41 protein-coding genes are annotated in these 44288 nt (G+C 46.7%); 21 read left to right on the forward strand and 20 right to left on the reverse strand.

The features are described from left to right. From QVP67_RS10025 to QVP67_RS10065, 9 genes are all read right to left on the reverse strand, one after another. A partial coding sequence (locus tag QVP67_RS10025) for a F0F1 ATP synthase subunit delta (protein ID WP_288180101.1) occupies window positions 1-317 on the reverse strand: 317 nt, incomplete at its 3' end. A 92-nt stretch (window positions 318-409) separates the two neighbouring features. After that, entirely contained in the window at window positions 410-922 is a 513-nt protein-coding gene (gene atpF, locus QVP67_RS10030) for a F0F1 ATP synthase subunit B (RefSeq protein ID WP_022163426.1), read from the reverse strand. 152 nt (window positions 923-1074) lie between these two features. Next, window positions 1075-1332, reverse strand: a complete 258-nt coding sequence (gene atpE, locus QVP67_RS10035) for an ATP synthase F0 subunit C (protein ID WP_022163427.1) — start codon at window positions 1330-1332, stop codon at window positions 1075-1077. A gap of 30 nt (window positions 1333-1362) precedes the next feature. Continuing rightward, window positions 1363-2550, reverse strand: coding sequence for a F0F1 ATP synthase subunit A (gene atpB, locus QVP67_RS10040; protein WP_022163428.1), 1188 nt, complete (start codon window positions 2548-2550; stop codon window positions 1363-1365). Beyond that, a complete protein-coding gene (locus QVP67_RS10045) occupies window positions 2534-2953 on the reverse strand; it encodes a hypothetical protein (protein WP_071150728.1) in 420 nt (139 codons plus the stop codon). The genes atpB and QVP67_RS10045 overlap by 17 nt, the downstream gene beginning before the upstream one ends. Before the next feature lie 68 nt (window positions 2954-3021). Beyond that, window positions 3022-3267 carry an ATP synthase F1 subunit epsilon gene (gene atpC / locus QVP67_RS10050; RefSeq protein WP_022163430.1) on the reverse strand — a complete coding sequence of 82 codons (246 nt, stop codon included), beginning with the start codon at window positions 3265-3267 and terminating at the stop codon, window positions 3022-3024. A 5-nt stretch (window positions 3268-3272) separates the two neighbouring features. Next, window positions 3273-4793, reverse strand: coding sequence for a F0F1 ATP synthase subunit beta (gene atpD, locus QVP67_RS10055; RefSeq protein ID WP_022163431.1), 1521 nt, complete (start codon window positions 4791-4793; stop codon window positions 3273-3275). Window positions 4794-5369: 576 nt separating this feature from the next. After that, window positions 5370-6536 (reverse strand): formate-dependent phosphoribosylglycinamide formyltransferase, encoded by a 1167-nt coding sequence (purT, locus tag QVP67_RS10060; RefSeq protein ID WP_022163432.1) that lies wholly within the window; start codon window positions 6534-6536, stop codon window positions 5370-5372. Window positions 6537-6620: 84 nt separating this feature from the next. Further along, on the reverse strand, window positions 6621-8138 hold the full coding sequence (locus QVP67_RS10065; RefSeq protein WP_022163433.1) for a DUF4301 family protein: 1518 nt from the start codon (window positions 8136-8138) through the stop codon (window positions 6621-6623). Window positions 8139-8244: 106 nt separating this feature from the next. On the opposite strand from QVP67_RS10065, the gene QVP67_RS10070 reads away from it, so the two are divergent. Together QVP67_RS10070 and QVP67_RS10075 are read left to right on the forward strand one after the other, a co-directional pair. Beyond that, a complete protein-coding gene (locus tag QVP67_RS10070; RefSeq protein ID WP_022163434.1) occupies window positions 8245-10464 on the forward strand; it encodes a RelA/SpoT family protein in 2220 nt (739 codons plus the stop codon). Window positions 10465-10466: 2 nt separating this feature from the next. Beyond that, window positions 10467-10841 carry a diacylglycerol kinase family protein gene (locus QVP67_RS10075; protein ID WP_022163435.1) on the forward strand — a complete coding sequence of 125 codons (375 nt, stop codon included), beginning with the start codon at window positions 10467-10469 and terminating at the stop codon, window positions 10839-10841. 19 nt (window positions 10842-10860) lie between these two features. On the opposite strand, the gene QVP67_RS10080 is transcribed toward QVP67_RS10075, so the two are convergent. From QVP67_RS10080 to QVP67_RS10100, 5 genes are all read right to left on the reverse strand, one after another. Continuing rightward, the gene (locus QVP67_RS10080) at window positions 10861-11832 is read right to left on the reverse strand and encodes an MFS transporter (RefSeq protein ID WP_022163436.1); all 972 of its coding nucleotides are present in this window, start codon (window positions 11830-11832) and stop codon (window positions 10861-10863) included. After that, complete coding sequence (gene panB, locus QVP67_RS10085; protein ID WP_022163437.1) at window positions 11813-12634, reverse strand: 3-methyl-2-oxobutanoate hydroxymethyltransferase; 822 nt, start codon at window positions 12632-12634, stop codon at window positions 11813-11815. The genes QVP67_RS10080 and panB overlap by 20 nt, the downstream gene beginning before the upstream one ends. Window positions 12635-12707: 73 nt before the next feature. Next, window positions 12708-13358 carry an HAD family hydrolase gene (locus QVP67_RS10090; RefSeq protein WP_071149769.1) on the reverse strand — a complete coding sequence of 217 codons (651 nt, stop codon included), beginning with the start codon at window positions 13356-13358 and terminating at the stop codon, window positions 12708-12710. 177 nt (window positions 13359-13535) lie between these two features. Beyond that, window positions 13536-14294 carry a glycoside hydrolase family 25 protein gene (locus tag QVP67_RS10095; RefSeq protein WP_288180102.1) on the reverse strand — a complete coding sequence of 253 codons (759 nt, stop codon included), beginning with the start codon at window positions 14292-14294 and terminating at the stop codon, window positions 13536-13538. A 261-nt stretch (window positions 14295-14555) separates the two neighbouring features. Beyond that, complete coding sequence (locus QVP67_RS10100; protein ID WP_022163440.1) at window positions 14556-16202, reverse strand: diphosphate--fructose-6-phosphate 1-phosphotransferase; 1647 nt, start codon at window positions 16200-16202, stop codon at window positions 14556-14558. Window positions 16203-16358: 156 nt separating this feature from the next. On the opposite strand from QVP67_RS10100, the gene QVP67_RS10105 reads away from it, so the two are divergent. Next, window positions 16359-17708: a DUF3667 domain-containing protein gene (locus QVP67_RS10105; protein WP_022163441.1), complete on the forward strand. Its 1350-nt coding sequence runs from the start codon at window positions 16359-16361 to the stop codon at window positions 17706-17708. A gap of 22 nt (window positions 17709-17730) precedes the next feature. Then, a complete protein-coding gene (locus tag QVP67_RS10110) occupies window positions 17731-19026 on the forward strand; it encodes a DUF3667 domain-containing protein (protein WP_022163442.1) in 1296 nt (431 codons plus the stop codon). A 250-nt stretch (window positions 19027-19276) separates the two neighbouring features. On the opposite strand, the gene QVP67_RS10115 is transcribed toward QVP67_RS10110, so the two are convergent. From QVP67_RS10115 to QVP67_RS10125, 3 genes are read right to left on the reverse strand one after another with little or no spacing between them, the layout of a single operon-like run. Next, window positions 19277-20680 carry an efflux transporter outer membrane subunit gene (locus QVP67_RS10115; protein WP_071149774.1) on the reverse strand — a complete coding sequence of 468 codons (1404 nt, stop codon included), beginning with the start codon at window positions 20678-20680 and terminating at the stop codon, window positions 19277-19279. Between the two features lie 37 nt (window positions 20681-20717). After that, on the reverse strand, window positions 20718-23825 hold the full coding sequence (locus QVP67_RS10120; protein ID WP_022163444.1) for an efflux RND transporter permease subunit: 3108 nt from the start codon (window positions 23823-23825) through the stop codon (window positions 20718-20720). Window positions 23826-23846: 21 nt separating this feature from the next. Next, entirely contained in the window at window positions 23847-25043 is a 1197-nt protein-coding gene (locus QVP67_RS10125; protein WP_022163445.1) for an efflux RND transporter periplasmic adaptor subunit, read from the reverse strand. 228 nt (window positions 25044-25271) lie between these two features. Here QVP67_RS10125 and QVP67_RS10130 point away from each other — a divergent pair, with 228 nt between their 5' ends. The 4 genes from QVP67_RS10130 to QVP67_RS10145 are packed head-to-tail and all read left to right on the forward strand — an operon-like array spanning window position 25272 to window position 27139. Beyond that, on the forward strand, window positions 25272-25496 hold the full coding sequence (locus QVP67_RS10130) for a hypothetical protein (protein ID WP_288180103.1): 225 nt from the start codon (window positions 25272-25274) through the stop codon (window positions 25494-25496). Then, window positions 25475-25744: a hypothetical protein gene (locus QVP67_RS10135; RefSeq protein WP_022163446.1), complete on the forward strand. Its 270-nt coding sequence runs from the start codon at window positions 25475-25477 to the stop codon at window positions 25742-25744. Before QVP67_RS10130 ends, QVP67_RS10135 begins: the two co-directional genes overlap by 22 nt. A gap of 2 nt (window positions 25745-25746) precedes the next feature. Beyond that, entirely contained in the window at window positions 25747-26301 is a 555-nt protein-coding gene (locus tag QVP67_RS10140) for a 1-acyl-sn-glycerol-3-phosphate acyltransferase (protein ID WP_022163447.1), read from the forward strand. A gap of 25 nt (window positions 26302-26326) precedes the next feature. Further along, window positions 26327-27139 (forward strand): amidohydrolase, encoded by an 813-nt coding sequence (locus QVP67_RS10145; RefSeq protein ID WP_022163448.1) that lies wholly within the window; start codon window positions 26327-26329, stop codon window positions 27137-27139. On the opposite strand, the gene QVP67_RS10150 is transcribed toward QVP67_RS10145, so the two are convergent. After that, window positions 27111-27812 carry an SIMPL domain-containing protein gene (locus tag QVP67_RS10150; RefSeq protein WP_022163449.1) on the reverse strand — a complete coding sequence of 234 codons (702 nt, stop codon included), beginning with the start codon at window positions 27810-27812 and terminating at the stop codon, window positions 27111-27113. The two genes, QVP67_RS10145 and QVP67_RS10150, sit on opposite strands and share 29 nt — an antisense overlap. A 480-nt stretch (window positions 27813-28292) precedes the next feature. Between QVP67_RS10150 and nagA the strand changes: the two genes are divergently transcribed. The 6 genes from nagA (at window position 28293) to QVP67_RS10180 (ending at window position 37283) form a co-directional block, all read left to right on the forward strand. Beyond that, window positions 28293-29459 (forward strand): N-acetylglucosamine-6-phosphate deacetylase, encoded by a 1167-nt coding sequence (gene nagA, locus QVP67_RS10155; RefSeq protein WP_022163450.1) that lies wholly within the window; start codon window positions 28293-28295, stop codon window positions 29457-29459. Window positions 29460-29610: 151 nt separating this feature from the next. After that, window positions 29611-31602 carry a glucosamine-6-phosphate deaminase gene (locus QVP67_RS10160; RefSeq protein WP_022163451.1) on the forward strand — a complete coding sequence of 664 codons (1992 nt, stop codon included), beginning with the start codon at window positions 29611-29613 and terminating at the stop codon, window positions 31600-31602. 193 nt (window positions 31603-31795) lie between these two features. Beyond that, window positions 31796-34702, forward strand: coding sequence for a golvesin C-terminal-like domain-containing protein (locus QVP67_RS10165; protein WP_022163452.1), 2907 nt, complete (start codon window positions 31796-31798; stop codon window positions 34700-34702). Between the two features lie 192 nt (window positions 34703-34894). Continuing rightward, a complete protein-coding gene (locus QVP67_RS10170; RefSeq protein ID WP_022163453.1) occupies window positions 34895-35218 on the forward strand; it encodes a hypothetical protein in 324 nt (107 codons plus the stop codon). After that, window positions 35215-35439, forward strand: a complete 225-nt coding sequence (locus QVP67_RS10175) for a sulfurtransferase TusA family protein (RefSeq protein WP_022163454.1) — start codon at window positions 35215-35217, stop codon at window positions 35437-35439. The genes QVP67_RS10170 and QVP67_RS10175 overlap by 4 nt, the downstream gene beginning before the upstream one ends. Then, window positions 35436-37283, forward strand: a complete 1848-nt coding sequence (locus QVP67_RS10180) for a YgiQ family radical SAM protein (protein ID WP_022163455.1) — start codon at window positions 35436-35438, stop codon at window positions 37281-37283. The genes QVP67_RS10175 and QVP67_RS10180 overlap by 4 nt, the downstream gene beginning before the upstream one ends. Before the next feature lie 59 nt (window positions 37284-37342). Here QVP67_RS10180 and QVP67_RS10185 read toward each other — a convergent pair whose 3' ends face one another. After that, window positions 37343-38896 (reverse strand): ATP-binding protein, encoded by a 1554-nt coding sequence (locus tag QVP67_RS10185; RefSeq protein ID WP_288180104.1) that lies wholly within the window; start codon window positions 38894-38896, stop codon window positions 37343-37345. A 422-nt stretch (window positions 38897-39318) separates the two neighbouring features. Between QVP67_RS10185 and QVP67_RS10190 the strand changes: the two genes are divergently transcribed. The 7 genes from QVP67_RS10190 (at window position 39319) to QVP67_RS10220 (ending at window position 43459) form a co-directional block, all read left to right on the forward strand. Next, window positions 39319-40227 carry an Abi family protein gene (locus QVP67_RS10190; RefSeq protein ID WP_022163458.1) on the forward strand — a complete coding sequence of 303 codons (909 nt, stop codon included), beginning with the start codon at window positions 39319-39321 and terminating at the stop codon, window positions 40225-40227. 316 nt (window positions 40228-40543) lie between these two features. Then, window positions 40544-40738 carry a hypothetical protein gene (locus QVP67_RS10195; protein WP_288180106.1) on the forward strand — a complete coding sequence of 65 codons (195 nt, stop codon included), beginning with the start codon at window positions 40544-40546 and terminating at the stop codon, window positions 40736-40738. A gap of 21 nt (window positions 40739-40759) precedes the next feature. Continuing rightward, window positions 40760-42151, forward strand: a complete 1392-nt coding sequence (locus tag QVP67_RS10200; RefSeq protein WP_288180107.1) for a hypothetical protein — start codon at window positions 40760-40762, stop codon at window positions 42149-42151. 86 nt (window positions 42152-42237) lie between these two features. Further along, window positions 42238-42516 carry a PqqD family protein gene (locus QVP67_RS10205; protein ID WP_022163462.1) on the forward strand — a complete coding sequence of 93 codons (279 nt, stop codon included), beginning with the start codon at window positions 42238-42240 and terminating at the stop codon, window positions 42514-42516. Between the two features lie 87 nt (window positions 42517-42603). Further along, window positions 42604-42807, forward strand: a complete 204-nt coding sequence (locus QVP67_RS10210) for a hypothetical protein (RefSeq protein WP_022163463.1) — start codon at window positions 42604-42606, stop codon at window positions 42805-42807. Between the two features lie 18 nt (window positions 42808-42825). Next, window positions 42826-43143: a type II toxin-antitoxin system RelE/ParE family toxin gene (locus QVP67_RS10215; RefSeq protein WP_022163464.1), complete on the forward strand. Its 318-nt coding sequence runs from the start codon at window positions 42826-42828 to the stop codon at window positions 43141-43143. Window positions 43144-43150: 7 nt separating this feature from the next. After that, the gene (locus tag QVP67_RS10220) at window positions 43151-43459 is read left to right on the forward strand and encodes a HigA family addiction module antitoxin (protein WP_022163465.1); all 309 of its coding nucleotides are present in this window, start codon (window positions 43151-43153) and stop codon (window positions 43457-43459) included. A gap of 259 nt (window positions 43460-43718) precedes the next feature. Here QVP67_RS10220 and QVP67_RS10225 read toward each other — a convergent pair. Beyond that, a partial coding sequence (locus QVP67_RS10225) for an ATP-binding cassette domain-containing protein (RefSeq protein ID WP_288180108.1) occupies window positions 43719-44288 on the reverse strand: 570 nt, incomplete at its 5' end.

The raw sequence follows: 44288 nt of genomic DNA on the forward strand, positions 1-44288 counted from the left end.
CTCTTCCGGTATAAATCCAAAAAGGCCAAACAGATGTATCGGAGCATGCTTTCACGGCCATTCTTCAGCACCAATGTTATGAAACGGCTGAATTCATGACTTACTGGAGCATCTCCGGCAGCAGCCGTACTGATAAGCGAATACTTCTCACGTATCGTCAAAATGGGATTATCCAACGCAGCATGTAAATCCGCATGATTCTGAAAACTATGTTCGAGCATACGCACACATGCGTAGACCGAATCTTCCGTTTTCGTATCCTGGGCGTATTTCATAAGTGCTTTGGCATACCGCACTGAAACAATTCCTATATCCATCTTATCTAAATTCAACTACAGAATCGCAATTCCTGATATAAGTCGGAAGTTCCAGAGAAAGCATCCCTTTCATCAGGAATTACAATTCAACATTAATTCTGTTTATTTCTCGAAGCAGCCAAAATTTCATCCAGCATACGGTCGATCATGCCCATCTGTTCGTCTTTATCATCCAGATTCTTGCGGATAACTTTCTCTGCAATATCTACAGAAAGCATGGCCACCTGACGGCGGATATCGCGTATGGCTTCTTCTTTTTCAAGCTGTATCTGTCTTCTTACCTCGTCCAGTTCCTTCTGCGCAGCGACTTCTGCTTGTTTACGGGCTTCGACAATGATTTTGTCGCGCTCGTGCATCGCTTCCCGAAGGATGCGTCCTTGTTCCTTATTGGCGGCAGCCACCAGTTGCTCACTTTCTTCTTTCAGTTTCGAAAGCTGAGCGTTCGCCTCGCGTGCTACTGCCATAGACTGGTCGATGTATGTCTTACGGCCTTCAACCATCTTGGTTATCACCGGAAAGCCATACTTCGCCAACACTACAAACACAATGCCGAACGAAAGAAGCATCCAGAACAGCAGACCACTATCGGGTAATAACAATGACATATTTCTAACTATTTAGTTTCTCGGTTTCCGGATTCATAAGCTTGTCAGTCCTTCGATGTTTCAACACCATAACGGAAGAACTTACGCACCTGTTAACCCGGCAACTTACAAATTAAGAATTATCAATTGAAACAGGAGGTACCCTCCGGTCATTACAGGAAGAATACCAACAGACACACAACGACTGCCAACAGAGCCACACCTTCAATCAGAGCGGCAGCAATAATCATGTTCATACGGATATCTCCTGATGCCTCGGGCTGGCGACCAATGGCTTCCATAGCGGAGCTACCAATTTTACCAATACCAAGACCGGCACCAATTACAGCAATACCAGCACCTAATGCTGCACCTAATTTGCTGACTCCCACACCTGCCGCAGCGGCTTGTAATAATACTGATAGTAACATAGTTTTCTAAATTTTTAAATGGTTATTTTTTTAGTTATTCAATTCTCGTATTTCTTTTTCTGTTTTTATCTCTTTCTTTTCTTCATGTTCCGCCTGCGCCAATCCGATGAACACGGCCGACAGCATGGTAAACACATAAGCCTGGATAAAGGCTACCAGCAGCTCCAACGCATTCATAAAGATGTTGAACAGCACCGAAGCAAACGTCAACGAACCGTTCAGTACAGGTCCCATGCTGGCCGATATGAATATCAGACTTGTCAGTACCAGCATGGCCATGTGTCCGGCCAGCATATTGGCAAAAAGACGGATCATCAAGGCAAACGGCTTGGTAAACACACCGAAAAACTCAATCAGGGGCATCATCGGGAAAGGTACCTTCAGCCACCAGGGAACATCGGGCCAGAATATGTCTTTCCAGTATGCCTTGTTGCCGAACAGGTTGACCGCAATAAAGGTACATACGGCCAACACCATCGTAACGGCTATGTTACCCGTCACATTGGCACCACCCGGGAAGAAAGGAACCAGCCCCATGAGGTTGTTGATGAATATAAAGAAGAAAGCTGTGAGCAAATAGGGAGCAAACTTATGATATTTGGGTCCCACACAACTCTTGATAACATCATCGTTGACCATCATGATAAACATCTCCATAAAGCCGACAAAACCTCCGGGAGCTTCACTGTCCTGCGGGTGTTTCTTGTACCAGCGTGCCACGCTCAGAATGATAATCATCAGCAGCAGGCTATTGAATATCAGTGCAAAGGCTACTTTGGTAATCGAGAAATCCCACGGGCGTACTTCATTGCCCTGGGCATCATACTCTACGAGCTTCCCTTCGTAACGGCTGCCTTCGGGGGCAATGGAAAGACCTTCGTATGACCCGTTATTCTCTTCGAGCCGGGCCGATGAGAACACATGCCATCCCGTTGTCTGGCTGTAGACAATAATAGGCAGAGGGACAGTGACATGAGTTTTTCCCCACGTAGTGATGTGCCACTCATAGGCATCGCCGATGTGCCCGAAAACAATTTCTTTCACATCAACTGTACCTTCTTCCTGCTCCTTTTCTGCCGATTCGCTCTTTTGTACGACAGTCGTATCTGCCTGACTGGCGGGAGTCACCGCAGCCACAGTGTCGGCATACACCGTTTCCGAAAAGAGGAATCCCATCAACAGGATTATTACGAACCACGTATTATGCTTTCGTTTCATCTTTCTTACTTTTTTTCGCTTTACGGTTCATTTCGAACGTGAAGAAGAACCATGAATCATATATCAAATAAATCAGATAATTTGCAATAAACGTCAGCAAAAAAGCCCGGATTTCCTCACGGACAGCAACGCAATAAATAGCCATCACAATGATGGCAAACAGCATCCGCATCACTTTCAGCAGCAAGTATATCTGCAACATCCACTTGGGAGAGTGCTTGCGGCACATTTCCGTCATGCTGATAGTAAACACTCCGAAGACAAAAAAGAATACAGGAATAATGGGATAGCCTCCAAAATAGTGATGAGGAAAGAAAGAAAAATAGATTCCGCCTCCACACACACCAATCAGCAATGTCAGCAAAGCCGATTGTAACAAATAATTACGTTTAGTTATACTAATGCTCACTTTTTCCTGTATTTTGATTTAAGTCCTCTCTCTTTTTTTACTATCTTAATCCGGCATCTTTTTTACTCGATGCAAACGGAAACGGTGTCATTGCTCATTTCGATAAAGCCTCCATGAATCTCCTGCGAATGCTCTTTACCATCTTTCGTCACGTAGGAGACCAATCCGGCCTTCAGTGACGAAACGATGGGTGCATGTTGCGGCAGTATGGTAAACGACCCCATCGCACCCGGCAATGTAACGCTGTCTACTTCTCCGTCAAAGATTTCCTTCTCGGGCGAAACAATATTTAAATGCAAATCCTTCATTTCCGTTATCTCTTAGCCTGTTCCAACAGTTTCTTACCTTTCTCGATTGCTTCTTCAATGGTTCCGACATTCAGGAAAGCCGGTTCCGGCAAATAGTCCACTTCGCCGTCAAGAATCATCTTGAAGCCCTTAATCGTGTCTTCGATAGAAACCATCGTACCGGGAACGCCGGTAAACTGTTCGGCCACAGCAAATGGCTGCGAAAGGAAACGCTGTACGCGACGGGCACGGTTCACCAGCGTGCGGTCGGCATCAGACAGCTCTTCCATACCAAGGATGGAGATGATATCCTGCAATTCCTTGTTACGCTGCAGAATCTGCTTCACACGCTGTGCCACGTCGTAGTGTTCCTGACCTACAATGTGCGGATCAAGAATACGCGAAGTAGACTCCAACGGATCTACGGCAGGATAAATGCCCAATTCCGTAATCTTACGGCTAAGTACGGTTGTTGCATCCAAGTGGGTAAAGGTTGTGGCAGGCGCAGGGTCGGTCAAGTCGTCGGCCGGCACATATACAGCCTGTACGGAAGTAATAGAGCCGTTGCGTGTAGACGTGATACGTTCCTGCATGGCACCCATTTCCGTAGCCAGTGTCGGTTGGTATCCCACAGCCGAAGGCATACGTCCCAACAAAGCCGATACTTCGGAACCAGCCTGGGTGAAACGGAAGATATTGTCGATAAAGAACAGGATATCGCGCGGTCCGTCTGTTTCAGCGCCACGGTCGCGGAAAGATTCAGCTACCGTAAGTCCTGACAGAGCTACGGACTGACGTGCTCCAGGGGGTTCATTCATCTGACCGAATATCAGCGAAACCTGCGACTTGGCCACTTCATTATAATCGACCTTGGACAAGTCCCAGTTGCCTTCTTCCATACTCTTCTTGAATTCTTCACCATAGCGGATAACACCGGATTCGATCATTTCCCTCAGCAAGTCGTTACCTTCACGGGTACGCTCACCAACTCCGGCAAACACGGAGAAACCGTGCTGTTTCTTGGCGATGTTGTTGATCAGCTCCTGGATGAGCACCGTCTTTCCTACACCGGCACCACCAAACAGACCGATCTTACCACCTTTACTGTAAGGTTCGAGCAAGTCGATTACCTTAATACCTGTATAGAGAACTTCCTGAACAGTTGTCAAGTCTTCAAACTTGGGCGGTTCGCGATGAATAGGATATGCTCCCGTACGGTCCAATTCCTTCATACCATCGATAGAGTCACCCACCACATTCATCAGACGGCCCTTAATCTGGTCGCCTACCGGCATGGTAATCGGGCCTCCCAACGGGTATACGTTCATACCACGTTGCAAGCCATCCGTACTGTCCATGGCTACAGTTCGTACTGTATTCTCACCAATATGTTGCTGTACTTCGATTATCAGTCGTTTCCCATGCGGACGCTTGATCTCCAATGCGTCATGAATGCTTGGCAGCACCAGTTCAGTCTCTGTACCTTCAAAATAGACGTCTACAACAGGTCCAATCACCTGTGAGATATGTCCGACAATCTGTGACATAAGCTTTTTTTTATTATCGTAATTAACTTCGTCACAAATTTACGAACAAATTGCATGTGGTTGTTCTTCCCAATAAGATTTTTTGGACAAAAAATACTTTTTTGAATGATTAAAGGTAGAAAAAGGACATTTTAATGCAAGAACTGCAACATCAGTTAACATTGGATATGATGGGATAAAGCCGTATCTCCATGCCGCCCCAAAGAGAGATTCTTTCAAGTTAGCCAATATTTTTTTCCTAACTAGAGAAAATTATTTTCCTAACTGGGAAAATATTTTTTCCTAACTGGGAAAAAATCGGGCCAGTCAGCCCAGCAAAATTCAGGCCATACGACTCTTTTCACACATACAGAAAAAGAGGAGGTGTCAAAGCCAAAAGTGGCTGACATTTTGATATATTTTAGGCACGGATTACACGGAGGAACGCAGAGAAAGAAGAATAATCATCCGCAAAATTCCGTGTAATACGTGCCTAAAGGAAAGCGGTTCCTTAATCTGACACACTTTCCTGTTGCCGACATGCTGATAACAAAACCCTTTTCAAGGCTTTTTAGCTTATTCAGGATGGAGCGGCACTTAATAAACCTCTACCCTGGCTGCAATGCTCTTTGTCTTGTCACGCAAAGCATCCAGATCGCTGCCAAGAGGCGCATAGCACAATACGACTCCCATACGGCGATTGACACGTGTAGTAGGCTTTCCGAAAATCCGCAAATAGGTATCCTCTTCTTTAGTGACTTCTTCCAGTCCTCTATAATTAGGCTGCTCCTGGCTGGCTATCGGCGAAAGGATAACTGCACTGGCACCCATACGCTCCAGTTTGATGCCAGGAATGGGCAAACCTAAAACAGCACGCAGGTGCAGTTCGAACTCGTTCAGGTTTTGAGTACCGGCCAGTGTAACCATGCCTGTGTCATGAGGACGCGGAGACAATTCCGAGAAATACACACCATTTTCATGGCTCAAGAAGAATTCCACTCCCCATATACCGTAACCGGTCAAAGCTCTGGTCACCTTTTCAGCCATTTCCTGTGCCTCTTTCAAATGTGCCGGATCGATGTAAGCCGGCTGGAAACTTTCACGATAGTCTCCGCCTTTCTGCACATGTCCGATGGGAGGACAGAACAACGTAGGACCATTCTTCTGAGTGACGGTCAACAGCGTAATTTCGCTATCGAAGTGAATGAATTCCTCGATGATCAGTTCCTTTATATCTCCGCGGCTTCCGCTGCAACCATACTCCCAGGCATGTTCCAGTTCGTCGGCACTCTTGACCAGCGACTGCCCCTTGCCCGAAGAAGACATCAAGGGTTTAACCACACAAGGGAAACCAATCTTTTCGGCAGCAGTTTTCAACTCTTCCAACGATTTGGCATAATAATACTTAGCAGTCTTCAATCCCAATTCCTGTGCAGCCAAATCGCGGATGGCCTTACGGTTCATCGTATAGTTCACGGCTCGTGCACTGGGTACCACCTGAATGCCTTCTTTCTCGAAATCGTATAAACGTTCCGTACGGATAGCTTCGATTTCCGGCACAATGATATCCGGATTGTGCTTACGTACTGCGCGCTCCAAAGCATCTCCGTCGAGCATGCTGAACACTTCGCATTCATCGGCGACCTGCATGGCCGGTGCTCCGGCATACGAATCGCAAGCTATCACATATTGTCCTTTACGTTGAGCGGCTATTACAAACTCTTTACCTAATTCACCAGAGCCTAACAACAAAATTTTTTTCATTATCTATCTACTAATTTTATATGCGAGGGTGCATCAAAAATACGCTGCACCCTCCATTCTTTTTCAAATCCAACGAACGAACAGTTATTGATGCTGTTCTCTTAACAAATCGTTCACGGTCTTCACCGGATTGAATGTGCTTAACGGCACTTCTACAAATATCGTGTTCCAGTCGCTCATGGCTCCGTTCCACAGTCCGGGAAGTTCCAATGCTTTCAGTTCCTTTCCGTTTTTCGATTTATGGGATATGAATCCGGTCGATTTGTCTACGTACTTCGTAAGGTCGAATTTATGTCCCTTATAGTCGCGCACTGCACATACCAGGTCTACCGGATTGAAATGAGTTCCCTTTTCGAACATTTCTTTCTTCTGCGGATCGTTCATGTCAATCTGCGAACTTTCCAGTATCTGCAACGAAATAGTGCCATCGCTGTTATAGGCCAGGAACGGACCTCCACCGGGTTCGCCTACATTCTTCACCATACCGCATACACGCATCGGACGATTCAGTTTCTTTTTCAGGTAAATAACCAGTTCGGCATCCTCCAGATTCTTCACTTCCGGATTCTTGCAGCAAAGTTTCTTTTGCAAGAACTGCAATACGTCCAGAATCTGTTCATGAGTATATTTTCCGCTGTCCAGCAATTGCAGATATGCAAAAGCCTGTTGTTGCAAGGTAATCAGTACACCTGCTATCAGTTTTTTATATAAAACGGTGTCGCCTTTCAGCTTGTCAGGTACAACGTTATCGATGTTCTTGATAAAAATAACGTCAGCATCCAGATCATTCAAGTTCTCAATCAAAGCACCATGTCCACCCGGACGGAACAGGAGTTGTCCCTTATCACGGAAAGGCTGATTGTTCATATCAGCAGCAATGGTATCTGTGCTCGGCTTCTGCTCAGAGAATGTAATATTATAATCCACTCCATATTTCTTGGCATAAAGAGCAGCCTTTTCCTCGATCAGAGCCTTAAAGAAAGCACGATGTTCGGGAGATACAGTGAAATGTACATTAACCTTGCCATTGCGGTTGGCTGCATACAAAGCACCTTCTACCAGATGTTCCTCTACCGGAGTACGGCTTCCGTCTTCATATTTATGGAATTTCAGCAATCCTTTGGGCAAAGAGCCGTAATTCAAGCCTGCCGATTCCAGCAAAGCTGCCACCACAGCCTTATAGTCGCCCTCGTTCAGCAAAGCAGGAATATCCTTGCCCTTGGTCTTCAGACATGCCGCATTCAAATCATCGTAAAAAGCAAAATGCTCAATCTTCTCAAAGAACTTCTTTTCAAAATCTGTCTGAGGGACATTATAATCAGCGCCCAAAAACTCAAACATATTCTTAAACATGCGGCTGGCCGCACCCGAAGCCGGTACAAATTTTACCACTGTTTTATCAGTCTGTGTATAAGCTTCCCATGCGTCCAGATATGTTTTCTGAACCTCAGCATCGGGAGCCAATATACCATTTTCAACAGAAGCAGCTGCATATAACTTCAAAAAAGGAAAACCTTTCTCAAAACATGCCAACTGTTCTGCAATCTGTTCTTCCGAAATGCCTTTCTTTACAAGCAAATCTTTGTCCTGGGGTGTTATCATATTTATCTAAATTTATTAATTGACCCCCAAAAGTATAAAAAAAATGCAACTGTGATAAGAAAAAACAAGAAAAAAACTACCTTTGGCAAATAAAATACAAATGACCATGGCAACAGAGATTTTTTTCACTACAGATGAGAAAAAAGAACTATTCTCACTTTACCGCAAACTGCTGAAACTTTCGGGTGACACATTGCAAAAGGATGACTGTAAAAAGCTGAAAACTCACCTTATCAATGCCATACAACAGAACTTTATCCAACGGGATATATTCGGCTTGAACCCTATCATCAAGGATATGCAGACAGCGGTTATAACGGCCGAAGAAATCGGTATGCGCCGTGCCTCCATCCTGGCCCTGATGCTGCATGACTCTGTCCGGTGCGGCAGCTATAGCCTCGAACAGGTACAGGCCGAGTATGGAGAAGATGTTGCAAGAATCATACAAGGACTGATACGTATACAGGAACTGTACACGAAAAGCCCTACCATCGAATCGGAAAATTTCAGAAACCTGTTGCTTACATTTGCCGAAGACATGCGGGTCATACTGATTATGATTGCCGACCGTGTAAACGTGATGCGACAGATCAGGAACAGCGAGAACGACGAGGCTCGCCGACAGGTTGCCAATGAAGCCGCATACCTTTATGCCCCACTCGCTCACAAGCTGGGACTGTATAAACTGAAATCGGAACTGGAAGACCTTTCACTGAAATATACGGAGAAAGAAGTATATTATCACATCAAGGATAAACTGAACGAAACCAAAGCTTCGCGCGACAAATACATTGCCTCTTTCATTGCCCCGGTACAAAAGAAACTGGAAGAGGCCGGACTGAAGTTCCACATCAAAGGACGGACCAAATCAATACATTCCATCTATCAGAAGATGAAAAAACAGAAATGTCCGTTCGAGGGTGTGTACGACTTGTTTGCCATCCGGGTAATCCTCGACTCTGAACGGGACAAAGAAAAACTGGAATGCTGGCAGGCATATTCTATCGTAACAGATATGTATCAGCCCAATCCCAAACGTTTGCGCGACTGGCTGTCTGTGCCTAAGAGCAACGGTTACGAATCGCTCCACATCACGGTAATGGGACCGGAAGGCAAGTGGGTGGAAGTACAGATCCGTACCGAAAGAATGGACGAAATCGCCGAACGTGGTCTGGCTGCCCACTGGCGCTATAAAGGAATAAAAGGCGAAAGCGGACTGGACGAATGGCTGACTTCCGTACGCGAAGCATTGGAAAGTTCGGACAGTAACGGACTGGAAACAATGGATCAGTTCAAACTGGACTTGTATGAAGATGAAGTCTTTGTCTTCACCCCCAAAGGCGACCTGTTCAAACTGGGCAAAGGAGCTACTGTACTCGATTTCGCTTTTCACATTCACAGCAAATTGGGTTGTAAATGCATCGGTGCCAAAGTAAACGGCAAGAACGCCCAACTCAGGCAAGTATTGCATAGTGGTGACCAGGTAGAAATAATGACATCGAATACCCAGACTCCCAAACAAGACTGGCTGAACATTGTAACCACGTCGAAAGCCCGTACCAAAATACGCCAAGCTCTGAAAGAAATGGCTGCCGGACAGCATGACTTTGCCAAAGAGACACTGGAGCGCAAGTTCAAGAACCGGAAGCTGGAATACGATGAAGCCATCATGATGCGTCTCATCAAACGCATGGGTTATAAAGTGGTGACAGATTTCTATCAGGCGATTGCTAATGAAACGATTGACGTCAACGACATACTGGATAAATACATCGAACTGCAGAAAAAAGAAAACGATGCGCACGATGAGGTTGTATACCGCAGCGCAGAAGGATACAACCTTCAATCTCCTTTGCTTGAGGAAACAAGCAACAAGGAAGATGTACTCGTCATCGACCAGAACCTGAAGGGACTGGAATTCAAACTGGCACGTTGCTGTAATCCTATTTATGGAGATGACGTATTCGGCTTCGTCAGTGTTACCGGCGGAATCAAAATTCACCGCACCGACTGTCCCAACGCCAGCGATTTACGCGAACGCTTTGGCTACCGTATTGTGAAAGCACGTTGGGCCGGAAAATCACAAGGCACACAATATCCTATCACATTGCGTGTAGTCGGGCATGATGATATTGGCATTGTTACCAATATTACCTCTATTATCTCTAAAGAAATGGGAATTACCCTGCGTAGTATCAGTATTGATTCTCACGACGGACTATTCTCGGGAACACTGACCGTAATGGTTGGCGATACGGGCCGTCTGGAAGCTCTCATCAAAAAACTGAGAACCGTAAAAGGAGTAAAACAGGTATCAAGAAACTGAATATGAAATACGATTTCAAAAAGCAGATAAGAAGTTTCGGATATGCATGGCATGGCTTATACAGTTGCATAGGGAAGGAGCAGAACCTTAGCTTTCACCTGATTGCCACTGTATTAGTCATCATTGCCGGATTCCTGTTCCATATCACACGAACCGAATGGCTTGTTATTCTGCTGTGCATCGGCATGGTTATCAGTGCCGAGCTTTTTAATACAGCCATCGAAAGATTGGTAGATCTTGTTTCTCCACAAAGACATCCCATAGCAGGACAGGTGAAAGATATTGCGGCAGGAGCTGTATTGGTATGCGCATGCATAGCAGTCATCATAGGGCTTATTATCTTTATCCCCTATTTAACCGGTTTATTCCAAAAATAAAAAGAGTGAGAAAATAACATCATCTCACTCTTTTATTTTTATAATACGGACAGGTAGCCATTATAAACATCAGCACTGACACAGCCGCAGTAACACTTCCAATATACAGTGATGTTTCATTGGGCTGCCAGCTTGCTATCGCAAAACCACTTATCATACCGGCATCAATAGCTAGGTTCAGGGTAGTATTGCTCGTTCCACGTTGACAATGCTGCGAAAGCCGGACAAACATACGCACCAAGGGGACGGCGGACAGCAACAAAATCATAACCAACAACAGCAGCCCATACAGCCAAAACGCATCAGCCTCCCATACCACTAGTGAAGCAAATATCCCACAGGCCAGAGTCAGCAAATACACATTCAAAGCCGGCAACCAGGCACGCGGCAATATGAAACGGTCAAGATTGCAGAGCCTCATTCCCATAGGTGCCCGAAACGGTACATGAATACGGCTGGCTTCCAATATGCCCAATACGCCCACTACTGTTGCAACATACAAAACCACTGTAATGGCATATTGCCAGTATAGCCAGAAGCCCAAAAACATACCGACAGCCATTCCAATGCAATTCCAACGTGCATAGGCAACATTCGCCCGGGTACGATTCCCCGATTCGGTCACATCGATGCTCAAGGTAACCCCGGCAGCAGAAGTCAGGCCCCAGCATGCACCCTCTATCAGAGCCAATGCTCCCCATTCCGCCAAACCGTCTGCATAAATATAGCCAAACAATGCAACCAGCAAAATGGCAGCAGGCCATACAAACACGCTTTTCCGATAGCAGGCATCTCCCAAATATGCATTGAACGGTCCGGACAGAAACAAGCCTGCCAGCATCAGCAAATAGAAATACACACCCTCACTGCCCAATCCGACAGCCAACAACGGGAACGGCATATAGGCGGCTGCATGGAGGAAAAATCCTGCCATGCACATCCGCCTGAATCCTGGAGAGAGTTGCGTATGCTCAATATTGTTCTTTTTCATTCGGAAAATCCAAATTCTTTACATCAGAGACATAACGGCTAATAGCGTCAGTCATCACTGTATGCAAATCGGCATAACGACGCAGAAAACGTGGACGGAAACCATTGTTCATACCCAACATATCCTGAACAACCAAGACCTGTCCGTCTACTCCGCCACCAGCACCTATACCAATGACAGGGATAGTCAACTCGCGTGCCACCCGCTCAGCCAAAACTGCCGGAATCTTCTCCAATACGATGGCAAAGCAACCTGCTTCTTCAAGCAAATGAGCATCGCGCACCAGTTTCTCGGCTTCAGCTTCATCTTTGGCACGTACGGTATACGTACCATATTTATTGATGGATTGCGGCATCAGTCCCAAATGTCCCATAATGGGAATACCTGCACTAAGTATACGCTTCACTGTACCGATGATTTCTTCTCCACCTTCCAGCTTCAACGCATCTGCATGGCTCTCTTTCATAATACGTATAGCCGATGCCAATCCTTCCATCTCATTACCTTGATAAGAACCGAAAGGCATGTCGACTACTACCATGGCACGTTTCACGCCACGTACTACAGATTTTCCATGATAAATCATCTGATCAAGAGTAATAGGCAATGTAGTCACATTACCAGCCATTACATTCGATGCCGAATCGCCAACCAGTATCACATCTACACCGGCACCGTCTACAATCTGTGCCATAGTATAGTCATACGAAGTCAGCATAGAAATTTTTTCGCCTCTCTGTTTCATTTCTACAAGGCGATGTGTAGTCACTTTACGAGTGTCATCTGAAATATATCCAGCCATTTCTATAAATATTAAGTTATTACTTTTTCATGTACCAAATAAATATAAGTTTCTGCCTCTTCCCGATAGGTTCCTATTTTCGGATTTCGAGCATTTTCTTGTATGTGAAACCTTCGAAATCATTCAAAATATAATGGCAGAACGGAGCGATACTCTCACGGGAGTTGGTTGTAGCCAGTCCGACGACATTCGCCCCAGAAGCCATACCGGCTTTCAGTCCATTGAATGAATCTTCAAAAACATATGTATTTTCGGGCTCAGTGCCAAACACCTCCATCCCCAACAGGAAGCAATCGGGAGCAGGTTTCGAACGGGTAAACATCTCCGCAGTCAGAATCCGGTCGAAAAGTGTCTTCACTTCCGGACAGGCACGGTAAACAGCTCCCATTTTTTTATCATTCGAACTTGTTACAACTGCGATCTTTACATCATGCTTCCGTAAATCTGCAATAAAATCGAGCACACCCGGAATATATTCGTACTTCATTTGTTGCTCGAAGTTATCCAGCTGCTCTGTTATTTTCTGTAATTCCTGTTCTTTTCCCGAAAAGAAATTATCATATATGTAAGTCAACGTCTGACCTTTAATAAGAAGTTCGAGATTGTCCATGGACAAATAGTCTACTCCAATCTTATGCCAGAATATGCTATACTGCTTTTCTGTATCCATGACAACTCCGTCAAAATCGAAAAGAACTGCAATCTTTTTCTGTTCGTTATCCATACTTTTTCCTAAATAAGTAAAACTATACCTTTCTACTTCTGAGCCGGCAAAGATAATGAAAGGTGAGCGCAGAGACAAATGAAAACCAAAGTTTTCAAATTTGACCAAGCCTAACTGCATCTTATCTTATCAAAAGGCGCAAATCATCTGTGAACAATACAGATAAAAATGCCGCAATCACTTCAGTGTCATCCCTGTCAACTCTTCCAATGTTCCATTAAAAACATTCAAATCCACTTCTTCTTCAATGCCTGGCACACGCCCTACATCTGTATATTGCCAGAAGTCCCAACGCCCCCTGTAACGAACTGAGTCCACATAGTAATGAGCAATCCAATAAGGATAGGTATCAAAAACTGAGTCGTTAAGATAGCGTTGCTTGAATTTATACGAAGTATATAAAATAGGCTTAATGCCATAATGCTGTTCTACCCGATTGAGCCATATTTTCACCGAGGCCTTCAATTCATCCACAGTCTTACGGCCAAGAGTTTCCACATCAAGTACCGGTGGCAAGTCTCCACTGTCCAATTGTACGGTATGAATAAAAAAATCGGCCTGCCTCACTGGATCTGTCTGGGGAATAAAATAATGATATGCTCCCCTAACAAAACCATATTCATGCGCTTTACTGAAGTTTCTGGCAAAACAAGAGTCACCATGGTCTCCTCCCTCGGTAGCCTTCATAAAAATAAAATGAATCGGGAAATCGGACTGCCTGTTACGTGCCAGCATCGGCCAGTCAATATCTCCCTGATAATGAGAAATGTCAATTCCATGCACTTCGTAACTGCAAGGTATACATACGCCATACCCCTTCCTGCCATAACAAGGCTTCCAACGATAAGCATAAGGACGGACAAAAAAACAATAAAAAGATGCCGAAAGAAACAAAACGATACATACAGCCAACACATTGCGCAGCCATTTAGGCATCACACGTGTCTGATTCCGTTTTTTTGCCCTGTGTCCGCCCGAAGAACGGGATAAGGAGGAAGAAGGCTTACGGCTTGCTGTGTTTCTTTTTTTAGTGGACAAAATACAAACTTTTAATAATAACCTAAAGATAAAAAAGAATTGCCCAAAATCTCTATAAAGCGAAAGACTACAAGGAGGTAAACCGATACATGCCGGTTTACTTGCCTTGTAGCCTATTTACCTGTCAGCCCAGGACTGACAAGACTTGCTTATAATACATTACTTACCTTGTTCCAGTTGCAATGTCTTAGTAGGCTGATCGCATACTTCTGTAGGTCCGAAGTACTGGATCGGTCCCGGATATACATAATCCGTTTCTTTAGCCCAACGGTCACGCTGTGCGGCGAAAGTTTTGAAAGGAGCACCATCCAGCTTAACCAATGCTTTCTGGATTACAGGTTTCATCTCACCGTTACGGCGTTCCATATTCATCATCATAGTGATGGGCACACCACCGGCAATCCATTCTTCAGCAGGAGCTGTTGTATTGCGTACAGATGACATGTAACCGGTCTTACCGTTAGCAATCAGCGATGCTGCAGTATAACCCAGCGAGTAGCAATAGTCTGCATCGAAGTTAGAAGGAGCAGCACAACGGCCTTCATAACCGAAGAAGTGGTGCTGAGCAGCAAACTTACCAACAAACTTGCCTTCGGCTTTCCACTGAGACAACTTAGTTGCAACCATTTCAGACAACAGTTTTTCAGTCTCGATCAGAGATACCTGTACATTTCCGTGCGGGTCACGATCCAGAGTCAGCTGACGTGCCACGCCTTCGGGAAGGCTTGCATAAATAGCTGAATTTTCAGGAGACAGCTTGCGGATGATATAGTCGCGCTGAGCAGACTTCTTGATCTGTGCAAATTCTTCTGAATTGGCAGCCAGGAAGTCATTCAGTTCGGCAATCAGACGTTTCATGGCAGGAATGAACTCGATCAGACCTTCGGGGATAAGAACCGTACCAAAGTTATTACCTTCGGCAGCACGGGCAGCTACAGCATTGGCAATGTAAGTTACAACATCGTCCAAAGACATGTTCTTTGCCTCTACCTCTTCTGAAACGATACAGATGTTAGGCTGTACCTGCAGGGCACACTCCAAAGCGATGTGAGAAGCCGAACGGCCCATCAACTTGATGAAGTGCCAGTACTTGCGTGCGGAGTTACAGTCACGTTGGATGTTACCGATTACTTCAGAATAAGTCTTGCAGGCAGTATCGAATCCGAAGCTGGTTTCAATCATTTCATTCTTCAAGTCACCGTCGATAGTCTTAGGACAACCGATTACCTGTATACCATAGTTCTTGGCTGCATAATATTCGGCCAATACGCAGGCATTGGTATTAGAGTCGTCACCACCGATAATAACCAGAGCTTTGATATTCAATTCTTTCAAGATCTCATATCCTTTTTCGAACTGATCTTCCTTCTCCAGCTTGGTACGACCCGATCCGATGATATCAAAACCACCGGTGTTACGATATTCATCAATAATATCAGCTGTCAACTCCATATAATTATGGTCTACCAGACCGCCGGGGCCAAGGATGAAGCCATAAAGACGGCTGTCTTTGTTCAGTTTCTTAATACCGTCGAACAAACCGGAAATCACGTTATGTCCACCAGGAGCCTGTCCACCTGAAAGAATCACACCCACATTAAGAGCGGGGAAGCTGGTAGCTTCATCGGTAGCCTCGAACCTAATCAAAGGCATTCCATACGTGTTAGGGAACAATTTCTTGATTTCTTCCTGGTCAGCAACAGACTGAGTAGCAGCACCTGCCACAGCCTTTACATTTCCTTTCAACGCTTTCGGAAGTTTGGGCTGATAAGCAGCCCTTGCAATCTGCAATGCACTTTTAGTCATATTTATTCAATTTAAAGGTGTATATACATTTTTAAAACCTCGCAAATTTCGGCTTTTTTCGGTAGATTACATAACTTTTGGTAGCGAAAAGTAAGTATCTATCACATTTTTTATATTTTTGCCGCCCGATAAGCAAGGAAATCAATACTACATCGTATGCTAAAAAAGTGGAAAGAATACTGGGAAACACGCTCACGGCGTGTACACCGCAAAATAGAACTTGTCCGTCTGAAACGGATACGTAAAAAGAAAATACCCAAATATTCCTATTGCAAAAACTGTGGCACACCATTGGAAGGCATGTACTGCTACCGATGCGGACAGTACGCGTTAGACACCGAGCAACCATTCTGGAAATACATCCGGCAATATTTCGAAAACGTTTATCAATTCGACACCAAGATATGGCGTACCCTGTGGTACATGTTCACGCGCCCAGGCTTTCTTACCGCAGAATTCAATGCGGGCAAAATCAATTCCTATGTTCACCCTTTCCGTTTATATATGTGTATCTCGGTGGTATTCTTCGCCGTGTTCTTCATGCTGGTGGGTGAACGGGCAAACGATTTCAACGCCCTGAACGACGGATTGCTCCGCCGTAATATTGTAGAGCAGATGAAGAAATCCGAGACCAAGGCCGATACTACCATCTACCTGTATCAGGTGCCCCGATTGGTCAAGACCCTATCACTTCGTTTCAACGTGGAAAATGCTGATAGCCTGATACACTTCCAGCCCATAGACAACCCTTATGGTCTCTCGCGCACTACCCTTCCCTGCCTGCTGGTCGACTCCTGTTTCCACCAGACCAACATCGCGCCACAGGACTGGGATTTCATCAAACAATCACGTGCCCTAAAAAATCTGAATATAGAAAATTGGATAGACGGCAAGAATTACGGTCCCGACAATGTAGCAGCCATTCGGGCTTTCCGGGTTGACAGTATACGTACAGAAAACGACAGCTTGGTATTGCAACCGCAAAAAGTCTACATTTGGACCGATGACGTAGAAAAAGACGCTGAAGTAGATACTCTGCAAAAGGAACAGTTTACTAACAACGTTGTAGGGGGCCTTTCCAAATGGACACCTTTTTATATGATGTTCCTCCTACCTCTTTTTGCAGCCATGCTAAAACTGTTCTACAAAAGCAAACGTATGCCTTACATGTGGCATTTTGTTCATGCTATCCACCTGAACACCGTTTTTCTCATCCTGCTTTGTGTTCCGCTGGTACCGCTTTTCGCATACGGCATCGATGACCTGTTGGCAAACCAGCAGACACTCAACACAGTACAATTGAATTCCCTTCGCATCACCCTTGTCGGTTTCCCCCTTGTCATGTTCATCTATATGCTGGTGTCTTTCCATACAGTCTACCGCCAAGGGTGGGTGAAAACAAGCTTGAAAGCCTTGCTGTTTTTTACCTTGTTCACCCTTATAGCCACGTTGCTGGCTTGTGCCCTATTAGTATGGTTGCTAGCAACGGAAGCAGATACCTTATAAATGAAAAATGAAGAACGAAAGAATGAAAAATAAAGAATGGACAATGAGAATCACTGAAATACTCAACCAACGCCGCCGACGTATCCGTCGCAACATCGAAGCCATGCGTCTGCGCCGTATCCGTCGTAACACCCGTCCCAATTACACGCACTGCATGAATTGCGGAACGAAACTGAAAGGTATGTATTGCCACCAGTGTGGACAGTATGCGCTCGATATCCATCAGCCCATGTGGAAATACATCCGTCAGTACTTCGAAAACATGTATCAGTTTGACGGTAAGGTATGGATGACGCTCCGGCTGATGTTTACCCGACCGGGATTTCTGACCAACGAGTTCAACGAAGGTAAAATCAACTCCTACGTTCACCCCTTCCGCCTATACATGTTCATTTCCGTCGTATTCTTCACCTTCTTCTTCATGGCTACCGAACGGATTACCGGACGGGCACTGCTGACAATGGCAGGAGAACAGATTCCCGATACAGTGATGAGCACATTGAGACGGGCAGATGCCACAGCTCTGCCAGACACTACCATCTACGCCTACAATATGGAAACGCTGCGCAAGGTGCTGGATGCACGCGGAGCAACACAGGCCGACAGCCTTGTCCGTCTGCATTACGAGGACCGCGGCGACGAACTGAATCTGGTCACGATCCCCCGCCTGCTCTTCGACTCCTGCCTGACACGTACTGCCCTTCACGAGGAGAATCAGACTGAAGCCAACATATTGCGCAAGACTGCCAAACTGGGCGAAATGGATGAGGAAGAACTGTTCTACCACAACATGCCTAGCGACTCGGTAACAGGACGTATTACAGCTGACACGTATGACTGGATGACGCGTATTGATCAGAAAGACCAGCTTCACCATCAGGCCACGGCATCGTTCGTACTGGGTCAGTTGTCCAAGTGGACCCCCATGTTCCTGATGTTCCTCCTGCCCCTACAGGCATTACTGTTTAAGGCTTTCTATCCACGCCGACGATACATGGAACACTTTGCCCATGCCACACATCTGAGCAGTTTTCTGCTTGTACTGATGGCCGTACCTGCAAGTATCTTACTTTGGGAATTCAACCTGGGACGTGACAACGATATCAACACTGGTACTGTACAAGATGCCATCATCTTCCTCTCACCTGTGGTATTGCTGTTCTACCAGCTTGTATCCATGCACACCGTCTACCGCGATGGATGGGGCAAGACTGCTGTAAAGTGTCTGCTTACATCAGGTTTATTCAACCTCCTGGCCTTCAGCCTTGCCGCTATGCTGATTTTGTTCCTTGTATTAAAAGCGATAGGAGAATTATGATTCTAAATAAGTATGGAGATGATTCGGTTCCGCTTCGTTCCAGTCAACATGACGGAATGAAAGCAACATCTTAATTCGGCAGGTTTTCTTTGTACTGAATGCCTCCTACTTTCAAAAAGAATCCTGGTTCCCAAACAAACTCTTATCACGAGTAACTCCGATTTTCACAGGGATTTTCTCTTGTTGACAAGCAAAAGATATATAACCTGTAAAAATCGGAGTTATCCGTAGTAGAGTTGCGTTTTTCAGCTTATTCCCATCCCCCGCCAAGTGCCTTGTAAAGGTTAACCATCGTGATACGCTTGTCACGGATGGCATAACTCAAACTAAGCTGGGCATCGAAGTAGGTACGCTGTGCATCGAGCAGATCCATGTAACCAATAGCTCCGTTCACATACTGTAACTGTGCCAGTTCGAGCGTGGACTTGGCCGACTGTTCCAGACGCTGACGCGTATCATAGATATCCTTAATCTTATTGAACTCGGTAATTGCATTATAGGCATCTTTGAATGCACTGAGCACAGCTTTCTCGTAAGCATAAGCAGCACGTTCGCAAGCGGCCTTCTTGGCTTTAAGACGGGCGCGATTCTTGCCCATGGCAAAGATAGGTTGCAACAGTGTACCGCTCAGCAAGTGATAAGGCGACTTCAAAATGTCCGACAGTTCTTCACTCTCAGCACCTAGGTTTGCAGTCAGCGTAATACTGGGGAACAGGCTCGTAAAAGCCACACCTACCGCTGCATTGGCTGCTATCAAATCCTGCTCGGCCTGACGTACGTCCGGACGACGTTCAAGCAAAGTGGAAGGAAGACCTACAGGCAAATTCTCGGGCAACACGATATCTACCGTAATAGGTGTACGCCGTATGCTGTGCGGATACTCACCGGTCAGGAAAGACAATTCATTCTCCTTCAGCGTAATCTTTCGTTCCAAATCCGGGACCAAAGTTTCAGTTTTCGCCAATTCCACCTGCGCCTGACGGAAGGGAATTTCAGAAATAAGTCCTCCTTCATAACGCAAACGTACCAGGTGAAGACTCTCCCGACGTGCCTCTAACGTTTGTTGTACAATAGCCAACTCGTTATCCAGTGCCACCAGTTCGAAATAAGCCTGAGCCACCTGTGCCACAAGACTCATCTGCAAAGCACGCCGACTTTCAATTGAACCGACAAACTCTGCCAGGCTGGCATCACGCGCCCAGCGAAGTTTTCCCCAAAGATCAAGTTCCCATGAAATCACTCCTTTCAGTTCAAATTCATTATCCGGATTGTAGTGATCACCACCATAATCATCAGCTTCTTTCTCTGCATAAGCACGTAGTCCGACCGAAGGGAACATGTTGGCAACGTCAATGCGCTTCATAGCAGCCAGTTCTTTCACTCGGGCTGCAGCCATCTGCATGTCTTTGTTATAAACCAGTGTCTTGCGAATCAGTCCCTGCAACAAAGTATCCGCATACAGCCACTCCCAGGGATAATCGGCAAAACTGGTTGTATCGGTATACAAGGCATCCGATCGGTGAGCCGAATCCTGCAACGAAGCTGGCAGTTCGAGCTCCGGACGTGTATAATGTTTGCCCAGCTGACACCCCGAAAGCAACAAAAGGGCAACAAGAAACAACGAAAGTCTATTATATAAGGTATGTATCATAATCTGTTATTTATTGTTTGTAGATAAAAACTCAGGTCCTTTACGAGCGCACCTTTTTCAGCTTGTTCTTCGCCTTGTATATCATGACAAAGAAGAAAGGTACCAGCACGATTCCTACCGTAACCGCCACAATCATTCCGAAGAAAACACCCGTACCGATAGCCTGACGGCTGGCAGAACCCGGTCCGCTGGCAATCACCATAGGCAACATACCCAGGATAAAGGCCAATGAAGTCATCAGAATAGGACGGAAACGCAAGTGTGAAGCATGTAAGGCAGCCTGTACAACATCCTTTCCGGCATCGGCTTCGTCTTTAGCAAACTCTACGATAAGGATGGCATTCTTGGCAGCCAATCCCACCAACATCACCAGACCGATCTGGAAATAAGTATCATTTTCAAGTCCACATGCTGCAACACCCATATAAGCTCCCAACGCAGCCACCGGCAACGAAAGCAATACAGCAATGGGGATGCTCCAACTTTCGTAAAGCGCAGCCAGGAAAAGGAATACAAACAGGAATACCAATGTCAGAATCAAACCCGTCTGTCCGCCAGCCTGCTTTTCCTGATAAGACAATCCACTCCATTCAATACCGATATTATCCGGCAAATGTTCACGGGCAATCTGTTCCATCAGTTCCATTGCCTGTCCCGAGCTATAGCCCTGAGCTGCCGTACCACGGATAACAGCCGTATTGAACATATTAAAACGTTTGATGCTTCCAGGTCCCGTCGTATATTCTGTATTACCCAGTGCAGTAAGCGGAATCATGGCACCATTGCTTCCTCTTACGAAGAAAAGGTTGATATTATCGCGATGCTCACGATAAGATGCTTCTGCCTGCAAATACACACGATAAATACGGTTGAACATATTGAAGTCGTTCACATAAACCGAACCCGTATAGGCTTTCACCGTTGAAAACACATCGGCCATAGGCACTCCCACCATTTTCACCTTATCGCGGTCTACATCGAAATACAGCTGTGGGATCTCGGCCTGCAATGACGAGGACAGACTGCTCAGCTCCTTACGTTGCGACGCATAATACATCAAAGTATCGGCTGCCTGTACCAGATTTTCGTACGTAGCATCACCACGAGCTTCGAGCTGCATTTCAAAACCTCCCGATGTACCCAGTCCCGGAATAACAGGCGGAGTCGACAGATATACTTTACACTCGGGATATTCATTGAACTCACGGCTCACACGGTTCATAATCTTATCGATAGTCGTATCGTCACGCTCCTTCCATTCCTTCAGAATCACTGTCAGCTGACTGCGCGCCTGACTTGTTCCCACACGCGGGCTGGTACCAGCAACACTCTGAACATACTCCACTTCCGGCATCTTCATCAAGAAGTCTATGGCGCGGTCTGTCACAGTACGTGTACGTTCCAAAGTAGTACCCTCCGGCATTTCCAACTCTACTGTGAAATACCCCTGATCTTCTACAGGTAAGAAGCTGGTCGGTATCAGTCGATAAAATACAAAGATAAGCACCAGTACCATTCCAAAACCAGCCATCACTCTACGCGGATTCTTAATGACACGCTTGATAATAGCCACATAACGGTGATTGCCCAAGTCGAGCCAGCGGTTAATGGCACGGAACACACGGTTTTTAGGTTTATTGGGATCAGTCGGCTTCAGGATCAGCGAACACATCACAGGACTCAGCGTCAATGCCACTACCGTCGAAAGCAATACCGACACAGCAATCGTCACACTGAACTGACGATACAACTGTCCTGTAATACCTGACAAAAAACTAACCGGCACAAACACAGCAGCAAGAACAAGCGAAGTGGCTATCAAAGCACTGGTCAGTCCGTCCATGGCTTTCTTGGTGGCTTCGTAAGCATTCAGATGTTCCTCTTCCATAATACGCTCTACATTCTCCACAACCACAATGGCATCATCCACCACCAGACCGATGGCAAGCACCAATCCCAACAAAGTCAATATATTGAGCGAAAATCCGAAGATAAGCATGAATCCGAAAGTACCGATCAGCGAGATAGGCACAGCTACAATCGGAATCACGGTAGCACGCCAGCTCTGCAGCGAAAGGAATACCACCACAATTACCAGGAATAATGCTTCGAACAATGTCTTGTATACCTCGTGAATGGATTCCGATATGTAAGTCGTCATATCGAAGGGGAACTCATACGACAGGCCTTCGGGAAAACTCTTGCTGATTTCCAACATTGTTTTCTTCACATTCTCGGCCACTTCCATGGCATTGGCTCCCGGCAGCATGTATATACCCAACACTGCTGCATTTCCACCGTTGATACCACTCTCCGTATTGTACGACTGCGCTTCGAGCGAAACACGTGCTACATCGCGCAAACGTATCAGTGAACCGTCGGCATTGGCACGAAGCACAATTTCTTCAAACTCGGCCGCACTGGACAAACGTCCCTGAGCAGTAATAGGAATTGTAATATCAAGTCCTGTGACAGGTTGTTGACCCAATACACCGGCAGCCGATTCACGGTTCTGATCCTTCAATGCATTCTGTACATCCTGCACTGTCAAGCCGAAATTGGCCAGACGGGCCGGATCCACCCAGATCTGCATGGCATAATAACGGCTTCCGATATTCGACACACGTCCTACTCCGGGAATACGGCGCAACAGGTCGAGCACATTAATGGTAGCAAAGTTACTTAAATAGATTTCGTCAAATTTAGGATCATCCGACGTCAAGCAGAGCGTCATCAACTGACTGGCTGCCTGCTTTTCTATTTCAATACCGTTCTGCACCACCTCGGCCGGTAAACGCGATTCTGCCAGCTTGATACGGTTCTGAATTTCTACAGCCGCCAGGTCAGGATCGGCAGAAATATCAAATGTGACGGTTGCCGAAAAACCTCCCGAGTTGGAACTGTTCGACTCCATGTAGAGCATACCCGGCGTACCGTTCAATTCCTGTTCGATCGGAGTAGCCACAGCCTGCGACACGGTCAGCGCGCTGGCTCCCGGATACGATGCACTGATCTTCACGACCGGCGGAGTAATCTGAGGATACTGGTCAATAGGGAGCATCGTCAGACCGATGATACCCACAATGACAATCAATATAGATATGACAGCCGAAAAAACGGGCCTGTCTATAAAAAAACTTACTTTCATGCTACTGGTTCTGCGTTTAGGTTATGACTTCTTATTCTCTTCCTCTTCCTGAGAAGGCACAGCTTCTCCTACCCGTACCTTGATACCCGGGCTGAGTTTATGATAGCCTTCACTCACTACCATTTCACCATGTGCCAATCCACGCTCTACAACTACACTGTTTCCGAACTCAGGTCCCAGTTCGATAAAGCGGCGTTCCACTGTCGAATCACGACGCATGACGAACACATACGCACCACCTTTTTCTATAATAAGCGACTTTTGCGGAATGACGGTTGCATTCTCACGTACGTCGAGCAGCAATCTTACCTTGGTAAACTGCCCAGGCAGAAGCACCCGGTCAGGATTAGGCATCTCGGCACGAACCGAGAAAGTACCTGTTTTAGGATCAACCTGCGGTTCGGCAAAGTCCACCAAACCTTTATAAGGATATACACTATTATCAGGCAAAGTAATGGTAACAGTAGGCTGCCACGAACGGGTGGAGTCTTTCTGTCCCAAAGTTACGTTACGTTCTTTACTTTTCAGATAGTCGAGTGCTGTCATACTGAAGTCCACCAGCACCGTGTCACTCTTGACCACTGTAGCCAGCAATGATTTTCCAGCTGTACCCACCAGCGTACCCAGATCGACATAACGTTCACTGATGTGTCCCGATATCGGCGAGCGCACCCACGTATATCCCAATTCCTGTTCTGCCTGATCCAGATCGGCCTGACTCATACCCATGCTGGCCACGGCCGTTTCATAAGCCGCAATAGCATTGTCCAGATCGAGCTGACTGGCAGCGTTTTGTTCGAACAAAGGACGTATACGTTCCAAATCGCGCTTGGTTTTTCTTACCGAAGCCGAATCTTTACGCAACTGTGCCCGCGCTTTATCAGCTTTGGCACGATATTGTTTGGGGTCTATGACAAACAAGACCTGGTTTTTGGTCACATAAGTACCTTCGGCAAACTCCATGCTTTCGAGGAAACCCTCCACACGTGCACGTACTTCCACAAATTGCTGTGCTCTGATACGTCCCACATAATCGCCGTAAATTTCTACATCCTCGGTAGCAGCAGGTTCTACCATTACAATAGGAACTTGAGGTTGAACTTTTTCAGGCCATGTCCAGATGACGTATCCGCCCACCAATACAGCCATACAGGCAACCATGCCTATAACTCTCTTTCTCTTCAGCTTCAATTCTTTTTTTGTAAAAAACAGTTTCATGCTTGTTTGTTTATTAAATTTAACCCTGTTATTTTCTGATATAAGAATGCAAGTCCGATGCCAAAACCGGCTTAAGGAGTACAAAGGTACGCAAATCTCTCGTTTTCAACAAATAAAGCCATATTAAAATCCTTCCACTCAACCAACCCGTCAATGTGGATTGTGTAGAAACTCCACATCAGCCTGTAGACTTTTTCCACACCACCCCATTCTCAGGCAAACACAAATATGCCCAAGCGTTGTTCTAAAAATATTTTCTTTTTTCCTTTTATTGATAAAAAAGTAGTATCTTTACCGAAAATAAAAGGCAATGATTTTTTAGCAGGCTTTTTATTTGCAGAAAAGAATCATTCAATTTCGTCCTGGCCTGTAAAGAATCAAGTCTTCTATATTTTTGGAAAACCAATTATTCACTTAAAAAACGGAAAATTATGGCAAGCAGAAAGAATTTGAAGAAGAGCGTTAACTATATTGCAGGAGAGTTGTTTACCGAATGTCTGGTTATCAGTAAATTTGTTCCGGGAGCAGACAAGCAGAAAGCTGACGAACTGATGGGCGAAATTCTGAACATGCAAGACGAGTTCATCAGTCGCATCAGCCACACCGAACCGGGCAATGTAAAAGGATTCTATAAAAAATTCCATTCAGACTTCAACGCTAAAGTGAACGAGATTATTGATGCCATGAGCAAATTAGGATAAAAATGAAGAAATCCTTTTATAGCTTCATCTTTTACCGCCTATTGGGATGGAAAACCCGTCTGGAAGTGCCCAATTACGACAAGTGCGTAATTTGTGCCGCTCCTCATACGTCCAATTGGGATCTTTTCATCGGAAAGCTGTTCTACGGTTCACTTAGACGGAAAGCCTGCTTCATGATGAAAAAAGAATGGTTTTTCTTCCCTTTAGGCATATTTTTCAAAGCGATCGGTGGCATCCCGGTCAATCGTGATAAAAGAACTTCCATGGTCGACCAGATGGCTGAACGATTTGCCAACAGCACCCAGTTTCATTTGGCCATTACGCCCGAAGGTACACGCAAGGCCAATCCGGAATGGAAAAAAGGGTTTTACTACATTGCCCTGAAAGCGCAGGTACCCATTGTACTCATCGGAGTAGACTATCCGTCAAAAACAATCTATGCCACCAAAGTAGTCATCCCTACAGGAGATTTCGAAAAGGAAATGCGCGAAATAAAGCTTTACTTCAAGGCATTCCGGGGCAAACATCCTGCCAATTTCACGATTGGAGATGTATAACAAACTTCTATCACGCACCCCTACCATGGACTCATTACGCATCAGCCTTCTGCAAACAGACATCATTTGGGAAAACAAAACAGAAAACCTTCGCCGCGTACACGAGAAACTGCAATCCCTCTGTGGAAAAACGGACATCCTTGTTTTGCCCGAAATGTTCTCGACCGGTTTCAGCATGTCACCCGCAGCCTTGGCTGAACCTGTGACCGGAGAGACCATTACCACCCTGCAGCAATGGTCCAAACAATACCAAATGGCCATTACCGGGAGTTTCATTGCAAGCGATTCCGACCCCGCTTCGGTACAACACTATTACAACCGTGGCTTTTTCCTTACCCCTGAAGGCGAAAGCTACTTTTACGATAAGCGGCATCTGTTTCGCATCGGCATGGAAGGCGAACAATACACAGCTGGCAACCAACGTCCAATCATCACTTACAAAGGTTGGCACATTCTACTGCTAATTTGTTACGACCTGCGTTTCCCGGTATGGAGCCGCAATGTCGACAACGAATACGATCTGCTAATTTATGTAGCCAGCTGGCCCTCTTCCCGCCGCAGTGCCTGGGATATCCTGCTTCAGGCACGTGCCCAGGAAAACCTCTGCTACACATGCGGAGTAAACCGGATCGGTACAGACGGAAACGGACTTATCTACAACGGAGGAAGCATCTTGTACTCGCCCAAGGGAGAAGTGCTGGCATCCGTCCCTAACGACAAAGAGAGCATTGCGACCGCAACACTCTCTTTCAATCAACTGCAAAACTTCCGGAAGAAGTTTCCCGTATGGCAAGATGCCGACCGTTTTTCTATTTTCTCAGATAATAATTCACGGTAGTCACCACACGTATACTTTTAATATAAGGTGTATTGGCGTCACGATCGGTAATCGTAAACTGCCCCTGCGACGCATTCCGTATTTTACCCAGCTTGCTGTCCGAGTCTTTGGCAAATTTTTCAGCCGCGGCCCGTGCATTCTTGGTTGCCTCTTCTATCATCTGCGGCTTTACCTCATTCAGTCCCGTAAACTCATACACTACATTATACCGGTAATCCCCTCCCGTTATCGTGATTCCCTGTTTCATCAGTTCGGCCTGTTCTGACATCAATTTACGCACCTTATCCACATTTTTCGATGTCACGGTTATCACCGAAGTAGCATTATAGCGATAGTTCACATTACGGTCGGCATACCGTTCGGCCTGCATATCTATTACTTCGGGCGGCGCAATGCTGATTTCATCATCACCGATTCCGTTCGATTTCAGAAACTGCACAATTGCCTTGTTTTTCTGTTCCAGATTAGCATACAGCACAGCCGGATCATTCCCGATGTCCTTATACATCAGGGGCCATACAACTTTATCAGCCGGAACTTCCATTTCAGCCAATCCTTTCACTGTTACCACCCGATCTTTTTCTCTAAAATCGTTGATACCGTTTCGTATCATCACACCCAGCATAATGATACCGATGGCGATAATAATCGCTTCAATTCTCCAGTTTTTCATAAACGGTTAAATATTTAAGTTACGTTGTTTGATATTCTTCCCAAAGTTAAATCGTTATAGAGACACCCACTTTGCCAAAGTCAAAAGCAACAGCATAGCAACATCTCATTTTCCGCCTTTAATGCTTAATCATAGGCCCTTTGCACCCTGCTAATTTTAATAAATCCAAGACTTAAGTATATAACACCCCAAACATAAAGAAATATCTGCATAGAGCCTTCTTTTTAAAGAATTTTAAACTACACCACTTCCACGTTATTTTAGCCAAACCTGATTTGAAAGCGTTCAAAGGCATATATTTCTATCATTTTCCAATGCGTCCTATATCTTTTGACAGCTTTATTTTGACTTTTTAAAGAAAATACCTGCAATAAATGAGTGCAACATAGGCAAAAAGTCCCTACATTTGTATTTTGAAGTGTGTTTTTATCACACAGGCAAGAAAATACTTAATCTTAATAAACTAACCAACTAAATCCTATGTTGACTCAATTAATCAACGCACGCATCCTTACTCCTCAAGGATGGCTTAAAGACGGTTCCGTATTGATAAGGGACAATAAAATATTGGAAGTAACCAATTGCGACCTCGCCGTAATCGGCGCCCAACTGATCGATGTCAAAGGCATGTATGTACTGCCTGGTGGTGTAGAAATCCATGCCCATGGCGGAGGAGGACGCGACTTTATGGAATGTACGGAAGATGCATTCCGCACAGCTGTAAACACACACATGCGTTACGGCACAACCAGTATTTTCCCCACCTTGTCTTCATCCACAGTGCCTATGATCGAACAGGCTGCTGAAACATGTACGAAACTGATGCAGGAAAAAGACAGCCCCATATTGGGTCTGCATCTCGAAGGCCATTATCTGAATATGGCAATGGCCGGCGGTCAGATGCCCGAAAACATCAAGAACCCCGACCCCAATGAATATATTCCCATTGTAGAAAAATGGAATTGTATCAAGCGATGGGATGCAGCTCCCGAGTTACCGGGCGCCATGCAGTTTGGCAAATATATTTCAGCCAAAGGCATACTGGCATCAGTCGCCCATACACAGGCTGAATTCGAAGACATCCGCACAGCCTACGAAGCCGGATATACGCATGCCACCCATTTCTACAATGCCATGCCCGGATTCCACAAGCGTCGTGAATACAAGTACGAAGGTACAGTAGAAAGTATCTACCTGTTGGACGACATGACAGTAGAAGTAGTTGCCGACGGCATACATGTGCCTCCCACGATCCTGCGCCTTGTCTACAAGATAAAAGGTGTGGAACGCACCTGTCTCATCACCGATGCATTGGCTTGCGCAGCCAGCGACAGCCAGGAAGCATTCGACCCTCGCGTCATCATCGAAGACGGTGTATGCAAGCTGGCCGACCGTTCCGCACTGGCCGGCAGTATTGCCACAATGGACCGTCTGATACGTACAATGGTGCAAAAGGCCGACATACCTTTGGCCGATGCTGTACGTATGGCTTCGGAAACACCGGCGCGTATCATGGGAGTCTACGACCGCAAAGGTTCACTCCAGAAAGGAAAAGACGCCGATATCATCGTCATGGACGACGATCTCAAGATCAGAGCAGTATGGGCTATGGGCCGGTTGATCCCCGAAACCAATACACTCTCATAAAGATATTTTTAAGTTTGCAAGTTTATCTGTTTTTGAGTTGGCAAGTTTGTTTGTTTTTCAGATTTAAGTTTCTACAAGAGCATACCCAATCTGCGACTCATCAGCTTAAAGACTCAAAAACGATTATAACCATTTATAATATCACAAGTTTATGAAAACCAATCTAAGTTCTCAAATCACTCTCAACAGAGTATCCCCCAGGTACTACAGACCTGAGAATGCTTTCGAACGTTCAGTCCTTACCCGGCTGGAAAAGATACCGACAGACATTTATGAATCACCCGAAGAAGGTGCCAACCAGGTTGCTCTCGACATTGCACAGATCATCCGTGACAAGCAGAAAGCCGGCCGCTTCTGTGTGCTGGCCTTAGCCGGTGGCAATTCTCCGCGTAACGTATATTCAGCCCTCATCCGTATGCATCGTGAAGAAGGACTGAGCTTCCGCAACGTCATTGTGTTCAATCTTTACGAATACTACCCATTGTCAGAAAATGCGGTAAGCAGCAACCTCAATTCCTTAAAGGAAATGTTGCTCAACCACGTAGACATTGACCCGCAGAATATTTTCAGCCCCAGTGGTAGCATCGCCAAAGATACCATCTTCGAATATTGCCGCCTGTACGAACAGCGCATCGAAAGCTTTGGAGGCATCGACGTTGCAGTGCTGGGCATCGGACGTGTTGGTAACATTGGCTTCAACGAGCCCGGATCGCGACTGAATTCCACCACCCGTTTGATTTTACTGGACAACGCTTCACGCAACGAAGCTTCCAAGATGTTCGGCAACATCGAAAATACTCCCATCAGCTCCATCACCATGGGCGTATCCACCATTCTCGCTGCAAAGAAAGTATACCTGATGGCCTGGGGTGAAGAAAAGGCGCAAATGATCAAAGAGTGTGTCGAAGGCAACATCACCGATACAATTCCGGCATCTTACCTGCAGACCCACAACAATGCGCACATTGCCATCGACCTGTCAGCAGCTGCCAACCTGACCCGTATCCAACGCCCGTGGCTGGTCACTTCATGCGAGTGGAACGACAAGCTCATCCGGAGTGCCATTGTCTGGCTGTGTCAGCTTACCGGCAAACCTATCCTGAAACTGACCAACAAAGACTATAACGAGAACGGTTTGAGCGAATTGCTGGCACTCTACGGTTCTGCCTACAATGTCAACATCAAGATATTCAACGACCTGCAACACACCATCACCGGATGGCCGGGTGGCAAGCCCAACGCAGACGATACGTACCGTCCCGAGCGTGCCAATCCGTATCCCAAGCGGGTCATTGTCTTCTCTCCCCATCCCGATGACGATGTCATTTCTATGGGAGGCACCATCCGCCGTCTGGTAGAACAGAAGCACGATGTACATGTAGCTTACGAAACTTCCGGCAACATTGCCGTAGGCGATGAGGAAGTGATCCGTTTCCTGCATTTCATCAACGGTTTCAACCAGCTTTTCAATAACAGCGAGGACCAGGTAATCAACGAAAAATACGCTGAAATCCGCAAATACCTGCGCGAAAAGCAAGATGGCGACATGGACACGCGCGACATCCTGACCATCAAGGGACTGATCCGTCGGGGCGAAGCACGTACTGCCTGCACGTACAACAACATTCCTCTCGACCATTGCCACTTCCTTGATCTGCCTTTCTATGAAACCGGCAAAATCCAGAAGAACCCTATCAGCGAAGCCGATGTGGAAATCGTACGTAACCTGTTGCGCGAAGTGAAGCCTCACCAGATATTCGTAGCCGGTGACCTGGCCGACCCGCACGGCACACACCGTGTCTGCACCGATGCCGTATTTGCCGCTATCGACCTCGAAAAGGAAGAAGATGCCGAATGGCTGAAGGATTGCCGCATCTGGATGTACCGCGGAGCATGGGCCGAGTGGGAAATCGAGAACATCGAAATGGCAGTACCCATCAGTCCGGAAGAACTGCGTGCTAAACGTAACTCTATCCTCAAGCATCAGTCGCAGATGGAAAGCGCCCCATTCCTGGGCAACGACGAACGTCTGTTCTGGCAACGCAGCGAAGACCGCAACCGCGCCACAGCCAACCTGTACAACAAACTGGGTCTGGCCAGCTACGAAGCCATGGAAGCTTTCGTCGAATACATTCCTCTATAAAGGAGAGTGTACCAAAGCCCAAAGTGGCTGACCTTTTGTTATTTTGTCATTCTGAGCAAAGCGAAGAATCTCGAAAACAGTTATTCATGTATCAAGATCCTTCACTTCGTTCAGGATGACATTAACATAATGAATATACTTCCCCATTTTGACACATCCTCCTTCCTGTCACTTTATTACAAGAATTTTCCCGATGAAGAAATTCGCGTTTTCTTTTCTTCTTTGTCTGGCAGCCGCCAGCTTGCACGCACAAGACATCGAACGCAATGTCGAAGAGCGGCTACAGAATTTTTTCCACAACTACACCTGCTCGGCTACCCGTCTCGGCACATGCCGCCTGGACAGTTTCCGCATCGACTATTCCCGGAAAGAGATACATATTTATGCCGGCGACCGCTTTGCCAACCAGCCCTTCCGCCCCGAAATCGCCGACGGAATCTATCGCAGCATCCGTCAGCTTCTGCCCGGACCGGTGAACTATTTCGACATTACTCTGTATGCCGAAGGCCGAAGCATCGAAGACCTTATTCCCAACTTCTACCGCAAAGGGAAAAAAGACAAGAAACGCCTGTTTCATAACCTCGAATCCAAGACTGCTCCGTGGGTCAGTAGCCTTTCCCGTCCTTACGACATCACCCGCGGCCTTGCCGGACGTCATATCGCCATCTGGCAAAGTCACGGTCAGTACTACATCAACAGCAAGAACCAATGGGGCTGGCAACGTCCCCGGTTGTTCTGCACCACCGAAGATCAGTTCACCCAGTCCTTTGTATTGCCCTATCTCATCCCCATGCTCGAAAACGCCGGAGCCTGTGTCTATACGCCACGCGAGCGCGACACACAGTCCCACGAAGTCATCGTCGACAACGACGGTGCTCCCGTAAAGACGCGTTCCATCTATTTCGAAGAGAAAAGCCGGAAAGCCCGCTGGACTGATACCTCCCTGCCAGGATTCGCCTGGCGGAAAACCGTCTACCGGGATGGAGAGAATCCCTTTACCGACGGCACTGCCCGCTTTGCCCGCACCGAAAAGAAAAAAGAAAAAGCCTTCGCCGAATGGATTCCCGACATCCCCGAAACCGGCGAATATGCCGTATACGTATCCTACCAGACCCTGCCCGAGAGCGTCAGCGATGCCAAATACCTGGTCTTTCACAACGGTGGAGTCACCGAGTTCAAAGTCAACCAGCAAATCGGGGGCGGTACCTGGGTTTATCTGGGTACGTTCTCGTTCGATAAGGGAGTCAACGATTACGGCATGGTTGTCCTGAGCAACGAAAGTCAGGAAAACGGGGTGGTCTGTGCCGATGCAGTCCGCTTCGGAGGAGGAATGGGGAACATAGCCAGGGGCGGACAGACCAGCGGACTTCCCCGCTACCTCGAAGGAGCCCGTTACGCAGCCCAATGGGCCGGCATGCCTGCACAGGTCTACGGCCGCCCCGAAGCCGATAACGACTATGCCGACGACATCAACGCCCGTTCGCGCACCATCAACTACCTGTCCGGTGGTTCCGTCTTCAATCCCGATGAGCCGGGCAAGGGAATCCCGTTCGAAATGAGCATGGCACTCCACAGCGACGCCGGAGTCAGCAAGGAGGACTGTATCATCGGTACCCTGGGCATCTATACCACCCGTACCGTCGACGAACCACTGGGTGCCGGTACCGACCGCTATGCTTCCCGCGACCTCTCCGACCTGCTGCTCTCCCAACTCCAGCGCGACCTCCGCTCTACGTTCAACGTCGACTGGACACGCCGCAGCATGTGGAACCGCAACTACAGCGAAACCCGCCTCCCCGTCGTTCCCTCTACCATTGTCGAATTGTTGTCCCACCAGAACTTTGCCGACATGCGGCTGGGACACGACCCGCATTTCAAGTTCACCGTCGGACGCTCGCTCTACAAAGCCATTCTGAAATATCTGTGCACCCAGCACGACCGCCCCTATGTCGTACAGCCCCTGCCGGTCAACCGCTTTGCCGCTCAGTTCGGTCGTAAAAAGAACACGGTCGAGCTTTCTTGGAAACCGGTTGCAGACCCTGCCGAACCGACAGCCAGTCCGAACGAATACATTGTCTACACACGCATCGGACGAGGCGGTTTCGACAACGGTGTACGCGTCAGCAGTCCCTCCTATACCATGAAGATAGAACCGGGCATCATCTATTCTTTCAAAGTGACTGCCGTCAACCGGGGCGGTGAAAGTTTTCCATCCGAGATTCTGTCGGTCTACAAAGCCCGCCACGAAGAAAAACAAGTGCTCATCGTCAACGGATTCGACCGCATCAGTGGTCCTGCCGTCCTCAGCAACGATGTGCAGGCAGGGTTCGACCTGACACAGGATATCGGCGTGCCTTACCTTTACGACATCTCCCTCTGCGGCTACCAGCAGGACTTCAACCGTAAGAATGCCGGCACCACCCTGGGCGAAAGCGGCGACGAACTGGAAGGAATAAAAATAGCAGGCAACCGTTTCGACTATCCCTTCATCCACGGCAAGGCCATACAGGCCGCAGGCAGATACAGCTTCGTATCGTGCAGCGACGAAGCCGTCGAAGAAGGACACGTCAGCCTCGAAGATTATCCCATCGTCGACTATATCCTGGGCATGGAGAAAGACGACCGCGACAGCAATCCTGCCCGCAATGTCTATTATAAGACTTTCTCCTTCCCCATGCAGCGGGCTCTTACTTCCTACTGCCAGTCAGGTGGCCGTCTGCTGGTCAGCGGTGCATACGTTGCCAGCGACATGAACAGCTCGCAAGGCGAACGCACATTCACACAGGATGTATTAAAATACAGATATGCCGGACAGTTCAAACCCGGCGGCAATCCGATTTCCGTTCAGGGCCTGGGCCGCAACCTGAGCATTCCCAGTGCCCCCAACAGTTCGACCTGCCCCATCGCTTCGGCCGACTGCCTCCAACCCACTGCACCCGCCTTTGCCGCCATGGTCTACACCGACAGCCGCACCGCCTCGGCCGTTGCCTACAAAGGAAACGATTACCGGACGTTCGTCATGGGATTCCCCTTCGAGTCTGTCCGTTCCGAATCAGACAGGGCAGGCATCATGGCATCCATACTGAAGTTTTTTGAATAATCAAAAAAAACTTCTATCTTTGCCACAAACGAAATACGGAAGGAGTTAATGAGCTTTTAAGTTTTTGAGTTTTTAAGTTGATGAGTTGATGAATTTTTAAGTTAAAGTAAAACGATCACTTACAAACTCAAAACCCAAAAACTCAAAAACTCAAGAACTCAGAAACTCAAAAAACTTAAAAACTCAAAAGCCATGTACACCATACAAGCCAACCCCAGCGGGACACGCAGCATCGAGGTTTCCGACGAGAATCTCTCTACGATCGAAAGATACGGTCTTTTCCGCCATCTGATTGACAGCAACGGCATTGTCGACGAGACCGTTCTCGACAAACTGAAACTGAACATCCGTTCCCTGATTGCTTCTCAGGAAGAGAACTGCAAGGACCTGCTCGACCTGTGCATCGACGTTATCTACCACAACAATATGAAGGCATTTGGTCTGCAGCAGCTCATCAAGTTGTACCTCCAATGGCTTCCCAACCAGACGCCCTCAGAAGAAGACGAAGAAGAATGAAAACAGTCAATACCTGCGGACAACGGCATTACAGTCCACTCATCCCCGCCATGAAAGCGATATGCGAAGCAGCCGAAGGCGAGCAGTTAGAAATCATCATGGATGATTCCCTGGCATTCAACGACCTGAAGGAATATCTTTCAGAGCAGCAGATCGGCTTCCGCGAAATCTACAACGGCGAACAGCTGACTTTACAATTCATCCCCTCTCCCCGCCCATGAAAGAATACCGGCTTACAGACTGGTTGCCCACTACCAAAAAAGAAGTGGAACTCCGTGGATGGGACGAATTGGATGTCATCCTTTTCAGCGGCGATGCTTACGTAGACCACCCCTCGTTCGGTGCGGCTGTCATTGGCCGTATCCTCGAAGCTGAAGGCCTGCGGGTAGCCATTGTACCCCAACCCAACTGGCGCGACGACCTGCGCGATTTCAAGAAGCTGGGACGCCCTCGCCTGTTTTTCGGCATCAGTGCCGGCTGCATGGACTCGATGGTCAACAAATATACGGCCAACAAGCGTCTGCGCAGCGACGATGCCTATACTCCCGATGCCCGTCCGGACATGCGGCCCGAATATCCGTCTATCGTCTATACCCAAATACTGAAGCGTCTCTATCCCGATGTCCCCGTCGTACTCGGAGGCATCGAAGCCAGTATGCGCCGGCTCACGCACTACGACTACTGGCAGGACAAGGTGCTGCCCAGCATTCTGGTAGATAGCGGTGCCGATGCCCTTATCTACGGCATGGGCGAAAAGCCTGTTGTCGAACTTGTCCGCCGGCTGTCCGCTGCCGGTACCGAACCATGTACCGTCGGTCCGCACTTCCGGCAATGTATTGCCGACATTCCCCAGATGGCTTACCTCGACGCCCATCCCGTTTCGCACGAAGACGACATCCTTCTCTTCTCTCACGAAGAATGCCTGAAAGACAAGAAAAAACAGGCGGCCAACTTCCGGCACATCGAGGAAGAGAGCAACAAGTACGCCGCTTCGCGCATCCTGCAGGTAGTAGGCCGTCAGACGGTCGTCGTCAATCCGCCCTATCCGCCGCTTACCGAAGCCGAACTCGACCACTCGTTCGACCTGCCCTATACCCGGCTGCCGCATCCCAAGTACAAGGGAAAACGCATCCCCGCCTACGACATGATCAAGTTTTCGGTCAACATCCATCGGGGCTGTTTCGGAGGCTGCGCTTTCTGCACCATCTCTGCCCATCAGGGCAAGTTCATCGTCAGCCGCTCCAAGGAAAGCATCCTGCGCGAAGTCAAGGCCATCATGCAGCTGCCCGACTTCAAAGGTTACCTCAGCGACCTGGGTGGTCCCAGTGCTAACATGTACCGCATGCATGGCAACAATCCCGAGCTCTGCCACAAGTGCAAGCGTCCGTCGTGTATCCATCCGCAGGTGTGCCCCAACCTGAACACCGACCACCGCCCGCTGCTCGACATTTACCATGCTGTCGACGCCCTGCCGGGCATAAAAAAGTCATTCATCGGCAGTGGCGTACGCTACGACCTGCTGTTGCACGAAAGCAAAGACCCGGAAATCAACCGCAGCACCCGTCAGTATACCCACGAGCTTATTGCCCGCCATGTCAGCGGCCGGCTGAAAGTAGCACCCGAACATACGTCCGACCGTGTGCTCCGCATCATGCGGAAACCGTCGTTCAGCCAGTTCGAAACCTTCAAGAAGCAGTTCGATGCCATCAACCGCCAGGAAGGATTGCGCCAGCAGCTCATTCCCTATTTCATCTCCAGCCACCCCGGCTGCAAGGAAGAAGATATGGCCGAGCTTGCCGTCATCACCCGCCGTCTGAACTTCCAACTGGAGCAGGTGCAAGACTTCACGCCCACCCCCATGACGGTCTCCACCGAAACATGGTATACGGGCTACCATCCTTACACCCTCGAACCCGTGTTCAGTGCCCGTACCCAACGCGAGAAACTGGCTCAGCGCCTGTTCTTCTTCTGGTACAAACCCGAAGAACGCAAAAACATCCTCAACGAGCTTCGCCGCATCGGCCGTACGGATCTGATCGATAAGCTGTATGGGAAGAAGAGGTAGGAGGCCTCACCCCCACCCCCTCTCCCAAAGAGAGGGGAGCACCATGCGGCATGTCCCTTTTATCCCACGATTTTCCAGTCTTCAATGCAACGGGTAGCGGTAGAGAAGTTAATTCCTATTTTGTACAATTTGCGCGGATTGGTCGCGAACGGTCTGGCATACCCTTTTTCCTCAATCTGTTGCAAAGCTTTTTCTACAGAAGAATTGATTTTTAACTCAATAATGTAAATATACTCCTTCGTCTGAACAGTCAGATCTATACGTCCACTACTTGTAGCACGTTCAACCTGCACATCCATACCTATTAAATCGAGTATGATATACATCGCATATTGGAAGTTTTTCTCTGCATTGCCTTGTATCTGATAACTTATATTGGCGAAAAATGCTGTCAGATAATTCATAAAGTCTTCCGGTCTTCCTTTTATAAGCGCTGTGCGCATCTTAGGAATTTTAGCTTTACTTTCTTCAGGATTCGATGAACGCAGATAATAAGTAATCAGCGAATTAAGGAACCCTTCTTTTACCTCTCCGTTTGGATATCCAAGCGTGTATAGTCTACTGTCCGGATCGTAACTTTTAATTGTCAGGTAACCCGTCTGAAACAAAAGTGGAACCGGATTATCAACGATAGAATCAGCCCCATTGAGAGACGATGCAATCACTTCCTGATTATCAAGAGTCGTAATGTCAAACGTTGTCTTTCGCAACACATCGACAAGCAAAGAGGGCGTACCAGTCTCAAACCAATAGTTTCCATATTCCCTGTCTTGCAGAGAGTTTAAAAGACTAAATGGATTATATACCCCCTCACTGTCTGGGTGGAAACGATACCCGTCGTACTGTTCTTTAAGTTTCCGGTAACAGGTTTCCTTTGAAATTTTATGCTCAGCAGCCATCATCGCAATACTTTCATCGAAGTATTTCTGCAATTCAGCTTCAGAAATGCCACAAAGGTCTGCATACTGAAATACCATAGATATGTCTTTTAAGTTGTTCATTCCGCTGAACACACTGACTTTACCTATTTTAGACACGCCCGTCAGAAAAGCGAACTTAATCTTTTCATCCTTGACTTTCAAGGTACTGTAAAATCCCTGAAGTACAGCTCTGTATGTTTCTCTTAATTCTTCATTCGTAAGGTTGTCTTCAATCGGCTTGCCATACTCGTCAATAAGGACTACCACTTTATGTCCGGTTACTTCGTATGCGGCATCAATAATCTGTCTGAATCTGAGTCCCGGAAGATCGGACTGAGCGGTTATTCCGTATTTGTCTTCCCATTCGGTCAGAACCTGATTCAACATCTTCTGAAGATCAGATTCAGCTTTGTAGGCAACTCCACTGAAGTCAATATGCAGTACAGGATATTCCGTCCAGTCCTTTTCAAAAGATTCAATGGCAAGTCCTCTAAAAAGCTCTTTTTCACCTTTAAAATATGCCTCCAACGTGGAAGTCAACAGACTTTTGCCAAACCTGCGAGGACGGCTAAGAAAATAGTATTTTCCTGTGGACACAAGATGATACATCAATGCAGTCTTGTCCACATATAAATATCCGCCTTCGCGAATTTCTTTGAAGCTCTGAATACCAACCGGATATAGCATAGTCATATTTCCTGTGATATAATTTATTGGAATACTACTTTAGAATAACCTTTGTATACAAAGGTACATCATCTATCCTAATCTACCAAAATCTTTTAGTCAAAAAGGTCGAAATAAGCTTCCCTACCTTTTTATTGCACCACAGATTACACAGAGTGCCATAGAGGCCTCTTACCTCCAGAATACCAAGTCCAACCATCTGTAATCCGTGCCTAAAAATAACAAGATGGCAGTTACTTTTAGTTTTGACACCCTCTGCCCAACGGGCGAAGTGGTAGGCTTTACGTAACAGGGATATATTATATAAAAAGAAAAGCAGATGAAAGTTTTGTCGGACAGAAAAAATGTGTTATCTTTGCGACAACATGCTTACCCCGCTTCCCGTAAGAACAGCGCGCTCAGGGTGAGCTTTTTATTTTTATATACCCATGACAACGAATAAGGTACCTTATCCCAAGCATCTCATATCCTTTACAGACCAGATAAACCTGCTCAAACAAAGAGGAATGGTTTTCGAGGATGAACCGAAAGCCCTGCACCTGTTACAGAATATCAGTTATTATCGTTTGAGCGGTTATTGGTATCCTCTACTGACAGACAAACAACAGCATATTTTCAAACCGGGTAGCACATTTGAAACGGCCTATAACATCTATAAGTTTGACAGTGAACTCCGCAAACTGATTATTGCAGAGATTGAAAAAATAGAGGTTGCAGTCCGTACACAAACAGCATATATCCTTTCTTTACAGTATGGTTCGTACTGGTTTGAAGATTCCTCGCTTTTCTCAAACCCAGTCCGCCATGCAAAGTTACTGTCAAAAATTGACAACGAATACAGCCGCAGCGATGAAGAATTCATCAAATCATTCAAGTCGAAATATTCCAACCATTTCCCGCCAAGCTGGATAACAATGGAAATAACCTCATTCGGAACGCTTTCCATATTATACGAAAATCTCTTGCCTGGAAAAATCAAGCGTTCCATAGCTGCATATTTCGGACTGGCTGATAAGGTTTTCGCATCATGGTTGCATAGTGTTGTGTATGTGCGGAATATTTGTGCACACCACAGCCGCTTGTGGAACAAGACTTTAAGCATCCGTCCATTAATGCCACGCTCTCCGCGCAATACTTTCATCAAATTGCCGGCCAGCGGAACACCGCAGGTCTATTTTATATTGAGCATGATTATATACTTGCTGAATACAATCAATCCCAACCATTCAATTATTTCGAGATTCAACGCTCTCTTGAGTCGTTATCCGACCATTGATGTCCGGGCCATGGGTTTCCCGGACGATTGGAAAAACGAGAGTCTTTGGAAAGATAAATGATTCAGAAATAAATCTTTTAGTCAAAAAGGTCGAAATAAGCTTCCCTACCTTTTTATTGCACCACAGATTACACAGAGTGCCATAGAGGCCTCTTACCTCCAGAATACCAAGTCCAACCATCTGTAATAATCTGTGTAATCTTGTGCTGCAAACAACTCTGCGCCACTCCGTTTCCTCCGTGGTGCCCCTCCTTTGACTTTCTGACACATCAACATGACCATTTGGCACTCATTCTTCTCCTCCAACTTTCTGATTTTCATTATGAATCCTTACTTTTGCATCGAATATTTGACTTAAAAAAGAGAATAAAATGGATATGAAAAAGAAAGAATACACTAAACCAAGTATAAGGCTGGTGGAATGGGAGTTCAGTGAGGCTGTCTGCCAGACGGTAACGACAACAAGTTATACAAAGTGCCTCAAAATCACCAAAGGTACTGGAACTTCTGTATTTGAAAACAGGAATGATATAAATGCTGTTGGAGATTGGAACCGTGTAGGTTCAAGATAATAACAGATTTCACAAAATTTTATGTTACACGTCATTGAAAAAAACAAAAACATTTCAATAATGAAACATTTTTCTATTTTCTATACTCTATGCCTCTTTTTGTTATTGCCAACCGCATCATGTACTGACAATGACGACATCCGAAGAGCAGAACCGGGCATCTATTACATCGGAAAAGATTTGAATGCAGTGGTGTCCAGCCAAACAAGAGGCATTAATTCCGGTGATTATGAATTTGATACGAACTATGATTATGATTATATTTATCTTCATAAAATAGGTTCAGAAGAATGTATTAAAATTCCTGTTTATGAGAATTGCCCTAGCAACACGGGAACTATATGTAATAAAGGCTTCCGTTATCGAGTTGAAGTAGACGAATCAGGAAACGCGACTATCACTCCATTAGATAAAGAAGGAAACGCTATTGAAGGAAGCAGCTCTATCACATTAGAAGATAGTGAACAATGTTACTTTTCTTCTTGGCCGAAAGATGAATGGGCAATGCATGATGGACAATTCTCAGAAGAGAGATGGGCGGGGCAGAATGAGTCCTATTACCTTTATTATCGAGACAAGGAAGTGAATAAGGAAATCTTTCGTAGCGGTGCGGGTAATGATTATCAGAATCATGATATTGTAGATTTAACGACCAATGGAGATTTAAGCTTAACCAGAGCTTGTGCATCTTTCGCAGCTGCAGTTTTGATATACGATAAAAATAATCCTTTTCAGATGGGTGAAGTTACAAACTATCCCACATCAGATGCGAAATTTACAGAAATTATGGGAGATGCTCCCAGCAATTGGTATATAAAAATCTATATTGGAGGTGAATGCTTTGCAACAGATCACAATATTGAAACGGGCGAATTGTCTACCGACCTCCCCAATGGCTATTACTCCAGTGGTGATGCCACTAAATTCGGCGAAGGTGATATTGTTGGAAAAGAATATTTGCCATTCGTCCAAAAAGAGTTCACTAATGCTAAATCTGCGTACCAAGGTTTCGGTTATGTAAGTGAACATACAAATACATTGTTTTCCCCTGTAACGGGTATGAATAGACCACATGTTTATCTTCTCGTCAAACACTGGACTGGTCCTGGAGAACCAGATGAAGCATGGCTCAAGAGTGACGTTGGAGCTTTACAAACAGAAATAGTCACTCAGGGAACTTTACATAACCCACGGAATGCAGATGCATATATTACGGGGCTTGCAATCGAATTGGCTGTATTTAAAAAGGCGTGGGAAGACAATTATGGCCCTCTAACTCCTTCTACTGGTAGCGAATCAAGCAATGCGTCATCCCTTGCGACCCACTCCACCATCACCCGTAGCCCCTCCGGTGATCCAGTTCGTTCCTTTACTTTGCCAGAGGACGCCATCGTTATTCAGGAAGTATACTAATTCTTTATAAACCTAAAAGAGGGGTGTGTCATACTTACATTACCATGACACACCCCTCTTAACTTGTATATCTCAACTAACTATATATGAAAGCAACCATCCACCCCGACTACCTCATCCGTACCATCGCCGGCGAACACATCCTCATCGGATGCGGCGAACAGATCAACCTTTCCCACATGCTGATGATCAACGAAACAGCCGTTTTCCTCATCCGAAAATTACAGGAAGGCATCGCCAGCACCGAAGCCCTCGCCCAATGCCTCACCGAGGAGTACAACGTCACCTACCCCGAAGCACTGGCCGACACCGAAGCACTCATCCGACAGTTAGCGGAGCAAGGAGTAGTGGTGATCAGCGAATAAGTAGCCCCACAGATACCACCGATTAACACAGACTAAATCGTTTACTAATTTCCTTTAGGCACAGCGTGGGTCAATGCCCCTGGAGGCATGAACCGTACGGACGGTGCATCCGTCATTCCCCTGCCGGGTTACCTGAAGACCGCCTACCACGTGACCGGCACGCAGGAAACGCCTGTCGGCATGGAGGAAGGCAACGGACAGATTGAGAAACGGGAAACTTATGGCTGTTATATAAAATATTCCACTTTTTTAGTGGATATATGGGAGAGATCCCTTATCTTTGCTACGTGAATAACAATACGGAAAGCAATGGAGATAAACTTTGATAAGGACTATTTGCGCCAGTTGTACGAGGAAGGGAAGACGACAGACAAGAAACATCGTTTTCAACCGCATATCGTGGCACGCTATCAGTTGCGCATCAAAGTGCTGGAACAAGCAAGAAGCGTTGAGGAACTTTACGCCATCTGTTCACTCCATTACGAAGTATTGAAAGGTGACAAGGCTGGTATTTCCTCCATCCGGGTGAACGACCAGTACCGCATTGAGTTCACGGTAGAACAGGTTTCATCGGAAACGATAGTGACTATCTGCAATATACTGGAATTATCGAATCATTATAAATAGAGTAATTATGGGAAAATACATCTGTCAACGCCCTATACATCCGGGCGAACTGCTGAAAGAAGAGACCGAAGAACGTAAGCTCTCGCAACGTAGGTTGGCCGAGCAGATGGGCATCTCCTACAAGGTGCTGAACGACATTCTCAACTGCCGTAGGCCGATTACTACACAGACAGCGATGCTCTTCGAGGCGGCATTGGGTATCAGTGCTTCGCTACTGATGCGGATGCAGCTCGACTGCAACATGCAGCAGGCAGCCGCAGACCCCTCTTTTATGGAGCGACTGAAGCAAGTGCGGAAGTATGCCGCCATGCTGTAGCTCGCAACACACCGAAAGTTTCATGTGAAAGTGTGTCAAAACCCAAAGTGGCTGACCTTTTGTTATTTCCAGGCACGGATTACACGGAAATTCACGGATAAAACTGCGTGAGTATTTAAGTACCGATTAACACAGACTAAATAATCTGTGATAATCTGCGTTCATCTGCGTTTCACCCCTCACACAATCCTCTGTGCAACTCCGTGTCCTCTGTGGTGAAATTTCCCCATTAGCCTCGCTCAAAACCTCTTTTGTTTTTTTACATAGAAGTATACTCTTCATTCTTCATTTTCACCACCTGTCCGCATCGCTCCGCCACTGCCGCATGATGCGTCACAAAAATAAAGGTCCGGTCCGTATAATCCCGTTCCAGGTTCTCCATCAATATCCGTTCCGTCTCCTCATCCAGCGCCGATGTCGCTTCGTCCAGCAACAATATCGGACTGTTGCGCAACAAAGCGCGGGCAATGGCAATTCGCTGCGCCTGCCCTTCACTCAGTCCGCTGCCCTGTTCCCCGATAAACGAATCCAGCCCGTTGGGCAACGCATACACAAAATCCGCTACAGCTGTCCGCAAAGCCCTGCACATTTCTTCCCCCGTCGCTTCCGGATTTCCCATCCGCAAGTTCTCACGGATCGTCCCGCTGAACAACGTGTTCCCTTGAGGCACATACGTAAAGTTACACCGCGTACGCGCCGACACCTCCACCGTCTCCTTTCCCGTCTTCAGCCGGATAGCTCCCGCCTGCGGTTTGTCGAACGCCAGCAACAGTCGCACCAGTGTTGTCTTGCCCGTTCCGGTCTCGCCCATCACCGCCGTACGGCTCCC

Origin of the sequence: Bacteroides sp. CAG:633, from assembly GCF_000435115.1 — a bacterium.
Taxonomy (GTDB): Bacteria; Bacteroidota; Bacteroidia; order Bacteroidales; family Bacteroidaceae; genus Bacteroides; species Bacteroides ndongoniae.

Excerpts from the sequence above, each read along its gene's own strand:
- atpF (WP_022163426.1), bottom strand. The coding sequence starts at position 922 with ATGTCATTGTTATTACCCGATAGTGGTCTGCTGTTCTGGATGCTTCTT.
- atpE (WP_022163427.1), bottom strand. The coding sequence starts at position 1,332 with ATGTTACTATCAGTATTATTACAAGCCGCTGCGGCAGGTGTGGGAGTC.
- atpB (WP_022163428.1), bottom strand. The coding sequence starts at position 2,550 with ATGAAACGAAAGCATAATACGTGGTTCGTAATAATCCTGTTGATGGGA.
- atpC (WP_022163430.1), bottom strand. The coding sequence starts at position 3,267 with ATGAAGGATTTGCATTTAAATATTGTTTCGCCCGAGAAGGAAATCTTT.
- atpD (WP_022163431.1), bottom strand. The coding sequence starts at position 4,793 with ATGTCACAGATTGTCGGACATATCTCACAGGTGATTGGACCTGTTGTA.
- purT (WP_022163432.1), bottom strand. The coding sequence starts at position 6,536 with ATGAAAAAAATTTTGTTGTTAGGCTCTGGTGAATTAGGTAAAGAGTTT.
- QVP67_RS10065 (WP_022163433.1), bottom strand. The coding sequence starts at position 8,138 with ATGATAACACCCCAGGACAAAGATTTGCTTGTAAAGAAAGGCATTTCG.
- QVP67_RS10070 (WP_022163434.1), top strand. The coding sequence starts at position 8,245 with ATGGCAACAGAGATTTTTTTCACTACAGATGAGAAAAAAGAACTATTC.
- QVP67_RS10075 (WP_022163435.1), top strand. The coding sequence starts at position 10,467 with ATGAAATACGATTTCAAAAAGCAGATAAGAAGTTTCGGATATGCATGG.
- QVP67_RS10080 (WP_022163436.1), bottom strand. The coding sequence starts at position 11,832 with ATGAAAAAGAACAATATTGAGCATACGCAACTCTCTCCAGGATTCAGG.
- panB (WP_022163437.1), bottom strand. The coding sequence starts at position 12,634 with ATGGCTGGATATATTTCAGATGACACTCGTAAAGTGACTACACATCGC.
- QVP67_RS10090 (WP_071149769.1), bottom strand. The coding sequence starts at position 13,358 with ATGGATAACGAACAGAAAAAGATTGCAGTTCTTTTCGATTTTGACGGA.
- QVP67_RS10095 (WP_288180102.1), bottom strand. The coding sequence starts at position 14,294 with ATGCCTAAATGGCTGCGCAATGTGTTGGCTGTATGTATCGTTTTGTTT.
- QVP67_RS10100 (WP_022163440.1), bottom strand. The coding sequence starts at position 16,202 with ATGACTAAAAGTGCATTGCAGATTGCAAGGGCTGCTTATCAGCCCAAA.
- QVP67_RS10105 (WP_022163441.1), top strand. The coding sequence starts at position 16,359 with ATGCTAAAAAAGTGGAAAGAATACTGGGAAACACGCTCACGGCGTGTA.
- QVP67_RS10110 (WP_022163442.1), top strand. The coding sequence starts at position 17,731 with ATGAAAAATAAAGAATGGACAATGAGAATCACTGAAATACTCAACCAA.
- QVP67_RS10120 (WP_022163444.1), bottom strand. The coding sequence starts at position 23,825 with ATGAAAGTAAGTTTTTTTATAGACAGGCCCGTTTTTTCGGCTGTCATA.
- QVP67_RS10125 (WP_022163445.1), bottom strand. The coding sequence starts at position 25,043 with ATGAAACTGTTTTTTACAAAAAAAGAATTGAAGCTGAAGAGAAAGAGA.
- QVP67_RS10130 (WP_288180103.1), top strand. The coding sequence starts at position 25,272 with ATGCCCAAGCGTTGTTCTAAAAATATTTTCTTTTTTCCTTTTATTGAT.
- QVP67_RS10135 (WP_022163446.1), top strand. The coding sequence starts at position 25,475 with ATGGCAAGCAGAAAGAATTTGAAGAAGAGCGTTAACTATATTGCAGGA.
- QVP67_RS10140 (WP_022163447.1), top strand. The coding sequence starts at position 25,747 with ATGAAGAAATCCTTTTATAGCTTCATCTTTTACCGCCTATTGGGATGG.
- QVP67_RS10145 (WP_022163448.1), top strand. The coding sequence starts at position 26,327 with ATGGACTCATTACGCATCAGCCTTCTGCAAACAGACATCATTTGGGAA.
- QVP67_RS10150 (WP_022163449.1), bottom strand. The coding sequence starts at position 27,812 with ATGAAAAACTGGAGAATTGAAGCGATTATTATCGCCATCGGTATCATT.
- nagA (WP_022163450.1), top strand. The coding sequence starts at position 28,293 with ATGTTGACTCAATTAATCAACGCACGCATCCTTACTCCTCAAGGATGG.
- QVP67_RS10160 (WP_022163451.1), top strand. The coding sequence starts at position 29,611 with ATGAAAACCAATCTAAGTTCTCAAATCACTCTCAACAGAGTATCCCCC.
- QVP67_RS10165 (WP_022163452.1), top strand. The coding sequence starts at position 31,796 with ATGAAGAAATTCGCGTTTTCTTTTCTTCTTTGTCTGGCAGCCGCCAGC.
- QVP67_RS10170 (WP_022163453.1), top strand. The coding sequence starts at position 34,895 with ATGTACACCATACAAGCCAACCCCAGCGGGACACGCAGCATCGAGGTT.
- QVP67_RS10175 (WP_022163454.1), top strand. The coding sequence starts at position 35,215 with ATGAAAACAGTCAATACCTGCGGACAACGGCATTACAGTCCACTCATC.
- QVP67_RS10180 (WP_022163455.1), top strand. The coding sequence starts at position 35,436 with ATGAAAGAATACCGGCTTACAGACTGGTTGCCCACTACCAAAAAAGAA.
- QVP67_RS10185 (WP_288180104.1), bottom strand. The coding sequence starts at position 38,896 with ATGACTATGCTATATCCGGTTGGTATTCAGAGCTTCAAAGAAATTCGC.
- QVP67_RS10190 (WP_022163458.1), top strand. The coding sequence starts at position 39,319 with ATGACAACGAATAAGGTACCTTATCCCAAGCATCTCATATCCTTTACA.
- QVP67_RS10195 (WP_288180106.1), top strand. The coding sequence starts at position 40,544 with ATGAAAAAGAAAGAATACACTAAACCAAGTATAAGGCTGGTGGAATGG.
- QVP67_RS10200 (WP_288180107.1), top strand. The coding sequence starts at position 40,760 with ATGTTACACGTCATTGAAAAAAACAAAAACATTTCAATAATGAAACAT.
- QVP67_RS10205 (WP_022163462.1), top strand. The coding sequence starts at position 42,238 with ATGAAAGCAACCATCCACCCCGACTACCTCATCCGTACCATCGCCGGC.
- QVP67_RS10210 (WP_022163463.1), top strand. The coding sequence starts at position 42,604 with ATGAACCGTACGGACGGTGCATCCGTCATTCCCCTGCCGGGTTACCTG.
- QVP67_RS10215 (WP_022163464.1), top strand. The coding sequence starts at position 42,826 with ATGGAGATAAACTTTGATAAGGACTATTTGCGCCAGTTGTACGAGGAA.
- QVP67_RS10220 (WP_022163465.1), top strand. The coding sequence starts at position 43,151 with ATGGGAAAATACATCTGTCAACGCCCTATACATCCGGGCGAACTGCTG.